Origin of the sequence: Photorhabdus noenieputensis, assembly GCF_018448935.1 — a bacterium.
Taxonomy (GTDB): domain Bacteria; phylum Pseudomonadota; class Gammaproteobacteria; order Enterobacterales; family Enterobacteriaceae; genus Photorhabdus; species Photorhabdus noenieputensis.
The window spans coordinates 57,672-115,342 of the sequence record NZ_RCWC01000011.1; the positions used below are offsets into that span (position 1 = coordinate 57,672).

Annotated in this window: 46 protein-coding genes, 3 pseudogenes and 1 riboswitch (2 of these 50 cut by a window edge); of the genes and pseudogenes, 23 read left to right on the forward strand and 26 right to left on the reverse strand. The window is 43.1% G+C overall.

Going from position 1 to position 57,671, the window contains the following annotated elements:
• Positions 1 to 413 carry the 5' portion of an acetate uptake transporter gene (satP, locus tag EAE91_RS09950; protein WP_036777030.1) on the reverse strand. It extends 157 nt beyond the left edge of the window, so the window shows 413 of its 570 coding nt (coding positions 1-413); the start codon lies at positions 411 to 413; the stop codon falls past the left edge of the window.
• 428 nt (positions 414 to 841) lie between these two features.
• Between satP and dnaK the strand changes: the two genes are divergently transcribed.
• A complete protein-coding gene (dnaK, locus tag EAE91_RS09955; RefSeq protein ID WP_214088359.1) occupies positions 842 to 2,752 on the forward strand; it encodes a molecular chaperone DnaK in 1,911 nt (636 codons plus the stop codon).
• A 113-nt stretch (positions 2,753 to 2,865) separates the two neighbouring features.
• Positions 2,866 to 3,999: a molecular chaperone DnaJ gene (dnaJ, locus tag EAE91_RS09960; RefSeq protein ID WP_214088360.1), complete on the forward strand. Its 1,134-nt coding sequence runs from the start codon at positions 2,866 to 2,868 to the stop codon at positions 3,997 to 3,999.
• Positions 4,000 to 4,094: 95 nt separating this feature from the next.
• On the opposite strand, the gene EAE91_RS09965 is transcribed toward dnaJ, so the two are convergent.
• The 3 genes from EAE91_RS09965 to EAE91_RS09975 form a co-directional block, all read right to left on the reverse strand.
• The gene (locus EAE91_RS09965) at positions 4,095 to 5,399 is read right to left on the reverse strand and encodes a carbohydrate porin (RefSeq protein WP_214088361.1); all 1,305 of its coding nucleotides are present in this window, start codon (positions 5,397 to 5,399) and stop codon (positions 4,095 to 4,097) included.
• Positions 5,383 to 6,804 (reverse strand): glycoside hydrolase family 1 protein, encoded by a 1,422-nt coding sequence (locus EAE91_RS09970; RefSeq protein WP_214088362.1) that lies wholly within the window; start codon positions 6,802 to 6,804, stop codon positions 5,383 to 5,385. The genes EAE91_RS09965 and EAE91_RS09970 overlap by 17 nt, the downstream gene beginning before the upstream one ends.
• A 64-nt stretch (positions 6,805 to 6,868) precedes the next feature.
• On the reverse strand, positions 6,869 to 8,311 hold the full coding sequence (locus EAE91_RS09975; protein WP_214088363.1) for a PTS transporter subunit EIIC: 1,443 nt from the start codon (positions 8,309 to 8,311) through the stop codon (positions 6,869 to 6,871).
• Between the two features lie 447 nt (positions 8,312 to 8,758).
• Between EAE91_RS09975 and EAE91_RS09980 the strand changes: the two genes are divergently transcribed.
• From EAE91_RS09980 to nhaR, 6 genes are all read left to right on the forward strand, one after another.
• Positions 8,759 to 9,613 (forward strand): PRD domain-containing protein, encoded by an 855-nt coding sequence (locus EAE91_RS09980; RefSeq protein WP_214088364.1) that lies wholly within the window; start codon positions 8,759 to 8,761, stop codon positions 9,611 to 9,613.
• Between the two features lie 99 nt (positions 9,614 to 9,712).
• Complete coding sequence (locus tag EAE91_RS09985; protein ID WP_214088365.1) at positions 9,713 to 11,560, forward strand: beta-glucoside-specific PTS transporter subunit IIABC; 1,848 nt, start codon at positions 9,713 to 9,715, stop codon at positions 11,558 to 11,560.
• Positions 11,561 to 11,918: 358 nt separating this feature from the next.
• Positions 11,919 to 12,095 carry a hypothetical protein gene (locus EAE91_RS09990; protein ID WP_160169991.1) on the forward strand — a complete coding sequence of 59 codons (177 nt, stop codon included), beginning with the start codon at positions 11,919 to 11,921 and terminating at the stop codon, positions 12,093 to 12,095.
• A 38-nt stretch (positions 12,096 to 12,133) separates the two neighbouring features.
• Entirely contained in the window at positions 12,134 to 12,397 is a 264-nt protein-coding gene (locus EAE91_RS09995; RefSeq protein WP_036777018.1) for a helix-turn-helix domain-containing protein, read from the forward strand.
• Between the two features lie 169 nt (positions 12,398 to 12,566).
• Positions 12,567 to 13,733, forward strand: a complete 1,167-nt coding sequence (gene nhaA, locus EAE91_RS10000) for a Na+/H+ antiporter NhaA (protein ID WP_214088366.1) — start codon at positions 12,567 to 12,569, stop codon at positions 13,731 to 13,733.
• 209 nt (positions 13,734 to 13,942) lie between these two features.
• Positions 13,943 to 14,857 (forward strand): transcriptional activator NhaR, encoded by a 915-nt coding sequence (gene nhaR, locus EAE91_RS10005; protein ID WP_214088367.1) that lies wholly within the window; start codon positions 13,943 to 13,945, stop codon positions 14,855 to 14,857.
• A 71-nt stretch (positions 14,858 to 14,928) separates the two neighbouring features.
• Here nhaR and rpsT read toward each other — a convergent pair whose 3' ends face one another.
• Positions 14,929 to 15,192, reverse strand: coding sequence for a 30S ribosomal protein S20 (rpsT, locus tag EAE91_RS10010; RefSeq protein ID WP_036777011.1), 264 nt, complete (start codon positions 15,190 to 15,192; stop codon positions 14,929 to 14,931).
• A 350-nt stretch (positions 15,193 to 15,542) separates the two neighbouring features.
• On the opposite strand from rpsT, the gene ribF reads away from it, so the two are divergent.
• From ribF to ispH, 5 genes are read left to right on the forward strand one after another with little or no spacing between them, the layout of a single operon-like run.
• Positions 15,543 to 16,487, forward strand: coding sequence for a bifunctional riboflavin kinase/FAD synthetase (ribF, locus tag EAE91_RS10015; RefSeq protein WP_214088368.1), 945 nt, complete (start codon positions 15,543 to 15,545; stop codon positions 16,485 to 16,487).
• A 24-nt stretch (positions 16,488 to 16,511) separates the two neighbouring features.
• Positions 16,512 to 19,325, forward strand: a complete 2,814-nt coding sequence (gene ileS, locus EAE91_RS10020; RefSeq protein ID WP_214088369.1) for an isoleucine--tRNA ligase — start codon at positions 16,512 to 16,514, stop codon at positions 19,323 to 19,325.
• Positions 19,325 to 19,828: a signal peptidase II gene (lspA, locus tag EAE91_RS10025; RefSeq protein ID WP_214088370.1), complete on the forward strand. Its 504-nt coding sequence runs from the start codon at positions 19,325 to 19,327 to the stop codon at positions 19,826 to 19,828. Before ileS ends, lspA begins: the two co-directional genes overlap by 1 nt.
• A 5-nt stretch (positions 19,829 to 19,833) precedes the next feature.
• Positions 19,834 to 20,304: an FKBP-type peptidyl-prolyl cis-trans isomerase gene (gene fkpB, locus EAE91_RS10030; protein WP_214088371.1), complete on the forward strand. Its 471-nt coding sequence runs from the start codon at positions 19,834 to 19,836 to the stop codon at positions 20,302 to 20,304.
• Positions 20,285 to 21,238 (forward strand): 4-hydroxy-3-methylbut-2-enyl diphosphate reductase, encoded by a 954-nt coding sequence (gene ispH, locus EAE91_RS10035; protein WP_214088372.1) that lies wholly within the window; start codon positions 20,285 to 20,287, stop codon positions 21,236 to 21,238. The genes fkpB and ispH overlap by 20 nt, the downstream gene beginning before the upstream one ends.
• 12 nt (positions 21,239 to 21,250) lie before the next feature.
• On the opposite strand, the pseudogene EAE91_RS24970 reads toward ispH, so the two are convergent.
• The 5 genes and pseudogenes from EAE91_RS24970 to EAE91_RS10055 all read right to left on the reverse strand — a co-directional run.
• A pseudogene (locus tag EAE91_RS24970) lies at positions 21,251 to 21,343 on the reverse strand (IS982 family transposase); the annotation flags it as partial.
• A 250-nt stretch (positions 21,344 to 21,593) separates the two neighbouring features.
• A pseudogene (locus tag EAE91_RS10040) lies at positions 21,594 to 22,178 on the reverse strand (AAA family ATPase); the annotation flags it as partial.
• A 54-nt stretch (positions 22,179 to 22,232) separates the two neighbouring features.
• Positions 22,233 to 23,228, reverse strand: coding sequence for a DUF4928 family protein (locus EAE91_RS10045; protein ID WP_214088373.1), 996 nt, complete (start codon positions 23,226 to 23,228; stop codon positions 22,233 to 22,235).
• Entirely contained in the window at positions 23,221 to 24,360 is a 1,140-nt protein-coding gene (locus tag EAE91_RS10050; RefSeq protein ID WP_214088374.1) for a DNA cytosine methyltransferase, read from the reverse strand. Before EAE91_RS10050 ends, EAE91_RS10045 begins: the two co-directional genes overlap by 8 nt.
• A 214-nt stretch (positions 24,361 to 24,574) precedes the next feature.
• A pseudogene (locus tag EAE91_RS10055) lies at positions 24,575 to 24,812 on the reverse strand (transposase); the annotation flags it as partial.
• Between the two features lie 299 nt (positions 24,813 to 25,111).
• Between EAE91_RS10055 and dapB the strand changes: the two are divergent.
• From dapB to carB, 3 genes are all read left to right on the forward strand, one after another.
• A complete protein-coding gene (gene dapB, locus EAE91_RS10060) occupies positions 25,112 to 25,933 on the forward strand; it encodes a 4-hydroxy-tetrahydrodipicolinate reductase (protein WP_214088375.1) in 822 nt (273 codons plus the stop codon).
• A 434-nt stretch (positions 25,934 to 26,367) separates the two neighbouring features.
• A complete protein-coding gene (gene carA, locus EAE91_RS10065; RefSeq protein WP_214088376.1) occupies positions 26,368 to 27,531 on the forward strand; it encodes a glutamine-hydrolyzing carbamoyl-phosphate synthase small subunit in 1,164 nt (387 codons plus the stop codon).
• A gap of 15 nt (positions 27,532 to 27,546) precedes the next feature.
• Complete coding sequence (gene carB, locus EAE91_RS10070; RefSeq protein ID WP_214088377.1) at positions 27,547 to 30,771, forward strand: carbamoyl-phosphate synthase large subunit; 3,225 nt, start codon at positions 27,547 to 27,549, stop codon at positions 30,769 to 30,771.
• Between the two features lie 97 nt (positions 30,772 to 30,868).
• Here the strand turns inward: carB and EAE91_RS10075 are convergent, their stop codons facing one another.
• Positions 30,869 to 31,483 carry a LysE family transporter gene (locus EAE91_RS10075; RefSeq protein ID WP_214088378.1) on the reverse strand — a complete coding sequence of 205 codons (615 nt, stop codon included), beginning with the start codon at positions 31,481 to 31,483 and terminating at the stop codon, positions 30,869 to 30,871.
• 178 nt (positions 31,484 to 31,661) lie between these two features.
• On the opposite strand from EAE91_RS10075, the gene folA reads away from it, so the two are divergent.
• Complete coding sequence (gene folA, locus EAE91_RS10080) at positions 31,662 to 32,147, forward strand: type 3 dihydrofolate reductase (RefSeq protein WP_214088379.1); 486 nt, start codon at positions 31,662 to 31,664, stop codon at positions 32,145 to 32,147.
• Between the two features lie 58 nt (positions 32,148 to 32,205).
• On the opposite strand, the gene apaH is transcribed toward folA, so the two are convergent.
• From apaH to lptD, 6 genes are read right to left on the reverse strand one after another with little or no spacing between them, the layout of a single operon-like run.
• Positions 32,206 to 33,018: a bis(5'-nucleosyl)-tetraphosphatase (symmetrical) ApaH gene (apaH, locus tag EAE91_RS10085; RefSeq protein ID WP_214088380.1), complete on the reverse strand. Its 813-nt coding sequence runs from the start codon at positions 33,016 to 33,018 to the stop codon at positions 32,206 to 32,208.
• A 2-nt stretch (positions 33,019 to 33,020) separates the two neighbouring features.
• Positions 33,021 to 33,398, reverse strand: a complete 378-nt coding sequence (gene apaG / locus EAE91_RS10090) for a Co2+/Mg2+ efflux protein ApaG (RefSeq protein ID WP_214088381.1) — start codon at positions 33,396 to 33,398, stop codon at positions 33,021 to 33,023.
• A 12-nt stretch (positions 33,399 to 33,410) separates the two neighbouring features.
• Positions 33,411 to 34,229, reverse strand: a complete 819-nt coding sequence (rsmA, locus tag EAE91_RS10095) for a 16S rRNA (adenine(1518)-N(6)/adenine(1519)-N(6))-dimethyltransferase RsmA (protein WP_214088382.1) — start codon at positions 34,227 to 34,229, stop codon at positions 33,411 to 33,413.
• A complete protein-coding gene (pdxA, locus tag EAE91_RS10100; protein WP_214088383.1) occupies positions 34,222 to 35,241 on the reverse strand; it encodes a 4-hydroxythreonine-4-phosphate dehydrogenase PdxA in 1,020 nt (339 codons plus the stop codon). Before pdxA ends, rsmA begins: the two co-directional genes overlap by 8 nt.
• Positions 35,219 to 36,520 carry a peptidylprolyl isomerase SurA gene (gene surA / locus EAE91_RS10105; RefSeq protein WP_214088384.1) on the reverse strand — a complete coding sequence of 434 codons (1,302 nt, stop codon included), beginning with the start codon at positions 36,518 to 36,520 and terminating at the stop codon, positions 35,219 to 35,221. The genes pdxA and surA overlap by 23 nt, the downstream gene beginning before the upstream one ends.
• Positions 36,521 to 36,572: 52 nt before the next feature.
• Positions 36,573 to 38,897, reverse strand: a complete 2,325-nt coding sequence (lptD, locus tag EAE91_RS10110; protein WP_214088385.1) for an LPS assembly protein LptD — start codon at positions 38,895 to 38,897, stop codon at positions 36,573 to 36,575.
• Between the two features lie 184 nt (positions 38,898 to 39,081).
• On the opposite strand from lptD, the gene djlA reads away from it, so the two are divergent.
• A complete protein-coding gene (gene djlA, locus EAE91_RS10115) occupies positions 39,082 to 39,903 on the forward strand; it encodes a co-chaperone DjlA (RefSeq protein ID WP_214088386.1) in 822 nt (273 codons plus the stop codon).
• Positions 39,904 to 40,138: 235 nt separating this feature from the next.
• Here the strand turns inward: djlA and rluA are convergent, their stop codons facing one another.
• From rluA to thiB, 8 genes are all read right to left on the reverse strand, one after another.
• Positions 40,139 to 40,789, reverse strand: a complete 651-nt coding sequence (rluA, locus tag EAE91_RS10120) for a bifunctional tRNA pseudouridine(32) synthase/23S rRNA pseudouridine(746) synthase RluA (RefSeq protein WP_214088387.1) — start codon at positions 40,787 to 40,789, stop codon at positions 40,139 to 40,141.
• Positions 40,790 to 40,884: 95 nt separating this feature from the next.
• The gene (gene rapA, locus EAE91_RS10125) at positions 40,885 to 43,791 is read right to left on the reverse strand and encodes an RNA polymerase-associated protein RapA (protein WP_214088388.1); all 2,907 of its coding nucleotides are present in this window, start codon (positions 43,789 to 43,791) and stop codon (positions 40,885 to 40,887) included.
• Positions 43,792 to 43,986: 195 nt separating this feature from the next.
• Positions 43,987 to 46,335, reverse strand: a complete 2,349-nt coding sequence (locus EAE91_RS10130; protein WP_214088389.1) for a DNA polymerase II — start codon at positions 46,333 to 46,335, stop codon at positions 43,987 to 43,989.
• A gap of 1,109 nt (positions 46,336 to 47,444) precedes the next feature.
• Positions 47,445 to 48,188, reverse strand: coding sequence for a hypothetical protein (locus EAE91_RS10135; protein WP_214088390.1), 744 nt, complete (start codon positions 48,186 to 48,188; stop codon positions 47,445 to 47,447).
• A gap of 2 nt (positions 48,189 to 48,190) precedes the next feature.
• Positions 48,191 to 48,670, reverse strand: a complete 480-nt coding sequence (locus EAE91_RS10140; RefSeq protein WP_214088391.1) for an Hcp family type VI secretion system effector — start codon at positions 48,668 to 48,670, stop codon at positions 48,191 to 48,193.
• Positions 48,671 to 48,840: 170 nt separating this feature from the next.
• Complete coding sequence (gene thiQ / locus EAE91_RS10145; protein WP_214088392.1) at positions 48,841 to 49,548, reverse strand: thiamine ABC transporter ATP-binding protein ThiQ; 708 nt, start codon at positions 49,546 to 49,548, stop codon at positions 48,841 to 48,843.
• Positions 49,535 to 51,145, reverse strand: coding sequence for a thiamine/thiamine pyrophosphate ABC transporter permease ThiP (gene thiP, locus EAE91_RS10150; protein ID WP_214088393.1), 1,611 nt, complete (start codon positions 51,143 to 51,145; stop codon positions 49,535 to 49,537). The genes thiQ and thiP overlap by 14 nt, the downstream gene beginning before the upstream one ends.
• Entirely contained in the window at positions 51,121 to 52,134 is a 1,014-nt protein-coding gene (gene thiB, locus EAE91_RS10155) for a thiamine ABC transporter substrate binding subunit (RefSeq protein ID WP_214088394.1), read from the reverse strand. The genes thiP and thiB overlap by 25 nt, the downstream gene beginning before the upstream one ends.
• A 72-nt stretch (positions 52,135 to 52,206) precedes the next feature.
• Positions 52,207 to 52,311, reverse strand: a riboswitch (TPP riboswitch).
• A 113-nt stretch (positions 52,312 to 52,424) separates the two neighbouring features.
• Here thiB and rppH point away from each other — a divergent pair.
• The 5 genes from rppH to EAE91_RS10180 all read left to right on the forward strand — a co-directional run bounded on the left by rppH (position 52,425) and on the right by EAE91_RS10180 (position 57,267).
• Positions 52,425 to 52,955 (forward strand): RNA pyrophosphohydrolase, encoded by a 531-nt coding sequence (gene rppH, locus EAE91_RS10160; protein ID WP_214088395.1) that lies wholly within the window; start codon positions 52,425 to 52,427, stop codon positions 52,953 to 52,955.
• Between the two features lie 9 nt (positions 52,956 to 52,964).
• Positions 52,965 to 55,211: a phosphoenolpyruvate--protein phosphotransferase gene (gene ptsP / locus EAE91_RS10165; protein WP_214088396.1), complete on the forward strand. Its 2,247-nt coding sequence runs from the start codon at positions 52,965 to 52,967 to the stop codon at positions 55,209 to 55,211.
• Positions 55,212 to 55,286: 75 nt separating this feature from the next.
• The gene (lgt, locus tag EAE91_RS10170) at positions 55,287 to 56,162 is read left to right on the forward strand and encodes a prolipoprotein diacylglyceryl transferase (RefSeq protein WP_214088397.1); all 876 of its coding nucleotides are present in this window, start codon (positions 55,287 to 55,289) and stop codon (positions 56,160 to 56,162) included.
• Positions 56,159 to 56,953: a thymidylate synthase gene (thyA, locus tag EAE91_RS10175; RefSeq protein WP_214088398.1), complete on the forward strand. Its 795-nt coding sequence runs from the start codon at positions 56,159 to 56,161 to the stop codon at positions 56,951 to 56,953. Before lgt ends, thyA begins: the two co-directional genes overlap by 4 nt.
• Positions 56,954 to 57,093: 140 nt before the next feature.
• Positions 57,094 to 57,267, forward strand: coding sequence for a hypothetical protein (locus tag EAE91_RS10180; protein WP_214088399.1), 174 nt, complete (start codon positions 57,094 to 57,096; stop codon positions 57,265 to 57,267).
• A gap of 255 nt (positions 57,268 to 57,522) precedes the next feature.
• On the opposite strand, the gene EAE91_RS10185 is transcribed toward EAE91_RS10180, so the two are convergent.
• A protein-coding gene (locus EAE91_RS10185) for a helix-turn-helix domain-containing protein (RefSeq protein WP_214088400.1) crosses the window boundary here: on the reverse strand, positions 57,523 to 57,671 show its final stretch. Its footprint extends 274 nt past the window's final position; the window shows 149 of its 423 coding nt (coding positions 275-423); its start codon lies off the right edge, out of view; it ends in the stop codon at positions 57,523 to 57,525.

The following is a 57,671-nucleotide window of genomic DNA, read 5'->3' on the forward strand; positions in this document are numbered from 1 at the left end:
AACATAGCGAACAACAGAGTCAGACCACCAAAGATAAACTGTAGCACGCGGTTAGCCTTGAAGGTGCCAAAGAACATAAATAGAGTAAATACGCCCCACAGGCCAAGATACACCGCTAAATATTGGCTGCTGGTGGCTTCTGCCAATCCCATTTTTGGGAGAAATAATAATCCAACCAGACTGAGCCAAAACAACCCATAAGAGGTGAAAGCGGTTGCAGCAAAGGTATTGCCTTTCTTATATTCAAAAAGCCCTGCCAGTACTTGGGCCAGGCCGCCGTAGAAAATGCCCATACTCAGGATAACGGATGCCAGCGGAAAGAAACCTGCGTTATGCAGATTCAAAAGAATGGTTGTCATGCCGAAGCCCATCAAACCTAAGGGGCCAGGATTAGCCAATTGATTAGCGTTCATAAGTCCTCTGAAAAAAGTCATATACCCCGTCATCTTTCAAGTTGCCTCTTTGTTGGCTGCACTCACTCACCCCGGTCACATAGTTCTCTATGCTCCCGGGGATTCGCTCCCTTGCCGTCGCGATGCATCTTGAAATCCATTGGGTATAAATAGCAAAGGTGGCGAATCATAATGATCTGTCAGCAAGGAAACAATGACCTTTGAAATAATAAAAAGGTTTTTTTTCACATCCCCCCTTGATGATAGTTTTAACGACCCCATCTTATAGTCAACCGCAGTTGCTAATCGCTGTCCTATACAGCCGGTATATATAAGCAAAGGTGAGGAATCGCGTAGAGGCATAAAAATGGGTGCCATTGAAAAGCAGAAAGTTATCCTCATATTGATTAGCAACTTGACTGATTACGAATTTCTTTGGAGGCGTTTAGATGGGTAAAATTATTGGTATCGACCTGGGAACTACCAACTCTTGTGTAGCTATTATGGATGGCACGACAGCTCGTGTGCTGGAGAACAGCGAAGGTGATCGCACAACCCCTTCCATCATTGCTTATACCCAGGATGGTGAAACTCTGGTTGGTCAACCGGCTAAACGTCAGGCTGTTACTAACCCGCAAAATACGTTGTTTGCTATTAAGCGTCTGATTGGACGTCGTTTCCAAGACGAAGAAGCGCAACGCGATGTAGCTATCATGCCATACAAAATTATTGCGGCAGATAATGGCGACGCATGGCTGGAAGTGAAAGACCAGAAAATGGCTCCTCCTCAGGTTTCTGCTGAAGTTTTGAAGAAAATGAAGAAAACAGCGGAAGATTATCTGGGTGAGCCAGTGACTGAAGCGGTAATCACCGTACCTGCATATTTTAATGACGCTCAGCGTCAGGCAACCAAAGATGCGGGCCGTATCGCAGGTCTGGAAGTAAAACGTATTATCAACGAACCAACGGCCGCTGCACTGGCTTATGGCTTGGACAGAGAAGTGGGTAACCGTACTATCGCGGTTTATGACCTCGGTGGTGGTACTTTCGATATCTCTATTATCGAAATCGATGAAGTTGACGGCGAAAAAACCTATGAAGTGCTGGCGACCAACGGTGATACTCACTTGGGCGGTGAAGATTTCGATAGCCGTATGATCAACTATCTGGTTGACGAATTTAAGAAAGATCAGGGCATTGATCTGCGTAACGACCCACTGGCAATGCAACGTCTGAAAGAAGCAGCGGAAAAAGCGAAAATTGAGCTCTCTTCTGCACAGCAGACCGATGTTAACCTGCCATATATCACCGCAGATGCAACCGGTCCTAAGCACATGAACATCAAAGTGACCCGTGCGAAACTGGAATCACTGGTAGAAGATCTGGTTAAACGTTCTATGGAGCCTGTACGAGTTGCATTGCAAGATGCTGGCCTGTCAGTTTCTGATGTGAACGATGTCATTCTGGTGGGTGGTCAGACCCGTATGCCAATGGTACAGAAAGTTGTTGCTGACTTCTTCGGTAAAGAGCCACGTAAAGACGTGAACCCTGACGAAGCGGTAGCAATGGGTGCTGCGGTACAGGGCGGTGTTTTGGCCGGTGATGTGAAAGATGTCTTGTTGCTGGATGTTACACCACTGTCTCTGGGTATCGAAACAATGGGTGGCGTAATGACTTCCCTCATTGTGAAAAACACCACGATCCCAACCAAACACAGCCAGGTGTTCTCTACGGCGGAAGACAATCAGTCTGCGGTAACTATCCATGTGTTGCAGGGTGAGCGTAAACGTGCTGGCGATAACAAATCTCTGGGCCAGTTCAATTTGGATGGTATCCAAGCAGCGCCTCGTGGCATGCCTCAGATTGAAGTGACTTTTGATATTGATGCTGACGGTATTTTGCATGTATCTGCTAAAGACAAGAACACCGGTCGCGAACAGCAGATCACCATTAAGGCTTCTTCCGGTCTGAATGAGGAAGAAATTCAACGGATGGTTCGTGATGCAGAAGCTAACGCTGAATCTGATCGTAAGTTTGAAGAGTTGGTACAAACGCGCAACCAGGCAGATCAACTAGTTCACGGTACCCGTAAGCAAGTAGAAGAGGCGGGTGATAAGCTGCCGGCAGAAGATAAAACTGCGATTGAAAGTGCTGTCACTCAGCTAGAAACTGCGGCGAAAGGCGAAGATAAAGCGGATATTGAAGCGAAAATTCAGGCTTTGGTTCAGGCTTCCGCTAAGCTGTTGGAAATCGCTCAGCAGCAGGCTCAGGCGGGTGCAACCGCAGATGCTGGCGACAGTGCGAAAAAAGATGACGACGTTGTAGACGCTGAATTCGAAGAAGTTAAAGATAAAAAATAATTGCCCTTAGCGGGCGCGGTGACAGTTAGATGATGACGACTGTTGCTGATTAACCGGCACGGGCGTTGAGGGAACTCTGCGCCCGTGTGCGCATGTTAAGGGTAAAATAAGAGATGGCAAAAAGAGATTATTACGAGGTTTTGGGGGTTTCCAAAACAGCGAACGAAAAAGAGATTAAAAAAGCCTATAAGCGACTGGCGATGAAATATCATCCTGATCGCAATCAGGGTGATAAAGAGGCAGAAAGCCAATTCAAAGAAGTTAAAGAAGCTTATGAAATTCTGACGGATGATCAGAAACGGGCTGCTTATGACCAATATGGTCATGCTGCTTTTGAGCAAGGTGGTATGGGCGGTGGCGGCTTTGGCGGCGGCGGTGCTGATTTTAGTGATATCTTTGGTGACGTTTTCGGTGATATCTTCGGTGGTGGTCGTCGTCAACAGCGTCCAAGCCGCGGTGCTGATTTGCGTTACAGCATGGAGTTGACGCTGGAAGAGGCGGTTCGTGGTGTGACCAAAGAGATCCGTATTCCGACACTGGAAACTTGTGATGCCTGTCATGGTAGCGGCGCTAAAGCCGGGACCAGCCCTGTAACCTGTTCTACCTGTCAAGGTGCTGGTCAGGTTCATATGCGTCAGGGGTTCTTCACCGTTCAGCAACCTTGTCCACACTGTCATGGCCGTGGTCAGATCATTAAAGATTCTTGCCATAAATGTCATGGTCATGGCCGAGTTGAAAGATATAAAACCCTGTCTGTTAAGATCCCAGCAGGTGTGGATACTGGCGACCGTATCCGTTTGAGTGGTGAGGGTGAAGCTGGGGCTAAAGGCGCACCCGCAGGTGATCTGTATGTGCAGGTACAGGTGAAATCGCACCATATTTTTGAGCGTCAAGAAAGTAATCTCTATTGTGAAGTGCCGGTTAACTTTGCAATGGCGGCACTGGGCGGAGAAATCGAAGTTCCAACCCTTGATGGCCGTGTGAAACTGAAAATACCTGCTGAAACCCAGACAGGTAAAATGTTCCGCATGAAAGGCAAAGGTGTTAAATCTGTCCGCGGTGGTGTTCAGGGTGATTTACTGTGCCGGGTAGTGGTAGAAACGCCGGTTAAATTGAATGAAAGACAGAAAGAATTACTGCGCGAATTGGGTGAATCTTTCGGTGGGACCGGCGAAGAAACGAATAGCCCACGTTCTAAAAGTTTCTTCGATGGCGTAAAGAAATTCTTTGATGATTTGACTAAGTAAATATCTTTACATAATAGAGCTGGATTGTTAAATAAAGCTCGAATTATGGGTAAAAAGTCCTCGTTTAAATGAGGACTTTTTGTTTTGGTTGAGAATTATAAACTAAACGTAATTTGTGTGAGCAAATTATAGGCATCATCCTCTTTTGGTGTCACTGATGGGTGATGAGTATACGATAAGCTATTCGTCCAATAGATGCCGTTGTAAACACGATAGCTATATGCTACAGAAGCGGTTGCACTATAACTTTCAGCAAGTTGACCATTGCGGGCAAAATAATTTTTTGCATCGTCACTGAACTTATTATAGGCCAGACCAAAAGTCACCATATCGTTTGGACGCGAATCAAATGGACCAATGCTGAACAGTGATAATGAAATATCGGCATTAAACAGGTTACGATCCTTTGGCGCATAGTTGGCTTTACCGTCAATATACCAGCCACGGAAAGGCATTGACGTATCCGGCTTGGTTATTTGGTGGGTAGCGGCGATATAATGAGAGTAAGTGTAATCTTCATACTCTGAATTGTTATAGTTAAAATAAGGGGTTTTATTGAATACCGATCCACCCCGAAGCCAGATCATATTTTCCGTTTCATTAGCATTAACACGATAACCTAATTCGTTGATGACTAAAGTTCCCGCACTGGGAAGTTTCCAGCGCAGACCATAAGTATTATATTTTGAATCGACTTTTAAACCTTCTGAACTTTGACTTCTGGCAACGCCAATGTGGTCATACCAACGTTTATTTTCCGATAAAAACCGAATATCTATCGATGGACTTGGTTTGCTAATGGTTAGTCCAGCTTGGGACAACATCACACTGGTTGGCCCTAGCGCTGATGATGCTGTACTGCTACCCAAAAATAAGCCATAAAAATGGGAGAGTAGTGTCGTATAGCCATAATTTAATATGACTCGATCATTCAATAAGGGTTGATTAATGGAAAAGGCTGAGACAAAAGGATGCCCATCTTGACCATTATTTTTGAAGTTATTATAAGCATAGGTTAAACCTAAACGCAGTTGTGCTTTATCAGTGAAACCAATTCGTGATAAATCATAAGTGAGTTCTGTCGCGGCGATATTACCGGTAGTTAAGCGCTGTCCCATATAATTGGGATTAGGCGTATTTTTCCAGCTTCTTGATATATCGTAGGTTAGATTAGTAAGCAGTTGAAAATTTGCATAAAAGCCACGATCTGCCATCTCTTTTCTAAGGCCGCCCCATTCAGGAAATACCGTATCGCATGCAGATGAAACCGAAGGTGTTTCTGGTCCTCTTGGTAAAAGCGTATCATACGAATGACAGTTATTTTCCGCTGCTACAGTGACATTGTTATGAAGCAAAATAAGTGGAATCGTGAGTAAAAGAAATTTATTGGTTATTTTCATTCTCTACCTCCGGGGCTTGAAGGGTATTACCGTGACTGCTGATCACCTCTTTATACCAACTAAAACTTTTTTTACGCCGCCGTTCTAATGTTCCATTGCCTTGGTCATCACGATCAACATAAATAAACCCATACCGTTTTGACATTTCTGCGGTAGAAGCGCTGACTAAATCTATTGGCCCCCATGAAGTATATCCTAATAACTGAACTCCATCTTCAATGGCTTCCCGTATCTGAAATAAATGATCGTTAAGATATTTAATACGATAATCATCAATAATAGAGCCATCGTCTTGAATAACATCTCTGGCACCCAAACCGTTTTCTACAATAAACAGGGGTTTTTGGTAACGGTCATATAACATATTGAGAAGATAGCGAATGCCTTTAGGATCGATTTGCCATCCCCATTCTGAGCTGGACAGATAAGGATTTTTCACCGGATTAATGATATTCCCTGACGTCTTGATAATCTCAAGGTTTGCTGTTGCGCAGCTACTCATGTAGTAACTGAAAGAGAGGAAATCAATCGTTTCTTTGAGTGCTATTTTATCTTCATTTGTGATATCAAGTGTGATATTTTTTTCTTTAAATACACGGGTCATATAAGATGGATAATATCCACGAGCTTGTACATCAAAGAAGAATAGCCATTCACGATTCTTTTTCAATGATTCTAATATATCATCGGGATGACAAGTTAATGGATAATAAGGGGCTGCTGCCACCATATTACCTATTTTTGCATCAGGAATAATTTCATGGCAGGCTTTAACTGCGTTGGCGCTGGCAACTAATTGATAATGTAGTGCCTGATAAATATCTTGAATTTTACTGTTTTCTGGTAGTCCTGCACCGGTAAAACAGGAGAATAAAGACATATTAATTTCATTGAATGTCAGCCAATATTTTACTTTATGTTGGTAACGTTCAAAAACAATTCTGGCGTAATGGTCAAAAAATGCAATTGTTTTCCGATTTCCCCAACCACCATATTTTTTTACTAAGCCATAAGGCATTTCAAAATGAGAAAGTGTAATGAGTGGTTGAATATTATATTTTATCATTTCGTCAAACAGGCGATCATAAAAAGCCAGGCCGTTTTCGTTCGGTATTTCTTCATCTCCTTCAGGAAATATACGTGTCCAGGCGATGGAGGTTCTCAGGCATTTAAATCCCATTTCAGCAAATAGCGCAATATCCTCAGGATAACGATGATAAAAATCGATACCAATATCCTTAATATGAAAATCACCTAAATTGCGTTCTATGCTGTGACCAATAACGCCGTGGGGTTGCATATCTGAGGTTGATAACCCTTTTCCATCTATTTGATGGGCTCCTTCAACCTGATTTGCAGCCAGTGCTCCTCCCCAAAGGAAGTTATTTGGAAATTGTTTTTTCATGGTTTGTCCTCTTGTTAATTGCTCGTTAAACTTGGAAGATATTCTCTTAATATGATTCTTTAAATTAATTTTTTGCATGGGATGTTATTAGTGGAACTTTTACTTCTGATGGCAAACCGAATAAATAGGTTGCGATACAAGAGAAGATAAATGAACCTAACGAACCTAATATGACACTCCAGAAAGCACTATCTATGCCGGTGGGAGAAATAAATGAGGTAAACGCAAAGATACCCATGCCACTAACGTTATATGCTGTTCCTGAGTAAAAACCGACAATTGCTCCGCCAAGCGCCCCACCGATACAACCGATAATAAATGGACGTTTTAGTGGTAGTGTGACACCATAAATAGCAGGTTCGGTGATACCAAAGAGACTTGATATCAGTGCAGTACCTGATAATGTTTTCATATTCTTATCACGTGTACGTAAAAATACCCCCAGAGTTGCACCTGCTTGACCAAATATTGCTGGCTGGAGCAGTGGAGAGAGCATATCTTTTTTCTGGGTCATCATGTTATTGATCATTATTGGGATAAGCCCCCAATGCAGACCGAAAATAACACAAACTTGCCACACTGCGCCCATTAGGAGTCCGGCAATGACCGGGTTTAATTGATAGAAGAAGAGATATCCGGCAGCCAGGCCATTACTAAGCTCTGTTGCTACAGGGCCAATAACGAGAAACGTTAAAGGAACGGTAATTAACAGGCACAGGAAAGGTGTGGCAAACAGTTTGACGGAGGAATGAAACCAGCTATTAAACTTCTTTTCCAGCAAGCAGCTAAACCATGCTGATAAGATAATGGGAATAACGGTTGAGCTGTAATTAATGAAAGAGATAGGAATGCCAAGGAAATTGAGGTGCACGGCAGAAGTCGTTTGAGAAAGTTTAAATGCCTCGGTCATGGTGGGATAGGTTAAGGCGGCCCCGATCACCATAGTAATAAAAGGGTTGCCTCCGAACCGTTTACCTGCGGTATATCCTAATAAAATAGGCATGAAATAGAGCATGGCATCGCCGGTAGCGTATAAAATTTTATAGGTTCCGCTGTCTATGCTCATCCAATTGAACACGTCGGATAAAGCGAGAATACCTTTAATTAATCCGGCGGCGACCAATACACCTAATAGAGGAGTAAAAATACTGGAAATAATATCAATGGTGACATTAAAAATACGTTTTAAACCTTTTTCATTATCTTGTTTTATCCCTTGCGGTGACGTTACACTTTGTTTAACCTCGGTTTTTTCTGTATTATCTTGTAAGTATTTATTAATATCGTCGTAAACATCCCCCACATGACTACCAATGACGACCTGATATTGCCCACCACTCTCTACTACAGTAATAATTCCCTTAGTCTGTTTGAGTAATTCGCTATTGGTCAGACTGCTGTCTTTTAGTTTAAATCGTAAACGAGTAGCACAATGGACCAGGCTAGATATATTCTCTTTCCCACCTATTGCGCTGACTATTTTCTCTGCCAGACTTTCGTATCTCATTGGACTTCTCCTTCATTTAATACGCTGAAAACAGCGAAAGACCGAATTTAAGGCAAAAAAAAACCTAACCCATCATCTACAATCGCCTTGGAATAAGGGGATCGTGACGTGATGGATTAGGTTTTGCCCGACGTTAGTCGCAACTAAGTCGGTAACAAGCCTATATCAATTGGTTAAAAACTAATTACTCCTTGTGATACTTGCAAGTTATTAAATTTAATTTTGGTAAAAATGTGATACTTATCATAAATACCTTGGGTAAATTGGGTATGTTGCTGTGTCGTTGACTTTGTAAAAGTAATGCCTTAGCCTGAAAGATAACATAATGAATATAGTGTACAGGAGTGTTACTGATAAGATCAGGCACAACCAGGTCACAAATATATTTCACCTATTTTATAGATTTAGGTTAGTGCATATAATGGTTTATCCTGTAAGGTATCTATTTTGTTAACGATAGTAAAACTCATAAATAATAATGTCGTTCTTGCCATTGATGAGAACAATAATGAAATTATTCTAATGGATAAGGGCGTAGGCTTTAATAGAAAAAAGGGGGATAAACTTAATATTCAGGATGTTGCAAAAGTCTTTACTGTTGAAAAGAATGATAAGATTAATCAGATCTTTGCCACTATTCCAGCTTCAGTTATAGAGCTAACCGAGAAGATTATCTCATTAGGGGAGGATATTCTTGGCAAATCTCTTAACGATTCATTACTCATTACTTTATCAGAACATTTAAACTTTGCATTTGAGCGTGTGAGTAAAGGATATCAGATTAGTAATGTCTTGCAATGGGAGATCCCTCATCTATATTCGTTGGAATATGAAGTTGGCAAACAGGCTCTTATCCATATTAATAGCCAGATTGAAAAGCCATTACCGCCGATAGAAGCCTCATTGATTGCCTTGCATTTTGTTAATGCTCAATATGAGGGGCAAACGATGGGAGACACATTAAAATTAACGAATCTAATTAATAAAACTATTAAGCTTATTCACTACTATTTCCATGTTAACCTTGATACAACGTCTGTAAATTACTCTCGTTTTATTACACATCTGCGATACTTCCTGATTAGACAAAATAAAAATGAGCATTCTTCTGCTATTGAGATGGATTTTTCATTGCAAGAATTGATAGAAGAAAAATATTTCAAAAGTTACAACTGTGCAGTTAAGCTAATTAAATATCTGAGGGAGAAATACCAATGGAAAGTGCCTGATGATGAATTGATTTATTTAGTGATTCATATAGAACGGGTGGTTAATGATAGTTACAAGGGCAGAGATTTTTAATAAGTGGATCGTCAAACGAGTGTCAATTGCCAAGAGTATGAGATGAGTATATTTGTGTGATTTAGATTTTTTAGTCATAGATTAGAGGTGGGGGATAAAATGAATGGTGAAGATTTTGCAAAAGAGATTATTGTGTTTCTTGGTGGAGGAGCAAATATAAATAAAAGTTGGCATTGTGTGACTAGATTGCGTTTTAATATTATAGATGATAGTCAAGTAGATATTGCAGCGATCAAAAAAATGCAGGGGGTTATGGGAGTACGTTTTCACAGCGGGCAATTACAAATAATTATTGGTAATAGAGTTGTTGAAGTATTTAGTGAAATCATTAAGCAATTAAAAGAAAATCAAGAAAATGATGATGGCACCAAAAAGGGTTTCATTAGTCATATTCTTGATATTATTTCAGGCATATTTATTCCCGTATTGCCGGTAATTGTAGGCGCGGGTTTACTGAAAGGCGGATTGATTTTTTTATATGTGATGGATTGGGTTTCAGAGAAGAGTCATGAGTATAAACTATTATATATTCTTTCTGATGCCCCTCTCTATTTTTTGCCTGTTCTTTTGGCTTTTTCAGCGGCAAGAAAATTTAAAACAAATGAGTTTATTGCAGTTACGTTAGCGTGTATTTTAATTTATCCAACATTATCTGACCTTGTGAGCAGTTCTGGTGGTGGGTATTTCAGTGCATTTGGTATTACTGTTCCGGCTGTTCATTATAGTTATACTACCATTCCAATTATTTTAGGTGTTTGGTTGCTCAGTTATATTCATCGATGGATAGATAGGTTTATTCCGTCGATATTAAAAATAATATTTACACCATTATTGGTTTTATTAATTTCTGCGCCTATTTTATTGATTATTGTCGCACCGTTGGGAAATACAATTGGTTTGTATCTTGAAAAGTGGCTTTTAATATTATTTTCAGTAGCTGGACCATTTGCGGGATTATTTTTAGGTGGATTAATCCCTATTTTAGTCATTGCAGGGGGGCATTATGCCTTTTTGCCGAGTGTTTTTGCTAATTTTAAATCTCTCGGATACGATTTTATGTTATTACCTATCAGTTTTGTTAGTAATATTGCACAAGCTGGCGCGACATTAGCAGTTGCAATTAAAACTAAAGATAGCCAAATGAAATCATTATCTTATTCATCTTCATTCTCTGCTTTTTTAGGCGTAACTGAACCCGCAATGTATGGTGTTATGCTTAAATTAAAGAAGCCTTTTTATGCTGCATTAATGGGGAGCGCAGTTGGCGGCGCTATTGTGGGTATTTTCTCGGTGAAAATATTTGCTTTTAGTGTACCGGGATTGGTGTCATTACCTTTTTATATGCAAAAAGGTAGCAATAACTTTATTTTTATTTTGCTTGGTATTGTTAGTAGTTTCTTAGTGGCGTTTATATCCACCTTATTAATGAAATTAGAATCTAATGTTGATTCTATCGTATTAATAAAGTCAAAATTTTCAAAAAAGAATAAAATCACATTACGTTCTCCGATGACCGGTACAATAGCATCTCTCTCAAATGTACCCGATGATACTTTTTCTGAAAAAATTATTGGTGATGGTATCGCTATTATTCCTACCGAAGGTGTGGTTAAATCGCCTTTTAATGGTAAGGTTTCAATGATTACTCCGACTGGGCATGCTATTGGTTTAATTTCTGATCAAGGAGTGGAATTATTAATTCATATTGGTATTGAAACGGTAGGTTTGCAAGGCGCAGGATTTAATTTGCAAATTATAGAAGGACAGAAAGTGGTTGCTGGTGAGGTATTAGTTAATTTTGATCTGGAATTTCTTCAAGAGAATGAAATCCAGATTATATCGCCAATTATTGTAACTAATAGTGAGGAATATTACTCAATAATTCCTACTAAAAGAAAAGAAGTTATTGGATGTAAAGATAATTTGTTGGTTATTAATCGATGTTAATTTATTTTTCAAGTAATTAGTGTATCTTGATAATATTCTTGATAATATTCTTGATGTTTATTTTTTTATTTAAAGATTACATATAACCAGTTTTTATATCCGTTAATTATTTGTTCTTTTTTCTCGTTGTTATTGTGTTTTTTGATTTTACCTGCTGAATTTTTAGGTATTATCTCGTTATATAAATTATGGGAAAATATATTTTTCATAATATGAAGTCATATTGAATACTAATATTTTGAGGTGAAAAATTAAACTATCTGCATTGACAATTAGTCCTAAAAGGGCTACTTTTTATTGTGTAATAATATAAGGTAGCGGAATGGCCGCAGCCTGGCATCCCTAAAAAGGAAGAACGATGAGCACTACTGAAATGACTACTGCTGAACTCGAAAAAATCCACGCTGAAATAGCAAAATTAATGGCAGAAACGACAAAGATAAATCGTGAGGCTACATGGTATCCGATTGTTGTGGCTTCTAGCCTTATTGGTGCGGTAGCTACCATCACAACTCTATTGCTCAAATTCATTTAATTAATTGGCCCCGTGAGGGGCTTTGTTCTGGAATACTTATGCGACTGATCGGCAATTATTCTCCTCCTACTACAGAAGATCTCATTAAACTCAAAGAAGAATTAGGCTTCACCGGAGAACAAATGGCCGATTTAGCGGGAGTTTCCGGTAACAACCAATGGAGAAAATACACGGGTGGGAAAATGCCACGCGTTATTTCTTCGCATATTCTATTCTATATAGCAACACAGTTAACGCTATCAGAAGATGATTTAAACCGCATTTTGGTTAAAATGCGGGAAATTGGTGCTAATGTAAGATAAATAGGGCCTCTCCCACTTAACGATTTCCTCTGATTGATAATCTATTTTCTTGAGATGTAGATCATCAATAGATCGGTTATAGCGAGTTATTCTGGTCATAAAATCGATTTTTTTCGAAACCATAGCTAGAGTACCATTTAAGTCCGATCAGTTTCAGAGGTTAATCATCGTGACAGCAATTATTCGTCAATTCCTGAAATTAGAAGCGGCTGGAGGGCTTCTTCTTATCATTGCTGCCATTATTGCGCTGATAATGGCAAACTCACCACTACAAGATATTTATCAGCAATTTCTTAATATTTCGGTGGTAGTGCAATTCGCTGCACTGGAGATCAATAAGCCTTTATTGTTGTGGATTAATGACGGCTTAATGGCGGTCTTCTTTTTGATTGTTGGTCTGGAAGTAAAGCGGGAACTTCTGGAAGGTTCTTTGGCAGGGCGTGATAAGGCCGTATTTCCGGTGATAGCGGCGATAGGTGGTATGGTCGCTCCGGCACTAATATATCTGCTATTTAATGGCAATGATGAGTTTACCCGTCAGGGGTGGGCTATTCCTGCGGCAACCGATATTGCTTTTGCCCTGGGGGTGATGGCGCTATTGTCTAAACGAGTACCAACAGAACTCAAGGTTTTCTTGTTGGCGCTAGCGATTATTGATGATCTGGGCGTTATCGTGATTATCGCTCTGTTTTATACCAAAACGGTTTCTCTTGTGGCGCTTGGACTGTCAGCCGCGATGATTGCTTTGCTGGTTTGGATGAATTGGCGTGGTGTCGAAAAAACATCGGCTTATCTGGTTGTTGGCGCTATCCTTTGGGTTTGCATCCTAAAATCGGGTATTCATGCAACACTGGCTGGCGTCATCATTGGTTTTCTGATTCCTCTGCGTAGCCAGAATGGTCATTCACCATCTGAATCACTTGAGCATGGTTTGCATCCTTGGGTGGCGTATCTTATTTTGCCATTATTTGCTTTTGCCAATGCAGGTGTAGTCCTGAATGGCGTTACGTTAAATGGCTTGACTGATATATTACCGCTAGGTATTGCGGCGGCTCTGTCTCTTGGTAAGCCATTGGGGATTTTTCTGTTTAGCTATATTTCTATTAAGATCGGATTTGCTAAATTGCCACAGCAGATTAATCTTAAACAGATATTTGCGGTTTCCGTTCTTTGTGGAATCGGTTTTACTATGTCTATCTTTATTTCAGGATTGGCTTTTGAAGGGGTAGATGAATCTTTCAGTATCTATTCCCGTCTTGGCATTCTGATGGGTTCAACCATCGCTGCGTTTATGGGGTATGGCTTGTTACGAATGGTCTTACCAAAGAAAAAGTGATGGCAGTGCCGTGGTAAATTCATTAATTTAGCCGGTAGTTTCAGAAAGAATTTCCGAACTGACTCTCATTTTTGTACTCGCGGTACAATAATAAAATGGTATCGCGGATATTTTATGTAGTGGAAAACAGGAAATCGCCGTAAAACGGTAAATTAGAGATGTATGGCTAGGCAGTCTGTTAGACGAAAGCGATACACAAGGAAAAATATATGCGGGTGTCACATCTGAATTTTAATCATCTCTATTATTTCTGGCATGTTTGCAAGGAAGGATCTGTGGTTGGGGCGGCAGAGGCACTTTATTTAACACCCCAGACTATCACTGGACAGATAAAGGCTCTGGAAGAGCGTCTGGGAGGCAAGCTGTTCAAACGTCAAGGTCGGGGTTTAGTACCATCAGAACTAGGGCAGCTTATCTTCCGCTATGCGGATAAGATGTTTATGTTGAGCCAGGAGATGTTGGATATTGTTAACTACAGCCGTGAATCTAACCTTTTATTTGATGTTGGTGTTGCTGATGCACTGTCCAAACGTCTAGTTAGCCAGGTATTGGAAACGGCGGTTGTGGAGCATGAACAGATCCATCTACGTTGTTTTGAATCAACCCATGAATTGTTGTTGGAACAACTCAGCCAGCACAAACTCGATATGATATTGTCTGATTGCCCGGTGGATTCTTCCCAACAGGAAGGGCTATTCTCAGTAAAACTGGGTGAATGTAATGTGAGTTTTTTCTGCCGACAACCTATCCCGGAAAAACCTTTCCCGGAATGTTTGGAGGAACGTCGTTTATTGGTTCCAGGGCGTCGCTCTATGTTGGGGCGTAAGTTGTTGACTTGGATACGTAATAAAAATCTTCAGGTTGAAGTATTGGGTGAGTTTGATGATGCCGCGTTAATGAAAGCGTTTGGTATGTATCATAATGCGATTTTTGTAGCGCCATCTTTGTATACCAATGATATTTTTGCAGATAATGATATTGTCGAAATCGGTCGGTTGGATGCTGTGCAGGAAGAGTATTATGTGATTTTTGCTGAACGAATGATTCAGCACCCGGCTGTTCAAAGGGTATGTAATAAAGATTTTTCTGCGTTGTTTAATGTGCCATCTAAGAAGCGTACTTGAAAAATAATTGATAATAACTGCAAACACAAAAAAACCGGCGCAGGCCGGTTTTTCAGTAATCCAAACGCAAATTATTGCATTGCGTTGATTTGAGCCGTCAGATTAGATTTATGACGTGCTGCTTTGTTTTTGTGGATCAGACCCTTACAGGCGTGACGATCGACAATAGGTTGCATGTCATTAAATGCTTTCTGAGCAGCTTCTTTATCGCCAGTAGCGATAGCAGCATATACCTTCTTGATGAAGGTACGCACCATAGAACGACGGCTAGCGTTGTGCTGACGACGTTTTTCAGACTGTATGGCGCGTTTCTTAGCTGATTTGATATTAGCCAAGGTCCAACTCCCAAATATATTCTATCGAGGACAATTCAAAGGCCGAGGAATATGCCTGTTCAGCCTTCTTTTGTCAATGGATTTGTGCAAATAAGCGCCGTTGTACCGCGGCAACTTGTTTCGTTGTGATGGCGCAGGATTTTATCAGCTTACTTAGAGGGAATACAGTCTTTCACAATAAAAATCTCATTGAATAGTCCAGATAGAAATAAAATGAATATTTTTCGGGATTCCTGCTCGTTTTTGTTGTATGAATCAGGGCTATTGATTTAAATCATCTTATGATGGTGGGTTAACCTTGAGCTTTGTACAAGGTATAATTTGGCAATTTCCAGGGTATTGAGCCAGCTATGGAGCTAATTCGCGGTATAAGTAATATCCGGACATGTCACCGCGGTTGCGTGTTGACGATTGGTAATTTTGATGGCGTTCACAGAGGTCATCAGGCACTACTGAAACACTTAAAACACGAAGGGCAGCGTCTGGGATTACCAGTAATGGTCATGATTTTTGAGCCACAACCCTTGGAGTTTTTTGCTAAGGGTAATGCTCCCGCACGTCTGACGAGATTGAGGGATAAAGCCAAATATCTCGCCCAATGTGGAGTGGATTATTTATTATGCGTGAAATTTGACAGAAATTTTGCGGCAAATACGCCAGAGGCTTTTGTTTCGCGGTTGCTGGTGGAAAAATTGGGTGTTAAGTTTCTCGCTGTAGGAGACGACTTTCGTTTTGGTCAAGCTCGCAGTGGTGATTTTGCCTTTTTGCAGCGAGCCGGTGAAACATATGGCTTTGACGTGACCAACAGTGAAAGTTTTTGTGATAATGGTTTGCGGATTAGCAGCACAGCTATCCGTCAAGCGTTGCAAAATGATGATTTGGTATTAGCCGAAACATTATTAGGGCATCCATATAGCATTTGTGGCCGGGTCGTTCATGGTAAACGGCTAGGGAGCACTATTGGTTTTCCAACAGCGAATTTGCCGTTAAAACGATTAGTGGCTCCTGTACAAGGCGTTTATGTTGTTGAAGTCTATGGTTTAGGAAACAAGCCTTTACCGGGTGTTGCCAATATTGGTACACGCCCAACAGTTTCTGGTCAGGGTCAACAACTTGAAGTACATCTAATTGATACCCAAATGGATCTCTATGGGCGTTATATTGATGTGGTGTTACGCAAAAAATTGCGTAATGAGCAGCGGTTTGCTTCCCTTGATGCACTCAAGCAGCAAATTGCTAATGATTTGGTCGCTGCTAGGGAATTTCTTAAACAGCGACCTGTGTCATGTATCTAGCGGAAAATTGGAATTGAGAATCGAATGAGTGACTATAAAAACACCCTGAATCTGCCAGAAACAGGGTTTCCAATGCGTGGAGATTTAGCAAAGCGCGAACCAGATATGTTAAAACGTTGGTACAAAGATGAGTTGTATCAGGTAATTCGTAAAGCAAAAGCCGGTAAAAAAACATTTATTCTGCATGACGGCCCTCCTTACGCGAATGGCAGTATTCATATTGGTCACTCAGTCAATAAGATTCTCAAAGATATTATTATTAAATCCAAAGGGATGGCGGGATATGACTCGCCATATATTCCTGGTTGGGATTGCCACGGTTTACCTATTGAACTTAAGGTTGAGCAGATTATTGGTAAGCCCGGGGAAAAATTTTCCGCCGCTGAATTTCGTGCCGAGTGCCGCAAATATGCCAAAGAGCAGATTGAAGGTCAGAAGAAAGACTTTATTCGTCTGGGCGTATTAGGTGACTGGGAACGTCCATATCTGACGATGGACTTTAAGACCGAAGCCAACATTATTCGCGCATTGAGCCGTATTATCGCTAATGGTCATTTGTTAAAAGGCGCTAAACCTGTTCACTGGTGTGCTGATTGTGGTTCATCATTGGCCGAGGCGGAAGTTGAGTATTACGATAAAACTTCGCCATCGATTGACGTGCGTTTTAAGGCGGTTGATGCAGCAGCCGTTTGTGAGAAATTTGGTGTGCAGGCATCAGATCAGCCGGTCTCTCTGGTTATCTGGACAACTACACCGTGGACGTTGCCGGCTAACCGGGCGATCGCTTTGCACGCTGAATTTAGCTATCAATTAGTGCAGATTGAGGGCGAATGTCTGATTCTGGCTGCTGATTTGGTAGAAAGTGTGATGCAGCGAGCGGGTATAACTTCGTGGGTGGTATTGGGGAGTTGTGCAGGTGCTGCATTGGAGCTGTTGCGCTTTAAACATCCCTTTATGGGCTTTGATTCGCCGGTTGTGCTAGGTGATCATGTAACTCTGGATGCAGGTACCGGTGCTGTGCACACGGCACCAGGTCATGGCCCGGACGACTTTGTTCTTGGTCAGAAATATGGCTTGGAAGTTGCAAATCCGGTTGGCCCCAATGGTTGCTATCTGCCCGGTACTTATCCTTCACTAGATGGCATGTTTGTCTTTAAGGCGAATGATGTTGTGCTGAATATCCTGAGTGAAAACAATGCCTTGTTGCATTTGGAAAAATTACAGCACAGTTATCCTTGTTGTTGGCGCCATAAGACGCCTATCATTTTCCGTGCCACGCCGCAGTGGTTTGTCAGCATGGATCAAAATGGTCTGCGTAAACAATCGTTGCAAGAGATCAAAGGAGTTCAGTGGATTCCGGGTTGGGGTCAGGCCCGTATTGAGGCAATGGTTGAAAACCGTCCTGATTGGTGTATTTCACGTCAACGTACTTGGGGTACGCCGATGTCTCTTTTTGTCCATAAAGAGACAGAAGAACTTCATCCACGTACTATCGAATTGATGGAAGAAGTTGCAAAACGTGTTGAAGTTGACGGTATTCAGGCGTGGTGGGATCTGGAACCAGCCGAACTGCTAGGTGATGACGCGGCTAACTATGTCAAAATTTTTGATACGTTGGATGTATGGTTCGATTCGGGATCAACTCACGCAACGGTGGTTGATGATCGCCCTGAATTCCAAGGTAACGCTGCGGATATCTATCTTGAAGGTTCAGATCAGCACCGTGGTTGGTTTATGTCTTCCTTGATGATCTCAACGGCAATAAAAGGTAAAGCGCCTTACCGTCAGGTGTTAACGCATGGTTTCACTGTTGATGGTCAGGGCCGTAAGATGTCTAAATCTATCGGTAATACTGTCAGTCCGCAGGATGTCATAAATAAATTAGGGGCAGATATTCTGCGTCTATGGGTTGCTTCTACCGATTACACCGGTGAAATTGCGGTATCCGATGAGATCTTGAAACGCTCTGCTGATGCATATCGTCGTATCCGTAACACGGCGCGTTTCTTGCTGGCAAACTTGAATGGTTTTGATCCTGAGCAACATAAGGTTGAACCAGAAGAGATGGCAGTGCTGGATCGTTGGGCTGTAGGCAGAGCTCAGGCAGCTCAGGCTGAAATTGCAAAATGCTACGATGAATATGATTTTCATACCGTTGTTCAGCGTATGATGCAATTCTGTTCTGTGGAGATGGGATCGTTCTATCTCGATATCATTAAAGACCGTCAGTACACCGCTAAGAGCGATAGCGTGGCGCGTCGTAGTTGTCAGACTGCGCTCTATCATATTGCGGAAGCGTTGGTTCGCTGGATGGCACCTATCCTCTCCTTTACTGCCGATGAAGTTTGGAATGAGTTGCCTGGCAAACGTGCTCAATATGTATTTACCGAAGAGTGGTATGACGGTTTGTTTGGTCTGGCCGCGGGCGAAGCAATGAATGATGCTTTTTGGGCTGATTTGCTGGCAGTGCGTGGTGAAGTTAACAAAGTGTTGGAGCAGGCACGTGCAGACAAACATATCCGTAGTTCATTGGAAGCCGCAGTGACGCTGTACGCCGATAATGAACTGGCGGACAAACTCAATAGCCTCGGAGATGAATTGCGTTTCGTTCTGCTAACATCTCAGGTTGTTGTTGCAGATTATGAACAGGCTGGTGAAGATGCACAACAAAGCGAAATCAGTGGCTTAAAAATTGCTTTCCGTAAAGCGGATGGCGAAAAATGTCCTCGTTGCTGGCATTACGCTAAAGATGTGGGATTGGTGGCGGAACACGCAGAACTTTGTGGCCGCTGTGTAACTAATGTTGCCGGTAACGGCGAAGAGCGTAAGTTTGCCTGATGAATAAACCCATTTGCTCCACCGGCCTTCGCTGGCTTTGGTTAGTTGTTGTGGTATTGATTTTGGATCTGGGAAGTAAACAGCTAGTGTTGCAACACTTTCATCTGTATGAATCCGTTCCATTGATACCTTATTTTAATCTGACTTATGCCCAGAATTTTGGGGCGGCTTTCAGTTTTTTGGCAGAGAAAGACGGTTGGCAGCGTTGGTTCTTTGCATTCATTGCCGTTGCTATTTCAGTTGTGTTGATGGTGATGATGTATCGTGCCAGTGCAAAGAAGAAACTGAATAATATCGCTTATGCCCTGATTATTGGTGGAGCATTGGGTAATCTGTTTGACCGGTTGGTTCATGGTTTTGTCATCGATTTTATTGATTTTTATGTCGGTGATTGGCACTTTCCAACTTTTAATATCGCCGATATGGCGATATGTATCGGGGCTGGATTGGTTATCATTGATAGCTTTTTAAGCCCTGATGAAAAGACAATCAAAGTGGGATAAGTAATATGTCAAACCAGGTGCAGGCGGATAGTGCAGTTTTACTGCATTTCACTTTAAAACTGCAAGATGGCTCCATTGCCGACTCCTCTTACACTCAGGGGAAACCTGCATTATTTCGTTTAGGTGATGGAACCCTTTCCTCACCTTTGGAACAGCAGCTTACTGGGCTAAAAGAGGGAGATAAACATAGCTTTACTCTGGCTGGTGAGAATGTATTTGGTAAACCGAATCCTGACCTGATCCAATATTTTACTCCGCGTGATTTTGCTGAAACGGGTATACCTGAAATTGGCACTATAATGTTATTTACGGCGATGAATGGCAGTGAAATGCCGGGCATTGTCAAAGCCGTAACAGAAGAATCTGTGACTGTTGATTTCAATCACCCGTTAGCTGATCAGAACGTTACGTTTGAAATTGAAGTGTTGGAAATTGATCCACAATTGGAGGAAAACCATGCAGATATTGCTGGCTAATCCCCGTGGTTTTTGTGCCGGTGTTGACCGTGCTATCAGTATTGTAGAACGCGCACTGGAATTATATGGAGCGCCGATCTACGTTCGTCATGAAGTTGTGCATAACCGTTATGTTGTAGATAACCTGCGCAAGCGGGGGGCTATCTTTATTGAAGAAATTTCAGATGTACCGGATGATGCGATTCTGATTTTTTCGGCACACGGTGTTTCACAGGCTATTCGTGCAGAAGCGCGTTCTCGCAATTTGACCATGTTGTTCGATGCGACTTGTCCTTTAGTGACTAAAGTCCATATGGAGGTAGCAAGAGCCAGCCGCAAGGGTAAAGAAGCTATTCTGATTGGTCACGCTGGACATCCAGAAGTTGAAGGTACAATGGGGCAGTACAACAATGTGGAAGGTGGAATGTATCTGGTTGAATCTCCAGAAGACGTATGGAATTTGAAAGTCAAAGATGAAGACAACTTGTGTTTTATGACTCAAACCACGTTATCCGTTGATGATACTTCAGCAGTGATTGATGCACTTAACGCGCGGTTCCCAAACATTGTTGGTCCCCGTAAAGATGATATCTGCTATGCGACGACTAACCGCCAGGAAGCGGTGCGGGATCTGGCGTCTGATGCTGATGTTGTCTTGGTTGTGGGTTCGAAGAATTCATCTAACTCAAATCGTCTTGCTGAGCTAGCTCAGCGAGTTGGTAAGCCCGCTTATCTGATAGATTCTGCTGAGGATATTAAAGAAGAGTGGATTACCGGTACCTCCTTGGTTGGTGTAACCGCTGGCGCTTCGGCACCGGATATTTTAGTTCAGCAAGTTATTGAACGCCTGAAAAATCTTGGGGCTGATTCCGTTAGGGAATTACATGGTAGGGAAGAAAATATTGTGTTTGAAGTGCCGAAAGAGTTACGTGTTGAAGTTAAAGAAATTAGCTAACTCGAATTCCGTTTAAGCCATCACTGGGAAATCTTCTTCTGAGTAGAAAACTTTCAGTGATGGCTTCTTCCATTTGAGGCAGTATGCAATCACCCGATCTAACATGGAGGAGGATATCAAGTACGTGTTCGCGATTGCGCAAGGCAAATTCCGTCTTGATAAAGCATTGGCGACCTTTCCCCTTACTATCGATCGGGATATCGCCTTCAGTAATAATAATATCCGTTTCGACATTCGCTTTTGGGCTTGTCCGAACATCGAATTTGTAGATGTCCAATGCATCATTCATCGTTTTGAAAACTACTCTCTTAAACTCAGACTTAGCTTTACGGTACTCAAAACTGTGATGATTACGCTCTACAACAGACGCATGAGTGGTATACATGGTGCGGGTATACTCACGAGTGGCATACTCGCTATTGATCTGAGAACTATCTATGAGTAAGTGCTTGAGCGGTTTTTTATATGGAAGGATAGTCTCGTCCGTGAAGGTTAGAAAACGGATGCTATAGTACTCAAAAGGAAAGTTATCGTGCCTCTCAGCTAAAATCGTCTGAATTTCTTGTGTGTATTTATCAACAGGCTTGCATACCAACTTGATGCCTAAGTGATCTATGCCCTTGCTATTATTACGGCCATCTAGTTCGTGGTGGCCTTCAATCCCATCTAGGTATACCTCTATCAGCAGCTCAGGTAGTTCGACGATTTTTCTCTCACCTTTCAGGAATTCCGAGATACATTCCATATTGAAAAGGGTTTCAAGACCGAGCGATTCTACCTTACTTCGACTGGCGTTGAGCACGATATCAATTGCCTGGAGCACCGAACTTTTGCCAGCTTCATTGCCGCCAACCAGAATATTTAATTCGGGATCGAATTCTAATTCAAGATTTTTAAATCGTTTGAAGTTTTTCAGAACCAATCTGCGTATTATTGCCACCAGATTTCCTTCCTATGCGAAATTTTGATTTACCCTAAATAAGAGATATCCCCATCAATCTCTTGAAAGAAGTTTCACAATCCACTTTGGCTCATCGATCATAAGGGATTTATCGATCTCAATATTTGAGATACGTTCGTTATATGTACGTATCAAATGAGCAACTCCCTTGCGTATTCTATCACTTTCATAGATAGCAATTTCTTCAATATTAGTACCAATGAAAACTTCTGCTGCTTGAACGGAGATTTGGTCAGACATGCCAACGTTTTCAGCCATTTGACGAGCAGCCAATACCTTACTTTCCAGCGTCAGTATTACAGGTCGGTAACCAGCTCTCTTGTTTTCAACGCAGCGAGAAACAAGCTTTTCCATAGGGGCTGTAGTGACATGAAATGCTGTCGTTCCAACTTGAAAATCACCTTCCCGATCGGTTTGCATATCTGCTGCATTAGCTCGGTCGAGGCCGATCTTAATTTCTGGAAAACGCAATTGTAATTTCGCACCAATTAGATGTTGGAGAACAACCCCGGTGGGTTTATCAGAACGTTCAGCCGCTGCATCCAGAATATCAGAAATGATCGATGATACTGGTTTGGTGGTTTCAATATCGACCGTAATTCTTTGTTTATCGAAATAATCAATGCGAACACAGTTTGTGAAGAAATCTTCAAGCAACAAAGAGAGATGATTAGTGTCCAACGTAGCTCCAGAAGAGCGATTGATGCCATTCATAGCGTCGCGAAATGAAACCGCTAAGTGGATCGTTCCTCTCGATGTTCTCCCACCCTCTCGTGTAAATAGACGGGTCTCGCCATGCTGTTCAAGAATCTTGGCGATAGTGTTGCCACTTAAACCACGAACCTGGCTCCTACCCTCGCTGTAAAGTCGGCCATCATCGACGGGAAAACCATCAGCGATCATGCGTGAAACCACAAGCCCCACGTTCATGACATTGGTATTTATGGAGCCATTTTGTGCCCGCTGGCTTTCATACCACGCTTTAGCTGCATTCAAATACTGCTCAATAAGAGTATCTTTCTCACCCATTTATTATTTTTCCATCGAACATCTGAATACTAACCAGGTGTGGAATGAGCATGTGCTTGGCGATCCATCCGACAACAGGTACAGCAACGGCATCACCAAACCCATAATGAACTTGTGAATCGCGCATATTATCAAGAGAATACCAACCGGCCCCCATCAGACGTGCATATTCTAGTCCAGTCATCCACCTGATTTTCACACTGCCGCCGCCCATAATTACTACCGCTTGCTTTGATGAACCACCACGTGCGGTACGCAAACAACCAGAGACATCTTCGGCTCGCATTTCCCATACAGGAATTCCGTTCCGGGTACGACGATAAGCTGTTCGGGCAGTCATGTTTGGTAATTCGATAAATGCTTCCAACCGTTCTCGTTGGACTGGAGCCATTGAGTCTACAAATCGTTTAACCCGATCGCCTCCCCACCATCTAGGGTCATTATGCGGCATTTGTTCTATTTCACGGGTTAAACCTTCGCTGAGTAAATCTGGTGCTTTTGGTAGCGGCATCATAAAAGTACGAACTTCAGCGTCTTCATGAAGCCAAGCAAGCCAATCAGGGCGTAAGCAAGTATCTTGCTCCCCGCCGTCAATAGGATACTGAGCGCCAATTAGGAATAAACGTGGGCGTGATTGCGGGATAAAGCGGCGAGCATCTAGAGTAATGGCATCTACAGCATAACCTAGTGAATTGAACTCCTTGGCTGCCGCACGCAAATCTTCACGATTATGAGATGAAGCAAGACCAGTCACATTCTCCAGGGCTATAACTTTAGGTTTTCGCTCTTTCATCTCTGCTATCAGACGAGTAAACCCAAAAAAAGCAGATGATTCACGTCCACCACGTAAACCGGCCCTTTTTCCTGCAAGGCTGAGATCTGTACACGGTGAAGAGGACCATGCAACATCTACAGTTGGTAGATCATCGCCACAAAGCGAATGCACATCAGCCAGCAAAAGCTCGTTGCCTCCCCACTGGCCTTCGTACATAGCCTTTTTATTAATGTCGTAGTCATTAGCCCAAAGAGTTTTTATACCAGCGAGTTCCAAACCTGCCCTTGCCAGGCCGATACCAGCAAAAAACTCTAAAGCTGTCCAATCGTGTTGACGGCGAAGCGGCACTATATTCACTTGGTTCCTCCTTCAATTCGCCCCGTATCATCCCATAAACAGGTTCATTAGTCACATACAGGACAAAGGTTGCTTCAGCTTTTGATTAAACGCTGCCTCCCGCGCTTTTGCTTCCCTTACTTCATTCATCCAACAATTCAGTAGAGCTATCGGGTTATTGATAAAGTGCTGGTTTTTTTATCCGGCCCGTTGTTTTAATTAACCTGAATACTGGTTAAGCCGTCACTAACATATTCATTTCTGAGCGGGAAATATTCAGTGACGGTTTGTTCTCTTTGAGACAATAAGCGATGAGTCCACCCAACACATTCAACATTAATACCTGTACACTATGATGCCGTGAATGCTCTATCTGAGAAATATTCTTTAACTGATCATTTGATGGTTTATATGATGAAACGCTTTGATAACATCACCGTATCCCACACTGAGAGCGCTTTTGCCTTCATGTGCGCTGACGATTTCCTTTCTCAATACCCTGTTGTTTCCAGGATGGAATGAACACACGGCAAAAATCATCGACATCGCAGAAGAGTTCAACTAATTTATTCATGCCTGTTCCTCATACGTTCTCTTTTTTCTTGGTCGGAGATTTTGATTTTGGAACAGGCATTTAGTTCCATTTTTTATCCAGAGTTCAGGTTAGTTAAATAATCTGAAATGTTGTGCCAGATAAAAGTAAAGTAGCATATCCGCTCTTTACTTAAGGCGTTCATCTGGCTGATCATCGTGTTAAATAGAGTGAGGGCTTATGGCTGATACAGATATTCGAGTTGCTATTGTTGGCGCTGGTGGGCGTATGGGACGTCAGTTGATTCGGGCTATTTATCAATTAGATGGTGTGGCTCTTGGCGCAGCTTTGGAACGTTCAGGCTCTTCTCTGATTGGTGCAGATGCCGGAGAGTTAGCGGGTATTGGTCATGCAGGTGTGACTGTTTGTGATGACTTGAAAAGTATCGTTGATAATTTTGATGTCCTTATCGATTTTACCCGTCCGGAAGGAACGTTGGCTCATCTTGAAATTTGTCGCCAGAACAGTAAAGCGATAGTGATCGGTACAACTGGCTTCGATGAGGCTGGTAAGCAGTCAATTAAAGAAGCTTCTGCTGATATCCCGATTGTTTTTGCCGCGAATTTCAGCGTGGGTGTGAATCTGGTACTTAAGTTATTGGAAAAAGCAGCGAAAGTGATGGGTGAGTATAGCGATATCGAAATTATCGAAGCGCATCACCATCATAAAGTGGATGCGCCATCAGGAACAGCTTTAGCAATGGGAGAATCTATTGCGCATGCTTTGGGACGGGATCTTAAAACGTGTGCTGTCTATGCCCGTGAAGGTTATACCGGTGAGCGTGATGCGAAAAGTATTGGTTTTGCGACTATTCGTGCCGGGGATATCGTGGGTGAGCATACCGCTATGTTTGCAGATATTGGGGAGAGAGTAGAGATAACTCACAAGGCTTCCAGTCGGATGACGTTTGCAAATGGCGCTGTAAAGGCTGCTTTATGGCTAAATGGTAAAAATAGTGGTCTTTTTGATATGAAAGATGTGTTGAATCTCGATTTACTTTGAAAGAAAATTTTTTTAATTTATTGATATCGCATAATTAAATATTTCATTATGCGATTTTCAATTTCTTTATTTAATTTTATTATTTTTTGGTCTATTTTTTCTATTTTTGTCTTATTCCCAACCTTAATTTTCTGCTTTTTTCTCCTTTCCATGATTATTTTCAGCTTTTCATCTGATAATCAAGTTTTCTATGCTGATTACCGTTTTCTGAATTAGTTTTGTTGCTGTTTTTAGTCTTATTTTATTAATTTACTCAGTGAAATGTGTAAAAAAATAAGAAAAGTAACATTTTTTGTAGACAACACACCTTCTCATCATTAGAATGCGCGCAATTTGCCAAAATTTTGCCTAAAAAGCAGCTTTGGCATTGATTTTGAGGAACAAATCTGAATTAATATGCACTAATTGCGAGTAATTATTCTTTGGAGGGTGTTTTGATTAAGTCAGCTATATTGGTTCTGGAAGACGGAACCCAATTCCACGGTCGTGCCATCGGTGCGGAAGGGGCGGCAGTTGGGGAAGTGGTTTTCAATACCTCGATGACCGGATATCAAGAAATTCTCACAGACCCTTCCTATTCCCGCCAAATTGTCACTCTTACTTATCCCCATATTGGTAATGTCGGTGTTAACTCAGTCGATAAAGAATCATTAAAAGTACAGGCCCAAGGGCTAGTGATTCGTGATCTACCTCTGTTAACCAGTAACTTCCGCTGCGAAGAAACGCTTTCCGATTACCTTAAACGCCATAATATTGTTGCGATAGCAGATATCGATACCCGTAAACTTACGCGTTTGCTAAGAGAAAAGGGTTCACAGAATGGTTGTATTATAGCAGGTAAACAGGTTGACGCTCAGATTGCACTGGAAAAAGCGCAAGCGTTTCCGGGACTGGAGGGGATGGATTTAGCAAAAGAGGTGACAACTAAACAGATTTATCCGTGGTTACAGGGGAGCTGGACGCTGGCGGGGGGATTACCGGAAGATAAGCAAGAGCAGGATCTACCTTATCATGTTGTTGCTTATGACTTTGGTGCAAAACGTAATATTTTGCGAATGCTGGTGGATCGTGGCTGCCGCCTGACAGTTGTTCCTGCCCAGACATCGGCTGAGGATGTACTGAAACTGAATCCAGATGGTATTTTCTTATCTAATGGACCGGGGGATCCGGCACCTTGTGACTATGCAATCGAAGCAATCAAAACCTTGCTTGAGACAGAGATTCCAATCTTTGGTATCTGTCTTGGACACCAATTGCTGGCACTAGCGAGTGGTGCTGAAACCATGAAAATGAAATTCGGCCATCATGGTGGAAACCATCCGGTAAAAGATCTTGAATGTAATGTTGTCATGATCACTGCCCAAAACCACGGTTTTGCTGTAGATGAAGAATCACTGCCGTCAAATCTGAATGTTACTCATAAATCTCTGTTTGACGGTACGTTGCAAGGGATTCATCGTACGGATAAGCCTGCATTTAGTTTCCAGGGACACCCAGAAGCCAGCCCAGGTCCACATGAAACCGCATCGTTATTTGATCACTTTATTGACCTAATTGAACAGTATTGTCAGAAAAATAACCGTCATAACACCAAGTAATCAGGAGAAAATAAAATGGCAAAACGTACTGATATTAAAAGTATCCTGATCCTGGGAGCGGGCCCAATTGTTATTGGTCAGGCTTGTGAATTCGACTACTCAGGAGCACAAGCTTGTAAAGCGTTACGGGAAGAAGGTTATCGTGTTGTTCTGGTGAACTCGAACCCTGCTACCATTATGACTGATCCAGAAATGGCCGATGCCACTTATATTGAGCCGATCCACTGGGAAGTGGTGCGTAAAATTATTGAAAAAGAGCGTCCTGATGCGATTCTGCCAACAATGGGCGGACAAACTGCACTCAACTGTGCGCTAGAGCTGGAGCGTCAGGGAGTACTGGAAGAGTTTGGCGTTACCATGATTGGTGCTACCGCCGATGCGATTGACAAAGCGGAAGATCGCCGCCGCTTCGATATAGCAATGAAAAAGATCGGCTTGGAAACGCCGCGTTCTGGTATCGCCCATTCAATGGAAGAAGCGCTGGCAGTTGCTGATAAAGTCGGTTTTCCTTGTATTATCCGTCCTTCCTTTACTATGGGGGGAAGCGGTGGTGGTATTGCTTATAACCGTGAAGAATTCGAGGAAATTTGTGAGCGTGGCCTGGATCTTTCACCAACCAACGAACTTTTGATTGATGAATCTCTGATTGGTTGGAAAGAGTATGAAATGGAGGTCGTGCGGGATAAAAATGATAACTGTATTATCGTCTGCTCGATTGAAAACTTTGATGCGATGGGGATTCACACCGGTGATTCCATTACAGTTGCCCCGGCGCAAACGCTGACGGATAAAGAGTATCAAATCATGCGTAACGCTTCGATGGCGGTATTGCGTGAAATCGGTGTAGAAACTGGGGGATCTAACGTACAGTTTGCAGTGAACCCAAAAAATGGCCGTTTAGTTATCATCGAAATGAATCCACGTGTTTCCCGCTCTTCTGCGCTGGCTTCGAAAGCGACAGGTTTCCCGATCGCTAAAATTGCCGCTAAATTGGCTGTGGGCTATACCCTTGACGAATTGATGAATGATATCACTGGCGGCCGCACACCAGCTTCCTTTGAACCTTCTATCGACTACGTAGTTACTAAGGTTCCTCGCTTTAATTTCGAGAAATTTGCTGGTGCCAATGATCGTCTGACAACCCAGATGAAATCTGTTGGTGAGGTGATGGCGATTGGTCGTACTCAGCAAGAATCTCTGCAAAAAGCATTGCGTGGTTTGGAAATCGGCGCGACCGGTTTTGATCCGAAAGTCAATTTAGATGATCCAGAAGCATTGACTAAAATTCGTCGCGAATTAAAAGATGCGGGTGCTGAACGTATCTGGTATATCGCTGATGCTTTCCGTGCGGGGATGTCGGTTGATGGTGTGTTTAACCTGACTGATATTGATCGCTGGTTCTTAGTGCAAATTGAAGAGCTGGTGCGATTGGAAGAGCAGGTGGCGGATCAGGGCATTAACAGCTTGACGGCTGACTTCCTGCGTCATCTGAAACGCAAAGGTTTTGCTGATGCACGTCTGGCGAAACTGGTTGGTGTGGCCGAAAAAGAGATCCGTAAGCTGCGCCACAAATATAATCTGTATCCGGTTTATAAACGCGTTGATACCTGTGCGGCAGAATTTGCGACTGATACGGCATACATGTATTCCACTTATGAAGATGAGTGTGAGGCCAATCCGAATAGTGACAAGCCAAAAATCATGGTATTGGGTGGTGGTCCTAATCGTATTGGGCAAGGGATTGAATTCGATTATTGCTGTGTTCATGCAGCCTTGGCACTGCGTGAAGATGGGTATGAAACCATCATGGTGAACTGTAACCCTGAAACCGTTTCAACAGATTACGATACTTCGGACCGTCTCTATTTCGAACCGGTGACTTTGGAAGATGTTCTTGAGATTGTACGTGTTGAGCAGCCAAAAGGGGTGATTGTTCAGTATGGTGGTCAGACTCCGCTGAAATTGGCGCGTGAACTGGAAATCGCCGGTGTTCCCATTATTGGTACCAGCCCGGATGCGATTGATCGTGCGGAAGATCGTGAACGTTTCAAACAGGCAGTAAATCGCCTTGGCCTGAAACAGCCTGAAAATGCTACAGTAACCACGATAGAACGCGCAGTTGAGAAGGCAAGCATTCTCGGTTATCCGCTGGTGGTTCGTCCATCCTATGTTTTGGGTGGCCGTGCGATGGAAATCGTCTATGACGAAGCTGACCTACGTCGTTACTTCCAGACGGCGGTCAATGTCTCTAATGATGCCCCAGTATTGCTTGATTGTTTCCTTGATGATGCCGTGGAAGTGGACGTTGACGCTATCTGTGATGGTGAGCGTGTATTGATCGGCGGTATTATGGAACATATTGAACAAGCAGGTGTGCATTCCGGCGATTCAGCTTGTTCACTGCCTGCTTACACTCTAAGTCAGGAAATTCAGGACGTTATGCGTCAGCAGGTAGAAAAACTGGCGTTTGAATTAGGTGTGCGTGGTTTGATGAATGTCCAGTTTGCCGTCAAGAATGACGAAGTTTATCTGATTGAAGTTAACCCGCGTGCAGCTCGTACTGTGCCATTTGTTTCTAAAGCGACCGGTTTACCACTGGCGAAAGTTGCGGCGCGAGTGATGGTTGGTCAATCTCTGGCTGAGCAAGGCGCAACTCAGGAGATCATTCCTCCATACTATTCGGTGAAAGAGGTTGTATTGCCTTTCAACAAATTCCCGGGTGTGGACCCGATTCTTGGGCCTGAAATGCGGTCAACCGGAGAAGTAATGGGAGTTGGGCGTACATTTGCCGAAGCTTTCTCAAAAGCACTATTGGGGTGTAGTGCCAAAATGCCACAAAGTGGTAGAGCGCTTCTGTCAGTGCGTGAAGGTGATAAAGGCCGGGTTGTGGATTTGGCCGCTAAGTTGCTGAAACAGGGCTTTGAACTGGATGCGACTCATGGTACTGCGGTTGTGCTCGGTGAGGCGGGGATTAACCCTCGTCTGGTGAATAAAGTTCACGAAGGGCGTCCGCATATTCAGGATAGAATCAAAAATGGTGAATATAGCTATATTGTAAACACGACTGCCGGTCGTCAGGCAATTGAGGATTCCAAACTTATTCGCCGTAGTGCACTGCAATATAAAGTACATTATGACACTACGTTAAATGGTGGATTTGCGACAACAATGGCACTGAGTGCCGATCCAACTGAGCAGGTGATTTCTGTACAAGAAATGCATGCGCAGATTAATAGCTAGTTTCTATTCTGATTAATTGAAGTAATAAAAAGGTGCGCTCTGTTAAGCGCACTTTTTTATGTTTATTGAAAAATTAAAGAGAAAAAATCACTGTCTGCTATCCCAGCGCCACTTTGACACCTAAGCCAATCAAAACAATGCCTAGTAGTTTATCGATAATCTTCTGAGTCTTAGCTAACCCACGGCGTACCGGGGCACTTTGGATCAATATGACTAATAGTGGCCAATAGATAACCGCCAATCCCCAGATAATAGAGGCATACCACAATTTTTCACCAACACCCGAATTAACATTTAGCAACTGAGTAAATATTGCTAGGAAGAACAACGTTGCCTTGGGATTGAGCAAATTACATAAAAACCCCTGCATAAATGCTTTCTTAAAAGTGACAATCTGTCGTGGCTGATTGTCTAGGGAGATGCTATTGCTACCGCGAGAAAACAGGCTATTGATCCCAATCCAAATAAGATAAGCCGCTCCGGCGTATTTCATCAGATTAAATAGCCACGGTGTTGTGCTGATAACAATAGCCAACCCGGCGACACAGTAAGCCATATGGCAAGCGATAGCGGCGATTAAGCCTACAACTGTCATCATGGCGGCAGAACGTTGGTAACGTATGGCATTTTTGACTACCAAAAAGAAATCAGGACCGGGAGAGAGCATACCCAACGTTGAGATAGTGATGACGACTAGTGATGTTTCCAGCATAATGTACCCTATAGTTAATATTAGTTTTGTTATTATTTTGATCAATAAATGTCTTAAGTAATAAACCAAGTATAAATTAATTTTTTGTACTTAAGAAGGTGTTGAGCCTATCGACTGGGTACATCCCTTTCCGTATAGTGTCATCAATTTTTATACTATTTGCCTATAAGGTGGCTTAATGAATATCAGCTTGATCGCTGCTTTAGCTATGGATCGGGTTATCGGCATGGAGAGTAAAATGCCGTGGAATCTGCCAGGGGATTTAGCCTGGTTTAAACGTAATACATTGAATAAACCCGTTATTATGGGGAGAGTGACTTATGAATCCATAGGTCACCCGTTGCCGGGAAGACTCAATATTGTATTGAGTAATCAGCCGGGTAATGATGAACGTGTAACCTGGGTAAGCTCAGTTGATGAAGCACTGGCTGCGGCGGGTAATGCAGAAGAGATTATGGTCATGGGTGGCGGTAAAGTTTATGACCAATTTATTTCACGAGCGAGTCGGATGTACTTAACGCACATCGATGCAGAAGTGATCGGTGATACGCATTTTCCTGACTATGAACCGGATGAATGGGATTCTGAATTTACTGAATACCATGACGCCGATGAATTAAATTCTCACAGTTATTGTTTTGAGATTTTACAACGTCGCCTCTAATTGATGGAACACGCCGATGAGCTTTTTTCACGGCGTGTCTGGTTTTAATGCTGTTTTACTACGATAACGATGATTGTGTGAAGTATTGTTTATCTTCCCAACGTAGCATTGTCAGTTTTCCTCCCCAACAACAACCTGTATCCAATGCATAAAATCCGTCGGGTGTTCCCTGGCCTTCTAATGATGCCCAGTGACCGAAAACGATGGCATACTCTGATGAGATCCGGCGTGGCAGTTCGAACCAAGGCTTCAATGGCGCAGGGGCGTTTTCGGGCTTATCTTTGCACAACATGTCCAACTGACCATTTGGAAAACAGTAACGCATACGGGTCAATGTATTGGTACTGAAACGCAAACGTGCCAGTCCAGAGAGTTCTGGTGACCAGTTGTTTGGCATATCCCCATACATGGAATTGAGAAACAGAGGGTAACTGCTACTGTTGAGCATAGTTTCAACTTCGCTGGCGCACATTTTGGCTGTTTCCAAATCCCATTGAGGCGTAATGCCTGCATGTGTCATGAGCAGTTTTAGATCATCATCGTACTGTAGTAACGGTTGTTTGCGTAGCCAATTAATTAATTCATCGGCATCTGGCGCAGACAGTAATGTATCAATTTTATCTTTAGGTTTATTACGGCTGATCCCGGCATAAACTCCTAATAAATGGAGATCGTGATTGCCTAATACCACTTTTGCGGCTGAACCTAACTGTTTAACATACCTAAGAACTTTAACAGAGTCCGGGCCACGGGCAACTAAATCTCCCGTTAACCACAATGTGTCCTTTTTAGGATCAAAATCGACTTTAGTTAATAAAGCTCGTAATTCATGATAGCAGCCATGAATATCACCAATGAGATATGTAGACATAATTAATTAATCAGCGTTGGGATAGCCAGACGGAAAACCGGAATGGCAACACGAAATGGCTCACCGTTATGGTCGATCATTTCATAATGGCCTTCCATAGTACCCAAAGGTGTTTCCAATATCGCGCCGCTAGTGTAACGGTATTCGGTACCTGGCTGAATTATGGGTTGCTCACCAACAACGCCTTCCCCCTGAACTTCCGTTTGATGGCCATCACTGTTGGTGATCAGCCAGTAACGATTAATTAACTGGACCGGTTCGCGCCCAAGATTTCGGATAGTGATTGTATAGGCAAAAACAAAACGCCGTTGATCGGGACACGATTGGCTTTCAACATAAACACTTTGTACCTGAATAGAAACCCTGGGCGTATTAATCATAATTGACTCCTGTTATGACTGCATTTCAGGTTGTTCTGATAGCCAGTTTGCCATTTTACAGTACTGCTCAACAGAAATATTCTCTGCGCGAGTACTTGGATCGATACCAAGTTCTGTTAGCTGTTCTACAGTAAAAAGATCACCGAGGCTGTTACGGATGGTTTTACGCCGTTGGTTGAAAGCTTGAGTCGTGATCCGGCTCAGCATACGAATATTTTTGACGGGGTGAGGTATGCTTTTGTGCGGTATCAGACGTACAACGGCTGAATCGACTTTAGGTGCGGGAGTAAACGCGGTTGGCGGTACTTCCAGCACAGGGATAACCTGACAATAATATTGGGCCATGACACTCAAACGCCCGAAAGCTTTACTTCCGGGACCGGCTACCAGACGGTTCACCACCTCTTTTTGTAACATAAAATGCATATCAGCAATAGCATTAGTATAGCTGAAAAGGTGGAACATTAATGGTGTGGAAATATTATAAGGTAAATTACCAAAGACACGCAGCGGCTCCCCTCTTTGCTGAGACAATTCGCTAAAATTAACAGTCATGGCATCTTGCTGGATAATGGTAAGTTTATCTTTTAATTTTGGATGAATTTGTAGACGAGCGGCTAAATCGCGGTCGAGTTCAACTACGGTCATTTTATCCATGCGCTCGCCGACGGGTTCTGTCAATGCACCAAGACCGGGGCCAATTTCTAACACTGATTGGCCGGGTTGTGGATTGATAGCGGCAACAATACTATCAATGACAAATTGATCGGTTAGGAAGTTCTGCCCGAAACGTTTACGGGCAAAGTGCCCTTGGTGGACTCTGTTATTCATTACTGTTTTGTATCATTTTAATTGCTAAATTCAATGCGGTGATAAAGCTTCCCACATCAGCTTGACCTGTTCCGGCCAGTTCCAGTGCTGTGCCATGATCGACCGAAGTACGGATAAATGGCAGACCTAATGTAATATTCACTGCTCTGCCAAAACCTTGGTATTTTAACACGGGTAATCCCTGGTCGTGATACATCGAGAGCACGGCGTCTGCATGTTGAAGATATTTAGGTTGAAACAGGGTATCTGCCGGTAGAGGGCCTTCCAGTACGATGCCTTCTGCTCTCAGACTGGCTAACGCAGGAATAATAACATCAATCTCTTCCCGTCCCATATGGCCGCCTTCTCCCGCATGGGGATTCAGACCGCAGACATAAATACAGGGTTTTGCCAGGCCGAACTTTGTTTTCAAGTCATAGTTAAGAATAGTAATCACTTCCCGCAGACTATCGAAAGTGATGGACTTTGGTATATCAACAATAGGCAGATGAGTCGTAGCCAGGGCAACCCGAAGTTCTTCTGTTGCAAGCATCATGACAACTCGCTGGCATCCACTGCGATCGGCAAAGAATTCGGTATGGCCGATAAAAGGCACGCCGGCATCATTGATATTCCCTTTATGAACCGGTCCTGTAACTAATGCTGAAAATTCTCCGTTTAAACAGCCATCACAGGCTCGTGCCAGTGTTTCGGTGACATATCTGCCGTTTTCTTGATTCAATTCACCGGCGATTGCGGGAGCATGAAGAGGAACTGGCAATATTGTCAACGTCCCGGCAGCCTGTGGTTCGGGGGTTTTGTCAGCAGAGTATTCTTGTAATTGCAAAGGTAAATTAAGTTGTCTGGCTCTGTCGAGAAGCAGGTTGGGGTCTGCGCAAGCGACCAATTGCATTGGCCAACTTTGTTGAGCGAGAGCAACCGTTAAATCGGGTCCAACCCCGGCAGGTTCGCCGGGGGTAATAACAATTGGTTTATTGATAATAATCGGTTTATTGTTGTGCATCGCTGCCATCTAAAATTTTCACATAAGCTGAGGCGCGTTGTTCCTGCATCCAGCTTTGTGCTTCTTCGGTGAATTTACGGTTGAACAACATACGGTAAGCGCGATCTTTCTGAGCGGCATCTGTTTTATCAACTTTGCGGGTATCCAGTAGTTGGATCAGATGCCAGCCAAAAGATGAGTGAACAGGTTGGCTGATTTCACCTTTATTCAGGCGCATTAACGCATCACGGAAAGCAGGATCGTAGATATCAGGGGTAGTCCAGCCGAGATCGCCACCACGTAGGGCTGAGCCAGGGTCGTCTGAAAACTCTTTTGCGGCATCGGCAAAATCAGTTTTTCCGCTGCGAATATCACTGGCGATTTGCTGCAACTTGGTGCGAGCCTGATCATCGGTCATGACAGGAGAAGTTCTCAATAGAATATGGCGGGCATGAACTTCAGTGACGGCGATGGTTGGGTTACCGCCACGGATATCATTAACTTTGAGAATATGGAAACCCACACCGGAACGGATTGGGCCAACGATGGCTCCTTTCGGAGCTGATTGCAGTTGCTCAGCAAACAGGGTTGGTAATTCTTCAAGCCTGCTCCAACCCATGTTGCCGCCTTTCAGCGCTTGTGGATCAGCAGAGTAGGCGATAGCCAATTTACCGAAATCAACGCCATGTTTAAGTTCAGACATAATTTTCTGTACTATCGTCATGGCTTTTTCCATTTGTGCCTGATCAGGGTTTTCTGGCAATGGGATCAGAATATGGCTGATATTCAATTCAGTATCGTTGGTATTCTGGCTGCTAATTTGTTTAACTAAGGCGTCGATCTCTTGAGGCAAAATGGTGACACGACGGCGAACTTCATTGTTACGTACTTCTGCTATCTGCATCTCTTTACGAATTCGATTACGGTAAGTATCGAAACTCATGCCATCGGCAGCGATACGATGTTTCATTTGATCCACGGTGATGTGGTTCTGGGCTGCGATATTGGCAATGGTAGAATCTAGCGCTTGATCGGGAATGGTGATCCCCATCTGTTTTGCCATTTGCAGCAGGATATTATCCATAATCAGACGCTCAAGGATCTGATGACGAAGTATTTGTTCGTCCGGTATCTGTTGGCCTGCATGTTGCGCATCCAGTTTAACAGTCTGTAAAAGGTTGTTGATGTCACTTTCCAGTACCACTCCGTTATTAACGACCGCAGCAATTTTATCCATTTGCTGAGGCGCAGCGAAGGCAGTAGTCACTGAAAGCATCAATCCGAAAATGAGAGTTCTCCAGTTCTTCATACTTTTCCCATCATATGTAGGTTCCACAATAGCGGATTTATCATGTTTAATATCAAAATGCACGTTGGTATGGCATGATGCCAGATTGCAACATTTTCTTGCTACCCAGACTATGATTGTTACTTAAGCCACGAAGTTCAAAGTTAAATGACCATTTGTTGTCATATTCACTATTGTTGTCTTTCCAACCAACGATTTTGCGCTCATAGCCAACGTTAACTGCCCAGCAACAAGTGTTGTACTGCAAACCCACTAACTGGCTTGCCGGTTGCTGTTCTTTGGTATCATAGTAGTAAGCACCTACGAAACCCCAGCGATCACTTAACGGCCAACTTGCAACCAGACCAACTTGGGAAATCCCTTGTTGGAAAGCCGGAGCACTCTTAGCTGTAGCTTGGATATAATCTCTGTCAACAAAACGATAATTCAACTGCACAAGTCGGTCTTCATCACGGCGATATTCTAGTACTGCATTTCCCATTGTTACGCTGCTCAGGCGAGTATCGTATTGCATACCCCCTTTCAAGCCCCAGGAATCATTAATTTTCCAGTAAGTATCACCTGCCCAAGTCATCATACCTGTACTATCTTTACTGTTGATGATGGTTTCTTTACCGGTGCGTGGACGTTCAAAGTAATAGATTTGACCTAATGACAGGTTAAAACGTTCAACTAAACCTTCATCATAAAGGCGGGTAGTAAGACCGGTAGTCACTTGATTGGCAGATGAAATACGGTCCAGGCCACCATAAAAGCGGTCACGGAACAGGCCGGTATAATCAGTTTGTAATAAAGATGAGTCGAAATTATTGATATTATCTTGGTCTTTGTATGGCACATACAGATACTGAACTTGCGGTTCTAGCGTTTGGGTGTAATTGCTGTTCAGGTATGTTGAACGTTCAAACACCATTTTGGCTTCGCTTTTGAACTGTGGCAGAACCCGGTTAACAGATTCTTTATATTCAGCGTTCTCAGGAGATTTAGGAATATCTTGCTGATAGTGAGTCGCCATCAGCTTAACTTCATTATTCATACTGGACCAGCCATTGGAGAGTGGCAGGTTAATGGAGGGTTCCAGATGCCAGCGAGTTGCTTCTGGGTTGTTTTTACCTACGCTGGTGAATTTTGCCGCCTGACCATAGACTTTCAGGTCAAATGGTCCCAGATCATTTTTGTAATAATTCAGATCTAACTGTGGTTCAGCTCTGTAAGCTTTTCTACTGGTATCTTTAGAAAAAATCTGGAACTGTTTAGTTGATAGCGTGGCATTCCAGTTCTGTTGAGCATAGCCCAGACTGAATTTTTGCGTGGCATAGCCATCAGTGGTAGAGCCATATTGAGAGCTGAAATCAGAAAAATATTCGGGATCACTGACTTTGGTATAGTCGATATTAAAACGCCATACCCTATCCATCACACCGCTGTGTCTCCAATAGAATAACCAGCGATTATCACTTTCTCTGGCGGTACGTGTGTTTGTCTTTTTGTCTTTGACATATTGCTCATCGTTATTCAGCCAGTCGAGAGCAAGAGTACCTATACCTGCTTTAGTTAAGTAGCGGAATTCATTATCCAGTTTTAAACCACGCCTACTGAGATAGTGCGGTGTAATCGTCGCATCATAATTCGGTGCAATATTCCAGTAATAAGGTAGCTGAAATTCAAAGCCGGCTTTTTTGGAATAGCTGGCGTTAGGAATAAGAAACCCTGAACGGCGTTTATTACCGATCGGTAATTGAAGATACGGACTATAAAATACGGGAATGTTAGCCATTCTGAAACGGGCATTCCATATTTCGGCCACTTCTTCTTCGCGATCGAGAATGACTTCGGAACCGACAACGCTCCAGCTATCATTACCCGGCAGGCAGGAGGTAAAAGTACCATTATCCAGAATGGCATAACGGTTTTCACCACGCAGTTTCATTTTGTCTGCGGTGCCGCGTCCTTGACGCCCGACCATCTGATAATCACCCTGATACATATCGGTATCTTTATTATTTAAATTAGACCAGGCGCGTGGACCTTTTAGAATAATCTGAGGGTCATCATAATGAACATTACCCGTTGCAGTCACGGTTCTTAACGGAACTTCATCTTCTGTTTGATCAAGTTGTACTTTATCTGCGGTTAGGGTCTTATTACCCTGTTTAATATTAACATTACCGATAAATTTAGCAGAACGTGGATAATCTGCGCGTGAATCATCTGCCAGAATATTGATAGGAAGTTGATTGAGATCGCCATGAATTATTGGCTGATCGTAAACAGGTATACCCAGCATACACTGTGCTGCGAGATCAGCATGTGCATGCTGACCATAAAGTGCGGCCCATACCGTTGTGGCCAGCAAAGTTGGATAACATTTCTTCATAGATATTTATGCGGTTCCGTCATCAGTGGCATTATGCCGGGCAAACCTCAAGAGACTAGCGCACTCAATGAATATGCGCCAGTGTAAAGTCATACCTTTACTTATCTTGCCGTTAGGCACGGAGCTGAATGAATAGTATGATAATGCAAAACTACACTCAGAGCATTGGTGAATTGAGGAGTATATGCATTATTGGGGAAAATTGCTTGGGCTGATCTTTGGTGTTGTGTCTGGGGCAGGCTTCTGGGGTATTGTCATTGGTTTGTTTATTGGTCATATGCTTGATAGGGCCAGTGCAAGGAGAAACCAAGGTTTTTTTGCAAATAATCAGTCTCGTCAACTACTATTTTTCAGTAGTACTTTTCAGGTGATGGGACATATTACTAAATCAAAAGGGCGGGTGACTGAAACAGATATCCGGCTTGCGAGCCAGTTAATGGAGCGAATGCAACTTCACGGACAAGCTAGGATAGCAGCACAGCAGGCTTTTCGTGAAGGCAAAGAGCCCAATTTTCCTTTGCGTGAGACACTAAGACAATTGCGTCGTGCCTGTTTTGGCCGGTCTGACTTAATTCGCATGTTTTTGGAGATCCAATTACAGGCTGCATTTTCTGATGGGCAATTGCACCCAAATGAGAGGAAGGTGCTGTTTATTATTGCTGATGAACTTGGTATCTCTCGTAACCAATTTGAACAATTCCTTGCCATGATGGAAGGGGGCCGTAGTTTCGGTGATGGAGGGGAGTGGCAGCAACGGCAGTATGGCGGCTATCAGAGGGCCGCACAGGGGCCAACACTCGCGGACGCTTGTAAAGTGTTGGGTGTGCGTGAAAAGGATGACGCGACGACAATTAAACGCGCCTATCGTAGATTGATGAGTGAACACCACCCGGATAAGCTGGTAGCAAAAGGTTTACCACCGGAAATGATGGAGATTGCTAAACAAAAGGCCCAGTCAATTCAGGCTGCCTATGATCTCATTAAAAAAGAGAAGGGTTTTAAATAGCCTATTTTTTATTTTTAAAAACATGGCACTAAATGTATAGGGGAATAATATCCCCTATGGCTGTTGAGTTTATTTTTTATTTCTCTAAAATATTAGAATATTTTATGTTTTATTTTGTTTTAATTTAGGAGGAATACAAAAAATGGCAAATATCCGTGTTCTTTTGGCTTGTTGTGGCTTGGCCTTGTGTCTGATATTGGCTTCATTGGATTCGGTTACCGTATTTGTCTATTAATCAAAAATCGGCTTTACACTGAAAATGCATTGGTGTTCCATAGACTGGATGTGTGATATATAACTCTTGTGCATGTAATTGCAGGCGAGTTGCCATTGCTCTTGCCTGCTGATGAGCGTAAAACCGATCTCCCAAAATCGGGTGCTCAAGTGCTAGCATATGTACTCTGAGCTGATGTGAACGGCCGGTTATTGGTGAGAGCTTTACTCTGGTTGCCTCATCTTCGTAAGCGAGTACTTCGTATTCAGTCTGAGCTGATTTCCCGGTTTCAAAACACACTTTCTGCTTTGGTCGATTCGGCCAGTCACAAATCAGCGGTAAATCGACAAGACCCGTTTTTGGCTCCAGACGTCCCCAAACCCGTGCAATATAGGTTTTTTCCGGTTCTCGTTCACGGAACTGGCGTTTCAATTCTCGCTCTGCGTCTTTGGTCAATGCAACTACCATTACGCCGCTGGTTGCCATATCTAGCCGGTGAACAGATTCTGCTGCTGGAAACTGTTGTTGTACCCGCGTCATGATACTATCTTTATGTTCTTCTGCCCGACCGGGAACAGAAAGTAACCCGCTAGGTTTATTGACTACGATGATATGTTGATCCTGATAGAGCACATGTAACCAGGGATCGGTAGGAGGGTTATAAGCTTCCATTGAGGCTCCGGTAGCTGAATATTGGGGGAGGCTCGGAATAGGGTGCTTAGTAAAGTTTACCCCATCCCGGTTCAGCCTCCGGGTATTGCTAATATTTACTGATGCGTAACGACAACAAGGCGAATAGCATCCAGACGCCAGCTTGCCTGATTTAAGTTAAGCAGTAACTGTTGGCGGTTGGATTCAATGGCCTCCAATTCATCATCACGAATATTTGGATTGACGGCTTTCAATGCTTCCAAACGGGAAAGTTCAGCAGTGAGATTTTCATCTGCTTGCTGTTTCGCTTGTTTAATCAATGATTTAGCCTGAGTTTCTACTAAACCCTCGGCCTGTTGCAAAATAGCGTGAACTTCTTTTTGTACCGCATTGACCAGTTTACTTGCAGTATGACGATTCACTGCATTAAGTTGGCGGTTAAAGCTTTCAAACTCCACCTGGCCAGCCAGATCATTGCCTTTCAGGTCCATCAGTATCCGTAATGGCGTTGGTGGAAGGAAACGAGTCAATTGCAGGTGTTTCGGGGCTTGAGCTTCAACTACGTAGATCAGCTCTACCAGCAGGGTTCCAACAGGTAATGCTTTATTTTTCAAAAGGGATACCGCACAGCTACCTGTATCACCGGAAAGGATCAGATCTAACCCATTACGGATAATTGGATGTTCCCAACTGATAAACTGGGCATCTTCACGGGACAGTGACTGTTCACGATTGAAGGTGATAGTACAACCATCTTTTGGTAACCCAGGGAAATCTGGGACCAGCATATGATCGGATGGTGTCAGCACTATCATGTTGTCATTGCGATCTTCCTGATTGATACCAACAATATCAAATAAGTTGAGAGAGAAATTCACTAGCTCAGTATCATTATCACACTCTGAAATTTTTTCTGCCAACCGCAAACCCTGCTCGCCACCATTGGAGTTCATTTCCAGCAGTCGGTCACGGCCTTGCTCCAGTTGCTGTTTGAGTTGCTCATGTTGTTGGCGGCACTGATCAATAAATTCACCAAATTTTTCCTGGCTATTGGGTTTGGCAAGATAGTTCAGCAGAGTTTCATAATAGTGATCATAAATAGTACGACCGGTTGGACAGGTATGCTCGAATGCATCCAAGCCTTCGTGATACCAACGAATCAAGACTGCTTGGGCAGTATTTTCCAGATAAGGCACACTAATCTGGATATCACGGCTTTGACCGATACGATCCAGACGTCCAATGCGCTGTTCCAGTAAATCCGGATTGAATGGCAAATCAAACATCACTAATTGGTTAGCGAACTGGAAATTGCGGCCTTCTGAGCCAATTTCTGAACACAGTAATACCTGAGCCCCTTCTTCTGCGGAAGCAAAATAAGCTGCGGCACGATCACGTTCAATCAGTGATAGACCTTCATGGAAAACAGCACCACGAATCCCTTCTCGCTCACGTAGTACCTGTTCCAATTGCAGAGCAGTGGTTGCTTTCGCACAAATTACCAGTACTTTTTCATGGCGATTTGCCATCAGAAAACCAAGTAACCACTCTACGCGGGGATCAAAGTGCCACCAGGTAGCATTTTCGCCTTCAAACTCTTGATAAATCTGTTCTGGGTAGAGCATATCCCATGCGCGTGCTTCCAGCGATTTTTTAGCGCCCATAATATCGGAGACTTTAATAGCAGTCTGATATTGGGATGGCAGAGGCAACTTTATCTGGTGCAGTTCGCGACGGGGGAAGCCTTTTACGCCATTACGGGTATTACGGAACAGAATACGGCTGGTGCCATGACGATCCATCAGCATGGAAATCAGTTCACGGCGTGCGGTTTCACTTTCATCACTATTACTATTGGCGGCTTTCAGCAGAGGCTCAATATCCTGTTCACTAATCAACTCACCCATTAGGTTTAACTGATTATTATTGAGTTGTTCACCGGATAACAGCAGTGTGACAGCATCGGCAACTGGACGGTATTTTTGTTGTTCGTCAATAAAAGCTTGATAATCGTGGAAACGGTTGGGATCAAGTAAGCGTAGACGGGCAAAATGGCTCTCCTGCCCTAGCTGTTCTGGTGTTGCGGTCAATAGCAATACGCCGGGGATCTGTTCAGCTAACTGTTCGACAACCTGATATTCACGGCTAGGAGCATCCTCGCTCCAGGCCAGATGATGAGCTTCATCCACTATCAGCAGATCCCAGTGGGCTTCAAGCATATGCTCAAAACGCTGTTTGTTGCGGCGGACAAAATCCAGTGAACAGAGTACCAATTGTTCTGTTTCAAATGGATTATCACTGTCGTGTCGTGCTTCGGTATAGCGACTATCGTCAAACAGGGCAAAGCGCAGATTAAAACGGCGTAGCATTTCTACCAGCCATTGATGTTGAAGGCTATCTGGCACAATCACCAGAACACGCTCAGCACGACCGGCCAGCAATTGTTGGTGGATGATCATCCCGGCTTCGATAGTTTTACCCAAACCGACTTCATCGGCCAACAGAACCCTTGGCGCGTAGCGTTTGCCGACTTCATTAGCGATATGAAGTTGATGAGGGATCAGGCTGGCGCGGATACCCCGCAAACCACTTTCAGCCAGTTTAAATTGTTCGCTTTGATATTTACGGGCACGAAAACGCAAGGCAAAGCGGTCCATACGGTCAATTTGACCAGCGAACAGGCGATCCTGTGGTTTGTTAAAGGTAAGTTTACTGTCAAGGAACACTTCGCGCAGACTGATATTTTCTTCCAGAGTATCAAGTCGTGTGCCTGTATAAATCAGCAGGCCATTTTCTAGTTGGACTTCATCCACTTTGAGTTGCCAGCCTTCGTGGCTGGTGACAACATCCCCCGAGTTAAACATAACACGGGTAATAGGAGAATCATTGCGTGCATAAAGGCGGTTTTCGCCGCTGGCAGGAAAGAGCAAAGTGACCATTCGTGCGTCCAGTGCAACAACGGTTCCTAATCCAAGTTCGCTTTCTGTATCGCTGATCCAGCGTTGACCGAGGGTAAATGGCATAAATTTTAACTCAGTTTCTGTTAGATAATGTTATTCATAGGTGGAGGACGACAGCTTGTATTTGGTCTAACGGAGACAATGGGCAGACAGCAAAACACCCCCGTTAATCCCCTTATCTCTCGTCAAAGGGGCGATATGTTAATGGAAGCAAAGCCGGTCGTCACCTGCAAAAAATAGTAATCAGCCAAATAATAATTAGCCAAAAGGCATTACCATCTGTCCGGTGAGTAAAGTTATAAAATCATCCTGTAAAAACGGCAGGATAGCATCAGCGATAGGCTGAAGTTGCTTATTGATATAGTGATCATAGTCTGGTGATGAATGCAGATTTTCCAGTGGTTCCGGCCCGGATTGTGTCATGACATAGCTTATCCAACCCCCATTTTGGTACTGCAAGGGCCGGTTATGTTGCAGATTGTATTCATCTGCCAGCCTTGCTGCCCTCACATGGGGTGGTACATTGCGCTGATAGTCAGACAACTTCCGGCCCAACCTTTTACGGTAGATTAGTTTATCATCAAATTTTCCTTTTAGGGTACTGGTAACATAACCACGGATAAACTCTTGATAAGGCTGTTCATGAAAAATCAGTGAATACAGTTGCTTCTGGAAATTTTGCGCCAGAGGTGTCCAGTCAGTGCGTACTGTCTCCAGACCTTTATAGACCATGCGGTCACCACTCAGACCGGCATAACGCTTTTTACTGCCTTGTTCAGCCCCACGGATGGTTGGCATCAGAAAACGGCGATAGTGAGTTTCAAATTCCAACTCAAGGGTGCTTTTAAGCCCAAAATGTTCTTGCAGGTGTTTTTGCCACCATTGGTTAACGAATCGCGCAAGTTCTTTGCCGATACTGAGAGCCAGTTCTTCTTCATGCGCCTGTTTCAGCCATATAAAGATAGAATCTGTATCACCGTAGATAACTTGATAGTTTTGAGATTCAATCAGCTTTCTGGTCTGGAGCATAATTTCGTGGCCGCGCATAGTAATGGAAGACGTCAGGCGCGGGTCGAAGAAACGACAGCCCTCCGCCCCCAGAACACCGTAGAAAGCGTTCATGATGATCTTCAATGCTTGTGACAATGGGGCGTTATGCTGTTTTTTTGCTGCGTCACGTTCATGCCAGATTTGCGTCACGATATCAGGCAGACAGTGCTGAGTACGGGAAAAGAAGGCATTGCGAAAACCGGGAACCGCATGCTCGCTGTCCGGCTGTGCCAGACCTTCCACCATACCGACAGGATCGATAAGAAAAGTGCGGATAATCGAGGGATACAGACTTTTATAATCCAGCACTAGCACTGAATCATACAAGCCGGGGCGAGAATCCATCACGAAACCACCGGGGCTGTTATCTTCAGGCTTCCCGCCTGGATTTGGGGCGACATAACCGATGCGGTGCATTTTTGGCATGTAAAGATGGGTGAAAGCGGTGACTGAACCGCCGCTGCGATCTACGGCGAGACCGGTAACTGTTGCCCTTTCCAACAGGAACTTCATTAAGTGGGTTTTATCGAAAATCTGGTTTACCAGAATACAGTCTTGCAGATTATATTGTGCCAGTGCGGGCTTATCTTGCTGGAAACGGCGGTCAATCTCATCCATACGCTGATAGGGTGTATCAATGGCTTTGCCTTCGCCCAATAGCTCTTGCGAGACATATTCCAGACTGAAAGAAGGAAAATTCCAGGTAGCGGTTTTCAGTGCTTCAATACCATCAATAATCAACCGACCGGCCGTAGAAGCGAAAAAGTGCCCCGGTTTAAAGCCGTGCTCCCGCCACTCCAGTAACCCTCCAGCCCGTCCAAATTTCAGTGGAACACCATAGCGTTCAGCATGTTTTTGTAAAATCCGTAGATCGAACTGAATCAGGTTCCAGCCAATAATGGCGTCAGGGTCATATTTTTCCAGCCACTCGTTGAGTCTTTCCAGCATTTGCGGACGACTTGCTACATATTCCAAATCAAAATTTACCGGGTGCTCATTACTGTCAGCAGGGCCAAGCATAAATACTTTTTGCTGATCACATCCTGCTAATCCAATGGAATAGAGTTCTCCATGCCTGCTGGTTTCAATATCCAGGGATACCCATTTCAATGTTGGGCGATAAGCCGGGTTAGGCTTCATCTGATAGCTACCATTAGGTGCCTGACTGAACCAGATGGGAGCCGTGATAAAACGTTCCATCATAAACCTGTCTGGTGGACGGATATCTGCTTCATAAACCTGAATTTCCTGTTGCTGTAGCACTTTCTCAATCCGTTGTAATTGGCGATATTGCTGGCAATAAAGCGCGGCGACAGGCTGGCGATTGAAATCTTTCAATGACAGTGGGCGGAGATGGTAGTTGCGCTCTTGAGCCAGAATTTTTTCTACCTGCGGCATATTAGCTTGCAAGATAAAAGCAACAGCTTGTTGGTGAAGAATTTTTATATGACGTGGCCCCTGATCTGTCACCAGCCAGTATTCCACCTCAATACCCGAGGGAGTATCCCGCCAATGGCGTGTCAGTATAAAACCTTGTTCAGCATGATTCTGTTGCATATAGAGGCAGGCGCTTATATTTGTTGAAAATAACTACAATTATAGCATTGAATCATGGTTATTTATACAGTTGCCTAATCTCACTATATTGTGATGTGGTGCATAAATGATAATCGAAACATTGCCGAAACTATCTCTTTATTGCAAAGAATGGAAAATAAAATAACTTTAAGTGAGATAGGCAGGTATTATTGAATATATCTATAAGAATATAGTCGTATAAAACGTATTGCATTCGTTATTAGTATTGCTATTTTAATATTATCTAGCTTTATTCTTAAGTGTATTTATATAATTAAATACTACCAATAATTAAAGTTACAGTAATGATGGATAATAACGTAGTCCATGTGATAATAGATGTCATTGCCTCATAATCACCACCCATTTGCCTAGCTAATATATAAGCATTGCCGACACAAGGTACGGCGGAATATAGAATAGCAATGTTCGCAGGCACGCCTGACGAACCTAAATATTTAATACTCTAAATAACTATTTATTTAAATTGTTAAAAATCATGGTTATTAAAATGTGGTTATTATTAGTAGAAAAAATTGTTTGAGAATATTTAGATTTTATCTGACGAGTAACCCATCCGGTAACGTTCGAGAGAGCGGCTGGTTTTATGGGTAGGAATAAAGCGTTCCATCTTACAAAAATTCGCCAGAGATGAGTTATGGATGATAATCTACTATGGATAATTGCTATTGAGATAGGTTTTTATATTTCATAACTTAACCAGAGCTATTTTTCTTATCTTATCTAGCAATAAAGCATAAATCTAGCGTAGTAAGTATAGAACCAATAAAGAACAAAGACAGCGGAAAAAACGAAGTAAATCACAGATCTGACTTTATTTTTTTTAAATAAAACGAATGATTTGTAGAAACATGCAATATAAAAAGGGATAAGCGGAGTTAAAATAAATAAAGGAGTTATTATATCAATGCCGCCTTCTTTATATTGCCAAAGTTCACAATCAACATAACCAAAATCAAAATAAGGCTCCTTAATATTAAAGGCAAATCCGTTAATAATAACGAAAGATAAGAATGACAATACTACGAATGTTATAATATCTGTAAATTTCATTTTCATTTTCATTTTTATCTATTTAATAAATTATCTAGATGATCTAGTCGATTATATACAGCTTCTCCGTATGAGACCCATTCATCTTCAGCTAATGTCCTCTGCCCTTTTGATTTGTAAATTGCTTTAATAAAATCGTCTTTTTTTCTTGTTATTCCTCGATTATATCTAGAACCCACCATAATATACTGTTCTTTTGTTAAGTTGCTAGTATCTGCATTAGGATAATCATAGAGAATTAAATCCTTTAAATGTCGAGCGACCATTTTAATATTAAATTCATCAAGTTGTAGGCAAGTTGCAATTTCTAATTGATCCCTAGTGGTTAATGTGTTTGAATCAAACCCCATCATATCAGCTACATGTCTTATCTGCATTGCAACTATACCAGTAGAGGTTTCATTTGAACCTTTATGGCGAGTTTTATTAATATTAAAAGCCTGCTCGTTCCATTGCCTCATTGCAATAGTATTTAATTTCCACATATCCGGTTTACCGCCTGCTTCTATTCTAGCAACAGAAGCCAAAAGATTCGGTGGTATTTGTTCTAAATGAGAATATTTTAAAATAAGTTGCTGATTATATTTAACGTATGCATCTTTATAACTGTCTATATATCTATTTTTGTTTCTTAGAAGATGTTTATCGACTTGCCACATAACAAGATCAAGTTCATCCCATCGCCTAAAAGATGGCCTGGAACTTGGGTTATATGTACAAAAATTATTACTTAATACCCTGTCACGCAATTTATTCATTCTTAATAAACCTCATCATCTCTGATGCTATAAGCAGAAGTACCAGCAATGTGATGACTCCACGTTATATTTTGATAAATGACAGAGATACTCTCTTCTGGCTGATTTTCTGCATGAGTTAAAGCGTGGGGGTAATGAGTATTAAAAGCATTTATTTTTGCTTTTGTTAATTCTATTGAATAAAACTTTTCTTGAGCGCCTTCTGATGAAGTTCTATAAAAATCTAACAGGATATGAAGTTCTTCGTTGTTTGAAATAGCTAGTCCAAGTAAAGGAGAGGATTTATCGATGGGTTTTATGATATTAAAAGGATGATGGCTTACGTGCTGTACTCGCGTTAAAGAATGGGTAGCGGAGTAAACTAGTATTTGATCCCGGTGGTTCTCTTGATATTTATTACCAATAGAATCAAAAGTAGAACAGCCTGCTGAAATTAACCCTTGGTTCTTTCCTTTTATGGTCGCATAAATCAAATTAGACATTATTAAATCCTTTATGAAAAATTAAAACATAAAAGACACTTATAACAAAAAAGATTTATATTGCCCAGTTTTATTTTTAAAATATAGACTTTGGTCACAGAAGGAAATAATCGAAATACTAAGCTATATCCTGTTCCCGTTTATTCTGATAGCGATGACATTAATAACGTCTAAATAGAAGCGACCTTCCTCCCCAAAATAGCAGCTTCAGGAACAGTGCCGGCAACCAGTGTATTTGTTAAGCCGTCATAATGGATATTGCCATCAACGATTAATAAAGCGCGATCAGCTATACGAGCGGCATCATCCAGATTATGGGAAACCATCAGTAATGTAAGCTGGCGTTCGTGGCAAACTTGTTCCAGTAATATCAGCATTTCATTACGCAGTGCCGGATCTAGGGCAGAAAATGGCTCGTCAAGTAATAAAATTGGCTGTTGGCGTACTAGACAACGGGCTAATGCTGCCCGCTGCCGTTGTCCACCAGAAAGTTGAGCTGGCAGACGGGTCAGGCAATTTTCCAACGAAACTTGAGAGACTATTTGCTGTAATATCTGTTTCTGCGTGCTATTAAGGCGTAATCCGGGATGTAAGCCTAGCCCAATATTCTGCTCAATTGTCAAATGAGAGAAGAGATTATTTTCTTGAAACAACATGGAGACCGGGCGTTGAGCAGGTGACGTACTGGTATGATTTTCCCCGTTCAGCCATAGGAAACCTCTTTCTGCTGTTTGAAAGCCGGCGATTAGGTTTAGGAGTGTACTTTTACCTGCCCCACTAGGGCCTAGGATTGCGATACGTTCTCCGGCCTGAATTTGCAAGTCAAAGCGCATCACCAGATGCTCATAGCGATAAGTCAGATTTTCAAGTTTGAGCATTACGTGGTCTCGGTAAGCGTTCAAGTAAACTAAACAGCATAAAACATAACAATAACAGCAATAAAGCAGTGATAGCGCCATCCTGACTACGATAAGCTCCGATTTGCTGGTAGAGATAGAAGGGCAGGGTACGGAAATCTTCATTGCCAAATAACGCGACAACGCCAAAATCTCCAATAGAAAGAACACAAGCAAAGGCCAGCGCTTGTGCCAGCGGAACTTTCAGTGCTTTTAGCTCAATCCAACGCAGTCGGTTAATACCTTGAATATTCAGGGAGCGACACAGTGGATTATAGCGGGCCGCCAGATCTTTCATTGGATTATCCAGAACTTTCAGTGCATAGGGAATGGCCATCAGTGCGTTGGTTAAAATCACCAGACCATAGGGTGAACGGGGCAGTCCGACGGTATCATTGAGCAACAGAAAGAATCCTGTTGCCAATACAATGCCTGGCATAGAAAGGATTAACAAACCGCTCATTTCCATTGCTTGTCCCCAGTGGGGGGAATGACGCAGGTACAGCTCACGGCTGCTCCATAGCAGCATCATAGTGAATAAAACACATAATAACCCTGCGCCTAAAGCAATCACCGTTGAGGTGATAAATGCTTGCCACAATGCAGGTTGGCGTAATACGTTAAGCAACCCGCTGTTAAGGCCATCCACGACAACAGCCAATAATGGCGGCACGAGTAGTAATAATGCTGCGGTAATTAACAGACTGTCGCAGATTTTTCTCAACAAAGTATCCTGTGGATTACGCCATTGTTGTTGGTTGCTGTAGCCGACAGATAGAGCACTGTTAAGCTTCTGGCTGAGGAGCACAAGGCCAAGGCAGCAGGTAATCTGAATCAACGCCAGTAACGCGGCACGGTTGAGATCGTAGTCATAGCTTAACGCCTGATAGATTGCCAGTTCGATAGTGGTTGCAGCAGGCCCGCCACCTAACGCCAGCACGGTAGCAAAACTGGCGAAACAGAGCATAAAAATCAGTGCGCCAGTTGGTAGGATTTGGCGGCGTAGGTAAGGCCATTCAACAAAACGAAAATGTTGCCATTCATTCATACCTAGCTGCGCCGCTAATTGCCGTTGTTCCACCGCGATGTTTTCCAGAGATTGCAGTAACAGCCGTGTTGCTAGTGGCATATTAAAGAAGATATGTGCCAGCAAAATTCCTGGTAAACCATAAGGAGTGAAATGGTAATTGATGCCGATCCATTCGCAGAACTGAGCCAGCCAGCCGACTCTGCCATAGACCGTCAGAATGCCGAATAGCGCGACTAATACAGGCAAAACCAGCGTCATGGCACATAGGCGGAGAAATAGAGTTCGGCCTGGAAAATGACGACGATAGAGTGCTCTGGAAAGAACAATCGCCGGGATAACAGAAAACAGCGCCGATAAAAAAGCCTGCCAGAATGTAAAACCCACTACATGCCACAGATAGCTATCTCCTGCCAGTAAAGACCAATTACGTTCAGGCGCATTAAACCAAAGCGCACCGAACGCTAGTAAGGCGACCAACAATAAAAGACCGGAGGCAATGGCCCCCGGTAACAGCCATCGGGCAATCATCGGCTGACAGCGTTTTGCCATGCACGAATCCATTGGTTACGGTATTTTGCGACTTCTTCTGCGGGATATTGCAGCGATTTTTCAGGTATTGAAAGCTGTGAATACACTTCTGGAAGTGGGATATCAATGGCCGGATACATCCAGTTAGTGGTTGGAATTTCCTGTTGGAAAGCTGGTGTCAGCATAAACTGCATAAATTTTTGGGCAAGCTCCGGCTGCTTGCTGGAGGCCAGTTGTGCAGCCACTTCGACTTGCAGGTAATGACCTTCATTGAAGGTAGCGGCAGCATAATCGTTTTTCTTCTCAGATAAGAGGTGGTAGCCCGGTGAAGAGGTATAGCTCAATACCATATCACCCTCTCCTTTCAGGAACAGACCATAAGCTTCACTCCAGCCTTTGGTAACAGTTAGTGTTTTCTTTGCCAGTTTTTGCCAGGCTTGTGGGACATCATCACCATAAATCTTCTGCATCCATAACAGCAAACCTTGCCCTGGCGTGCTGGTACGAGGATCTTGATAGATCACTTTCCAGTTATTGTGGCTATTGATTAGCTCATCCATACTTTTTGGCGGGTTTGGTAAAGTCTTTTTGTTATAAATGAAGGCAAAATAGCCATAGTCATAAGGAATGAATATCGGGTTATGCCATGACACCGGCAGTGCCAGCTTGCTGATATCCACTTGACTTTCAGTGAACAGCCCCGTTTGTTGCGCCGCTTGAATTAAGTTGTTATCTAACCCAAGAACAATATCAGCAGTAGTACGCTTTCCTTCCATTCTTAGGCGATTGAGCAAAGAAACACCATCTTCCAGAGCGACCAGTTTCAGTTCACAGTCACATTCAGCTTCGAAGGCTTTTTTAATTGTGGGCCCGGGTCCCCATTCTGCGGCAAAAGAATCATAGGTATAGATTGTTAATACCGGCTTGGCTTGTAAAACCGGACTTAATAGCAACGTAGAGGCTGATAGGGCCGTCAGTGCGATTAATTTGGAAAATAACGTCTTAAACACTTTACTCTCCTTACATTAAGAGGATTGGCAAAGGATTTGAGGAGGCGCTAAACGGCAAGATGATGTCTGTGAAATAGTTAGCAGCTCAAATCCCTACGCCGGTATTAGCCGGATCAGGTTCGGCGGGTTTACTCTCAGCAAGGCTGTTTTAAACAGCCAGCACCCCGTTGAGATGGCGCTATTGTAGAGATTTAGCTGGCGACTGCAAAGTCCAATGATAGAGGTTTACCACTTGAGGGTAGTGTGAAACAATTAGTCATCTTTCAAATTTAGTTTATCGAGGTAGTCTGGTGATCGATGATGATGGCTACCGCCCGAATGTAGGAATTGTAATTTGTAATCGGCAAGGTCAGGTTTTGTGGGCTCGGCGTTATGGGCAGCATTCCTGGCAATTTCCTCAAGGGGGCATTAATCCGGGGGAATCACCAGAACAGGCTATGTACCGGGAACTGTATGAAGAAGTGGGTTTAGGTCGGAAAGATGTACGCGTTTTGGCCTCTACTCGTAATTGGTTACGTTACAAATTACCCAAGCGTTTGGTGCGTTGGGATACTCGACCTGTCTGTATCGGTCAAAAACAGCGGTGGTTTTTATTACAACTGCTCTGTAATGAAGAAGACATTAATGTGCAACACAGTAATACCCCGGAGTTCGATGGTTGGCGTTGGGTCAGCTATTGGTATCCTGTTCGGCAGGTTGTCTCTTTTAAGCGTGATGTTTATCGGCGCGTGATGAAAGAGTTTTCTTCGGTTGTCATGCCAATACAGGAAAGCTCATCTCTGCCACGTTCTTCGTATTCTTATCGTCGCAAAAGAAGTTAGGTGAGTTCTATGCTCATGCGCTTACGGGAAATTGTTGAAAAAGTTGCTATGGCAACCAATCTGGCCGAAGCGCTTGAGCTATTGGTGAACGAGACCTGTCTGGCGATGAACACGGATGTCTGTTCTATCTATCTTGCTGATCATCAACGGCGGTGTTATTACCTGATGGCAACCCGAGGGTTGAGAAAACCCCGGGGAAGAGCTGTCAGTTTGGCTTTTGGTGAGGGAGTCGTTGGACAAGTTGGTCAATTGTCTGAACTGATTAATCTGGCTGATGTCCGCAGCCATCCAAGTTTCAAATATTTGCCTCAAGTTAAAGAGGATAGCTTTCGCGCTTTTTTGGGCGTTCCGGTGGTCTATCGCCGCCAGTTGCAAGGTGTTTTAGTCGTTCAGCAGCAGGAACAACGCTTGTTTAATGAAACCGAAGAGTCCTTTATGGTGACGCTGGCGACACAACTGGCGGTGATCCTTGCTCAAGCTCAGACTAAGGGGTTGTTTGGTCAGTATCGGCAAACCAGAATTAAAGCGCTGGCAATTTCCAATGGCATCGTGATGGCTCAGGGATGGCAAGATTGTTCCCAACCCTCACTTGACCAAATTTTTGAAGCTTCAACCCTTGATCATGCAGCGGAACGTTCTCGTTTGATTCAGGCGCTTGAAGATGCAACGGCAGAATGTCGTCGGCTCAGTAAACGTTTTACCGCGGGTTCTCAAAAAGAGAGTGCCGCAATTTTTGATCTTTATTCCTACCTTTTGAATGATCCTCAGTTGAAACAAGATCTGTTCTCCTGTGTTGAACAGGGGTCTGTGGCGCAATGGGCTGTTAAACAAGTTATTGAGACATACGCAGAACAATTTGCCAGCTTGCAGGATGCTTATATGCGGGAAAGAGCATCGGATCTACGGGCACTTGGGCAGCGATTATTATTTCATCTTGATGATTCGCTGACTGCCAGCCATCAATGGCCTGAATGGTTTATTCTGGTTGCAGATGAACTGAGTGCTAACCTATTGGCAGAAGTACCGCAAGAAAGATTAGCAGGAGTTATTGTTCGTGATGGCGCTACTCATTCACACTCGGCCATATTGGTACGTGCAATGGGTATCCCGGCCATTATGGGGGCAGATATCCAGCCGGAACTCCTGCACAATCGTATGCTGATTCTTGATGGTTTCCGTGGGGAAGTTTTCATTGAACCTGAACCACTGATTTCGCAGGAATATAAACAGATTATCGAAGAAGAAAAAGCGCTTAGTAAACTGGCCGAGGGAGATGTTGATCAGGAAGCGCGGCTCAAAAGTGGTGAACGCATTTTGGTTCAGCTTAATGCAGGTTTGAGCCTGAAATATGAGTTACAAATCAGTAACAGTATTGATGGTGTTGGACTCTATCGCACTGAAATACCCTTTATGCTGCACAGCGGTTTCCCGTCAGAAGATGAACAAAAAGCGCGTTATCAGGAGATGTTGCAATTATTTCCCGATAAACCGGTGGTATTACGTACACTTGATATCGGTGCCGATAAACAGTTGCCTTATATGCCGATTAGCGAAGAGAACCCATGTTTGGGATGGCGTGGTATTCGGGTGACACTGGATCAACCGGAGATTTTTCTTATTCAGCTTAGAGCAATGCTCAGAGCTAACGTTGATACGGGTAATCTGAAAATCCTGCTACCTATGGTAACGAGTGTAGAAGAAATTGATGAAGCTAAACGGTTGTTAGACAGAGCGAAAGAAGAAGTCGAGCAAATGTTGGTGCGTCAAATACCTATGCCTCAATTCGGTGTAATGATTGAGGTTCCTTCGATGATTTTCCTATTGCCACAACTCAAAAAGAGAGTCGATTTTGTGTCTATTGGCACCAATGACCTAACACAATATCTATTGGCAGTGGATCGGAATAATACTCACGTCGCTTCTCTTTATGATTGCTTGCATCCGGCGGTAATTCGGGCATTAAAACTGGTATTTGAAAATAGCCAACGAGCAGGTCTTACCGTCAGTATTTGTGGTGAAATGGCAGGAACCCCGATGGGGGCGTTATTATTGATTGGTCTTGGCTATCGTAGTCTGAGTATGAGTGGTTGTAGTGTGCCAAGGATTAAGTATTTATTGCGCCATCTAGAGATGGCTCAGGTTGAAAAATTAATGGCCGAAATACTACAAGCTGAAACCAGCCTAAGAGTGAAGGAGCTGTCAGCAACGTTTATGGAGCAGCATGGGGTTGGCGGTTTGGTCAGAGGTGGCATTTAATCCGTTTAACGGCCTGTGCTATGATTCTCAATCAATTGCCTTAGGGCATTAACGCTAAATATTAAGTGGGGAAAGATGAGTAACAGCTACCTGGCATTTCCTAATATTGACCCGGTTATTTTTTCAATAGGTCCAATAGCCCTCCATTGGTATGGTTTCATGTATCTGGTTGGGTTTGTATTCGCCATGTGGCTAGCGACACGCAGGGCAGCGAAACCCAATAGTGGTTGGACAAAAAACGAAGTAGAGAACTTGCTTTATGCAGGTTTTGCTGGCGTATTTGTTGGTGGCCGTCTGGGCTACGTCCTGTTTTATAATTTCCCTGCCTTTCTCGACAACCCGCTTTATTTATTTAAAGTTTGGGACGGTGGAATGTCTTTCCACGGTGGTTTGGTGGGGGTTATCTGCGCAATGTGGTTGTTTGGTCGCAGAACGAAACGCCATTTCTTACAAGTGGCTGACTTCATTGCACCGTTAGTCCCTTTTGGCTTAGGCATGGGGAGAATCGGTAATTTTATTAACGGCGAGTTGTGGGGACGTGTCACATTGGATACGCCGTGGGCAATGCTGTTCCCAAGCTCCCGCAGTGAAGATATTGCACTGGCTGCAACGGAGCCTTCATTGCTATCGGTACTTGAGCAATATGGTGTTCTGCCACGTCACCCTTCGCAGCTTTATGAAATGGCGTTGGAAGGGATCGTTCTGTTCATTATTTTAAATTTATATATCCGTAAACCTCGGCCGATGGGCAGTGTTTCTGGTTTATTCTTAATTGGTTACGGTATTTTCCGGGTAATAGTCGAGTTTTTCCGTCAACCGGATGCACAATTGGGTTTATTCGACGGGATCAGCATGGGGCAAATTCTTTCTATCCCAATGATCCTGGCGGGAATTTTAATGGTGATATGGGCATACAAACACCAAGGTAATAAGGTACAAGAGGTAAAATGAAACAGTATCTGGATTTAATGACAAGAGTGCTTGCAGGGGGCACTCCGAAGGCAGACCGTACCGGGACGGGGACTCTCTCCATTTTCGGGCATCAGATGCGTTTCAATTTGCAGGATGGCTTTCCGCTAGTTACAACTAAACGTTGCCATATCCGTTCAATTATTCATGAGCTTCTTTGGTTTCTGAATGGTGATACCAATATTAAATACCTGCATGAAAATGGGGTGACTATTTGGGATGAATGGGCGGATGAAAATGGTGATTTGGGGCCTGTGTATGGTAAGCAATGGCGTGCATGGGGTACCGCAGATGGCCGCCAGATTGATCAATTGAAAACCGTACTGGAACAGCTTAAAAGCGATCCAGATTCACGTAGGATCATTGTTTCGGCTTGGAACGTTGGTGAGCTGGATAAAATGGCATTAGCGCCATGCCACGCTTTCTTCCAGTTTTATGTTGCGGATGGCAAACTTTCCTGTCAGCTTTACCAGCGCTCCTGTGACGTATTCCTTGGCTTACCGTTCAATATTGCGAGCTATGCATTGCTGGTTCATATGATGGCGCAACAGTGTGATTTGGAAGTAGGTGATTTTGTCTGGACCGGTGGCGACACCCATCTTTATAGCAACCATATGGAACAGACAAAATTACAACTCAGCCGTGAACCGCGTTCACTACCAAAACTGGTGATAAAGCGTAAACCGGCATCAATTTTTGATTATAAATTTGATGACTTTGAAATAATTGATTATGACCCGCATCCAGGAATAAAGGCACCGGTTGCTATTTAGTTGTTTGGTTATTAGAAATAATCTGGAGGGAGATTATTGAGTGTAAATTGTCTCCCTTTTTTTCAGAAAATATTATTTCTTAGAAGAAAGTCAGAGATCTGCTTGGTAATTCAGAGTATTTGGGGTGTAGGATATTTATTGTGAAAAATGGGATATCTAAATTGGAAGGTGGGAAAGATCAAGCCGATATAAACGCAGAACAACAGGCGATAGCGTTGCTTAAAATCGCTATGCTGTCTAAGAAAGACATTATAGAAGGTAGAAAAATGGTTCCCGAAGAAGCACTTCGTAGGCGCAGGGAACATCGGGCTTGATATATACCCGTTATCTTTCAAGTTGCCTATTTGTTGGCTGTACTCACTCACCCGGTCACATAATTCTCTATGTTCCCGGGGATTCGCTCCCTTGCCGTCGTGATTCATCTTTAAATTCATAGGGTATAGTAAAAAACTCTCTATGGCGTATTAGTCTTAGAGTCGGATAGGTCGGTATTAAACCCAGCCTAAGACAGCAATATGAAAGATCTTAAAAAATCTTTTTTACTCTATCAATTGTAGAAATATATAAAGTTAATCGATAAAAACTGTACTAGAAACTTTGAAACGTGTACTCAAGGCTTTTATATGAGTTACCGTTAGTGACTTTGTTCCACTCAGAATTTGTGATACCAGAAGAGCTTCCCCGATTTCATTTTTGAGGTCGGCTTGTGTAAGGCCGT

Bases quoted from the DNA above. Each gene is read 5' to 3' on its own strand.
- EAE91_RS09965 (WP_214088361.1), bottom strand. From the start codon at position 5,399: ATGAAAATAACCAATAAATTTCTTTTACTCACGATTCCACTTATTTTG.
- EAE91_RS10075 (WP_214088378.1), bottom strand. From the start codon at position 31,483: ATGCTGGAAACATCACTAGTCGTCATCACTATCTCAACGTTGGGTATG.
- pdxA (WP_214088383.1), bottom strand. From the start codon at position 35,241: ATGGCAGCGATGCACAACAATAAACCGATTATTATCAATAAACCAATT.
- dnaJ (WP_214088360.1), top strand. From the start codon at position 2,866: ATGGCAAAAAGAGATTATTACGAGGTTTTGGGGGTTTCCAAAACAGCG.
- lspA (WP_214088370.1), top strand. From the start codon at position 19,325: ATGAATAAACCCATTTGCTCCACCGGCCTTCGCTGGCTTTGGTTAGTT.
- thiQ (WP_214088392.1), bottom strand. From the start codon at position 49,548: ATGCTCAAACTTGAAAATCTGACTTATCGCTATGAGCATCTGGTGATG.
- ribF (WP_214088368.1), top strand. From the start codon at position 15,543: ATGGAGCTAATTCGCGGTATAAGTAATATCCGGACATGTCACCGCGGT.
- surA (WP_214088384.1), bottom strand. From the start codon at position 36,520: ATGAAGAACTGGAGAACTCTCATTTTCGGATTGATGCTTTCAGTGACT.
- EAE91_RS09990 (WP_160169991.1), top strand. From the start codon at position 11,919: ATGAGCACTACTGAAATGACTACTGCTGAACTCGAAAAAATCCACGCT.
- EAE91_RS09975 (WP_214088363.1), bottom strand. From the start codon at position 8,311: ATGAGATACGAAAGTCTGGCAGAGAAAATAGTCAGCGCAATAGGTGGG.
- lgt (WP_214088397.1), top strand. From the start codon at position 55,287: ATGAGTAACAGCTACCTGGCATTTCCTAATATTGACCCGGTTATTTTT.
- dapB (WP_214088375.1), top strand. From the start codon at position 25,112: ATGGCTGATACAGATATTCGAGTTGCTATTGTTGGCGCTGGTGGGCGT.
- EAE91_RS10130 (WP_214088389.1), bottom strand. From the start codon at position 46,335: ATGCAACAGAATCATGCTGAACAAGGTTTTATACTGACACGCCATTGG.
- folA (WP_214088379.1), top strand. From the start codon at position 31,662: ATGAATATCAGCTTGATCGCTGCTTTAGCTATGGATCGGGTTATCGGC.
- dnaK (WP_214088359.1), top strand. From the start codon at position 842: ATGGGTAAAATTATTGGTATCGACCTGGGAACTACCAACTCTTGTGTA.
- EAE91_RS09995 (WP_036777018.1), top strand. From the start codon at position 12,134: ATGCGACTGATCGGCAATTATTCTCCTCCTACTACAGAAGATCTCATT.
- fkpB (WP_214088371.1), top strand. From the start codon at position 19,834: ATGTCAAACCAGGTGCAGGCGGATAGTGCAGTTTTACTGCATTTCACT.
- thiP (WP_214088393.1), bottom strand. From the start codon at position 51,145: ATGGCAAAACGCTGTCAGCCGATGATTGCCCGATGGCTGTTACCGGGG.
- carB (WP_214088377.1), top strand. From the start codon at position 27,547: ATGGCAAAACGTACTGATATTAAAAGTATCCTGATCCTGGGAGCGGGC.
- rsmA (WP_214088382.1), bottom strand. From the start codon at position 34,229: ATGAATAACAGAGTCCACCAAGGGCACTTTGCCCGTAAACGTTTCGGG.
- EAE91_RS10045 (WP_214088373.1), bottom strand. From the start codon at position 23,228: ATGGGTGAGAAAGATACTCTTATTGAGCAGTATTTGAATGCAGCTAAA.
- EAE91_RS10135 (WP_214088390.1), bottom strand. From the start codon at position 48,188: ATGAATAAATTGCGTGACAGGGTATTAAGTAATAATTTTTGTACATAT.
- rluA (WP_214088387.1), bottom strand. From the start codon at position 40,789: ATGGAAGCTTATAACCCTCCTACCGATCCCTGGTTACATGTGCTCTAT.
- lptD (WP_214088385.1), bottom strand. From the start codon at position 38,897: ATGAAGAAATGTTATCCAACTTTGCTGGCCACAACGGTATGGGCCGCA.
- apaG (WP_214088381.1), bottom strand. From the start codon at position 33,398: ATGATTAATACGCCCAGGGTTTCTATTCAGGTACAAAGTGTTTATGTT.
- ispH (WP_214088372.1), top strand. From the start codon at position 20,285: ATGCAGATATTGCTGGCTAATCCCCGTGGTTTTTGTGCCGGTGTTGAC.
- rapA (WP_214088388.1), bottom strand. From the start codon at position 43,791: ATGCCATTTACCCTCGGTCAACGCTGGATCAGCGATACAGAAAGCGAA.
- nhaR (WP_214088367.1), top strand. From the start codon at position 13,943: ATGCGGGTGTCACATCTGAATTTTAATCATCTCTATTATTTCTGGCAT.
- EAE91_RS09985 (WP_214088365.1), top strand. From the start codon at position 9,713: ATGAATGGTGAAGATTTTGCAAAAGAGATTATTGTGTTTCTTGGTGGA.
- djlA (WP_214088386.1), top strand. From the start codon at position 39,082: ATGCATTATTGGGGAAAATTGCTTGGGCTGATCTTTGGTGTTGTGTCT.
- EAE91_RS10140 (WP_214088391.1), bottom strand. From the start codon at position 48,670: ATGTCTAATTTGATTTATGCGACCATAAAAGGAAAGAACCAAGGGTTA.
- ptsP (WP_214088396.1), top strand. From the start codon at position 52,965: ATGCTCATGCGCTTACGGGAAATTGTTGAAAAAGTTGCTATGGCAACC.
- ileS (WP_214088369.1), top strand. From the start codon at position 16,512: ATGAGTGACTATAAAAACACCCTGAATCTGCCAGAAACAGGGTTTCCA.
- EAE91_RS09970 (WP_214088362.1), bottom strand. From the start codon at position 6,804: ATGAAAAAACAATTTCCAAATAACTTCCTTTGGGGAGGAGCACTGGCT.
- apaH (WP_214088380.1), bottom strand. From the start codon at position 33,018: ATGTCTACATATCTCATTGGTGATATTCATGGCTGCTATCATGAATTA.
- thyA (WP_214088398.1), top strand. From the start codon at position 56,159: ATGAAACAGTATCTGGATTTAATGACAAGAGTGCTTGCAGGGGGCACT.